Origin of the sequence: Pseudocolwellia sp. AS88 (genome assembly GCF_030551755.1) — a bacterium.
GTDB lineage: Bacteria > Pseudomonadota > Gammaproteobacteria > Enterobacterales > Alteromonadaceae > Pseudocolwellia.
Genome location: NZ_JAUPEC010000023.1, coordinates 1 through 57,671, shown reverse-complemented (window position 1 = coordinate 57,671; position 57,671 = coordinate 1). Strand labels below are relative to the sequence as shown.

At 34.4% G+C, this 57,671-nt stretch carries 57 protein-coding genes and 1 other RNA gene (1 of these 58 running past the window's edge); 22 read left to right on the top strand and 36 right to left on the bottom strand.

Annotation, left to right across the window (positions count from 1 at the left end):
• Positions 1-1,265: the 5' portion of an aspartate--tRNA ligase gene (aspS, locus tag Q5N69_RS14710; protein ID WP_304369827.1), read on the bottom strand. 517 nt of this gene lie to the left of the window's left edge; only the first 1,265 of its 1,782 coding nucleotides appear in the window; it begins with the start codon at positions 1,263-1,265; the stop codon falls past the left edge of the window.
• A gap of 240 nt (positions 1,266-1,505) precedes the next feature.
• Here aspS and cmoA point away from each other — a divergent pair, with 240 nt between their 5' ends.
• Both cmoA and cmoB read left to right on the top strand, forming a co-directional pair.
• Positions 1,506-2,240 carry a carboxy-S-adenosyl-L-methionine synthase CmoA gene (gene cmoA, locus Q5N69_RS14705; protein WP_304369825.1) on the top strand — a complete coding sequence of 245 codons (735 nt, stop codon included), beginning with the start codon at positions 1,506-1,508 and terminating at the stop codon, positions 2,238-2,240.
• Complete coding sequence (cmoB, locus tag Q5N69_RS14700; RefSeq protein ID WP_304369824.1) at positions 2,237-3,202, top strand: tRNA 5-methoxyuridine(34)/uridine 5-oxyacetic acid(34) synthase CmoB; 966 nt, start codon at positions 2,237-2,239, stop codon at positions 3,200-3,202. The genes cmoA and cmoB overlap by 4 nt, the downstream gene beginning before the upstream one ends.
• Before the next feature lie 217 nt (positions 3,203-3,419).
• Here the strand turns inward: cmoB and Q5N69_RS14695 are convergent, their stop codons facing one another.
• Complete coding sequence (locus Q5N69_RS14695) at positions 3,420-4,583, bottom strand: nucleoside hydrolase (RefSeq protein WP_304369822.1); 1,164 nt, start codon at positions 4,581-4,583, stop codon at positions 3,420-3,422.
• A 716-nt stretch (positions 4,584-5,299) separates the two neighbouring features.
• On the opposite strand from Q5N69_RS14695, the gene Q5N69_RS14690 reads away from it, so the two are divergent.
• The gene (locus Q5N69_RS14690; protein ID WP_304369821.1) at positions 5,300-6,646 is read left to right on the top strand and encodes an anti-phage deoxyguanosine triphosphatase; all 1,347 of its coding nucleotides are present in this window, start codon (positions 5,300-5,302) and stop codon (positions 6,644-6,646) included.
• Positions 6,647-7,009: 363 nt separating this feature from the next.
• On the opposite strand, the gene msrQ is transcribed toward Q5N69_RS14690, so the two are convergent.
• From msrQ to Q5N69_RS14665, 5 genes are all read right to left on the bottom strand, one after another.
• Positions 7,010-7,612 (bottom strand): protein-methionine-sulfoxide reductase heme-binding subunit MsrQ, encoded by a 603-nt coding sequence (msrQ, locus tag Q5N69_RS14685; RefSeq protein WP_304369819.1) that lies wholly within the window; start codon positions 7,610-7,612, stop codon positions 7,010-7,012.
• Positions 7,612-8,634: a protein-methionine-sulfoxide reductase catalytic subunit MsrP gene (msrP, locus tag Q5N69_RS14680; RefSeq protein WP_304369817.1), complete on the bottom strand. Its 1,023-nt coding sequence runs from the start codon at positions 8,632-8,634 to the stop codon at positions 7,612-7,614. The genes msrQ and msrP overlap by 1 nt, the downstream gene beginning before the upstream one ends.
• A gap of 322 nt (positions 8,635-8,956) precedes the next feature.
• Entirely contained in the window at positions 8,957-9,322 is a 366-nt protein-coding gene (locus Q5N69_RS14675; RefSeq protein ID WP_304369816.1) for a glutathione S-transferase N-terminal domain-containing protein, read from the bottom strand.
• 92 nt (positions 9,323-9,414) lie between these two features.
• Complete coding sequence (locus Q5N69_RS14670) at positions 9,415-9,966, bottom strand: DUF2058 domain-containing protein (protein ID WP_304369814.1); 552 nt, start codon at positions 9,964-9,966, stop codon at positions 9,415-9,417.
• Positions 9,967-10,150: 184 nt separating this feature from the next.
• On the bottom strand, positions 10,151-10,495 hold the full coding sequence (locus tag Q5N69_RS14665) for a hypothetical protein (RefSeq protein ID WP_304369813.1): 345 nt from the start codon (positions 10,493-10,495) through the stop codon (positions 10,151-10,153).
• A 728-nt stretch (positions 10,496-11,223) separates the two neighbouring features.
• Between Q5N69_RS14665 and pheA the strand changes: the two genes are divergently transcribed.
• Positions 11,224-12,402 (top strand): prephenate dehydratase, encoded by a 1,179-nt coding sequence (gene pheA, locus Q5N69_RS14660; RefSeq protein ID WP_304369811.1) that lies wholly within the window; start codon positions 11,224-11,226, stop codon positions 12,400-12,402.
• A gap of 186 nt (positions 12,403-12,588) precedes the next feature.
• On the opposite strand, the gene Q5N69_RS14655 is transcribed toward pheA, so the two are convergent.
• Positions 12,589-12,996 (bottom strand): hypothetical protein, encoded by a 408-nt coding sequence (locus Q5N69_RS14655; protein ID WP_304369809.1) that lies wholly within the window; start codon positions 12,994-12,996, stop codon positions 12,589-12,591.
• A gap of 290 nt (positions 12,997-13,286) precedes the next feature.
• On the opposite strand from Q5N69_RS14655, the gene Q5N69_RS14650 reads away from it, so the two are divergent.
• A complete protein-coding gene (locus Q5N69_RS14650) occupies positions 13,287-14,102 on the top strand; it encodes a peptidylprolyl isomerase (protein ID WP_304369808.1) in 816 nt (271 codons plus the stop codon).
• A gap of 121 nt (positions 14,103-14,223) precedes the next feature.
• On the opposite strand, the gene nudC is transcribed toward Q5N69_RS14650, so the two are convergent.
• The 3 genes from nudC to raiA all read right to left on the bottom strand — a co-directional run bounded on the left by nudC (position 14,224) and on the right by raiA (position 16,298).
• Positions 14,224-15,186: an NAD(+) diphosphatase gene (nudC, locus tag Q5N69_RS14645; protein WP_304369807.1), complete on the bottom strand. Its 963-nt coding sequence runs from the start codon at positions 15,184-15,186 to the stop codon at positions 14,224-14,226.
• A gap of 248 nt (positions 15,187-15,434) precedes the next feature.
• Positions 15,435-15,845, bottom strand: coding sequence for an alternative ribosome rescue aminoacyl-tRNA hydrolase ArfB (gene arfB, locus Q5N69_RS14640; RefSeq protein ID WP_304369806.1), 411 nt, complete (start codon positions 15,843-15,845; stop codon positions 15,435-15,437).
• Between the two features lie 93 nt (positions 15,846-15,938).
• Positions 15,939-16,298 (bottom strand): ribosome-associated translation inhibitor RaiA, encoded by a 360-nt coding sequence (raiA, locus tag Q5N69_RS14635; RefSeq protein WP_304369804.1) that lies wholly within the window; start codon positions 16,296-16,298, stop codon positions 15,939-15,941.
• 568 nt (positions 16,299-16,866) lie between these two features.
• On the opposite strand from raiA, the gene Q5N69_RS14630 reads away from it, so the two are divergent.
• Entirely contained in the window at positions 16,867-17,967 is a 1,101-nt protein-coding gene (locus Q5N69_RS14630; RefSeq protein ID WP_304369803.1) for a 1-acyl-sn-glycerol-3-phosphate acyltransferase, read from the top strand.
• A gap of 179 nt (positions 17,968-18,146) precedes the next feature.
• Here the strand turns inward: Q5N69_RS14630 and kdsB are convergent, their stop codons facing one another.
• From kdsB to Q5N69_RS14605, 5 genes are all read right to left on the bottom strand, one after another.
• On the bottom strand, positions 18,147-18,911 hold the full coding sequence (gene kdsB / locus Q5N69_RS14625; RefSeq protein ID WP_304369802.1) for a 3-deoxy-manno-octulosonate cytidylyltransferase: 765 nt from the start codon (positions 18,909-18,911) through the stop codon (positions 18,147-18,149).
• A gap of 40 nt (positions 18,912-18,951) precedes the next feature.
• Complete coding sequence (locus Q5N69_RS14620) at positions 18,952-19,128, bottom strand: Trm112 family protein (protein WP_304369800.1); 177 nt, start codon at positions 19,126-19,128, stop codon at positions 18,952-18,954.
• A gap of 21 nt (positions 19,129-19,149) precedes the next feature.
• Positions 19,150-20,187 (bottom strand): tetraacyldisaccharide 4'-kinase, encoded by a 1,038-nt coding sequence (lpxK, locus tag Q5N69_RS14615; protein ID WP_304369799.1) that lies wholly within the window; start codon positions 20,185-20,187, stop codon positions 19,150-19,152.
• 8 nt (positions 20,188-20,195) lie between these two features.
• Positions 20,196-21,890 carry a lipid A export permease/ATP-binding protein MsbA gene (gene msbA / locus Q5N69_RS14610; protein ID WP_304369847.1) on the bottom strand — a complete coding sequence of 565 codons (1,695 nt, stop codon included), beginning with the start codon at positions 21,888-21,890 and terminating at the stop codon, positions 20,196-20,198.
• A 224-nt stretch (positions 21,891-22,114) separates the two neighbouring features.
• On the bottom strand, positions 22,115-24,568 hold the full coding sequence (locus Q5N69_RS14605) for a DNA internalization-related competence protein ComEC/Rec2 (protein WP_304369798.1): 2,454 nt from the start codon (positions 24,566-24,568) through the stop codon (positions 22,115-22,117).
• A gap of 38 nt (positions 24,569-24,606) precedes the next feature.
• Between Q5N69_RS14605 and Q5N69_RS14600 the strand changes: the two genes are divergently transcribed.
• Both Q5N69_RS14600 and Q5N69_RS14595 read left to right on the top strand, forming a co-directional pair.
• On the top strand, positions 24,607-25,125 hold the full coding sequence (locus Q5N69_RS14600) for a DUF2062 domain-containing protein (protein WP_304369797.1): 519 nt from the start codon (positions 24,607-24,609) through the stop codon (positions 25,123-25,125).
• Positions 25,126-25,209: 84 nt separating this feature from the next.
• Positions 25,210-26,313, top strand: a complete 1,104-nt coding sequence (locus Q5N69_RS14595; protein WP_304369795.1) for a GGDEF domain-containing protein — start codon at positions 25,210-25,212, stop codon at positions 26,311-26,313.
• 114 nt (positions 26,314-26,427) lie between these two features.
• Here Q5N69_RS14595 and lolE read toward each other — a convergent pair whose 3' ends face one another.
• Genes lolE through Q5N69_RS14580 form a run of 3 tightly spaced genes read right to left on the bottom strand, consistent with a single transcriptional unit; the run spans position 26,428 to position 29,647 of the window.
• Positions 26,428-27,693: a lipoprotein-releasing ABC transporter permease subunit LolE gene (gene lolE / locus Q5N69_RS14590; RefSeq protein ID WP_304369793.1), complete on the bottom strand. Its 1,266-nt coding sequence runs from the start codon at positions 27,691-27,693 to the stop codon at positions 26,428-26,430.
• A gap of 3 nt (positions 27,694-27,696) precedes the next feature.
• Complete coding sequence (gene lolD / locus Q5N69_RS14585; protein ID WP_304369792.1) at positions 27,697-28,398, bottom strand: lipoprotein-releasing ABC transporter ATP-binding protein LolD; 702 nt, start codon at positions 28,396-28,398, stop codon at positions 27,697-27,699.
• Entirely contained in the window at positions 28,391-29,647 is a 1,257-nt protein-coding gene (locus Q5N69_RS14580; protein WP_304369790.1) for a lipoprotein-releasing ABC transporter permease subunit, read from the bottom strand. The genes lolD and Q5N69_RS14580 overlap by 8 nt, the downstream gene beginning before the upstream one ends.
• A 234-nt stretch (positions 29,648-29,881) precedes the next feature.
• Between Q5N69_RS14580 and Q5N69_RS14575 the strand changes: the two genes are divergently transcribed.
• Positions 29,882-30,511 (top strand): PilZ domain-containing protein, encoded by a 630-nt coding sequence (locus tag Q5N69_RS14575; protein ID WP_304369788.1) that lies wholly within the window; start codon positions 29,882-29,884, stop codon positions 30,509-30,511.
• A 10-nt stretch (positions 30,512-30,521) separates the two neighbouring features.
• A complete protein-coding gene (locus Q5N69_RS14570) occupies positions 30,522-30,689 on the top strand; it encodes a DUF2897 family protein (protein WP_304369787.1) in 168 nt (55 codons plus the stop codon).
• A 13-nt stretch (positions 30,690-30,702) separates the two neighbouring features.
• Here the strand turns inward: Q5N69_RS14570 and ppiC are convergent, their stop codons facing one another.
• Entirely contained in the window at positions 30,703-30,981 is a 279-nt protein-coding gene (ppiC, locus tag Q5N69_RS14565; RefSeq protein WP_304369786.1) for a peptidylprolyl isomerase PpiC, read from the bottom strand.
• Between the two features lie 148 nt (positions 30,982-31,129).
• On the opposite strand from ppiC, the gene can reads away from it, so the two are divergent.
• Together can and Q5N69_RS14555 are read left to right on the top strand one after the other, a co-directional pair.
• Positions 31,130-31,756 carry a carbonate dehydratase gene (gene can / locus Q5N69_RS14560; RefSeq protein WP_304369785.1) on the top strand — a complete coding sequence of 209 codons (627 nt, stop codon included), beginning with the start codon at positions 31,130-31,132 and terminating at the stop codon, positions 31,754-31,756.
• Positions 31,757-31,925: 169 nt separating this feature from the next.
• The gene (locus tag Q5N69_RS14555; protein WP_304369783.1) at positions 31,926-32,837 is read left to right on the top strand and encodes a tRNA-dihydrouridine synthase; all 912 of its coding nucleotides are present in this window, start codon (positions 31,926-31,928) and stop codon (positions 32,835-32,837) included.
• 628 nt (positions 32,838-33,465) lie between these two features.
• Here Q5N69_RS14555 and Q5N69_RS14550 read toward each other — a convergent pair.
• The 6 genes from Q5N69_RS14550 to Q5N69_RS14525 are packed head-to-tail and all read right to left on the bottom strand — an operon-like array spanning position 33,466 to position 38,409.
• A complete protein-coding gene (locus Q5N69_RS14550) occupies positions 33,466-34,725 on the bottom strand; it encodes a lipopolysaccharide assembly protein LapB (RefSeq protein ID WP_304369781.1) in 1,260 nt (419 codons plus the stop codon).
• Positions 34,726-34,727: 2 nt separating this feature from the next.
• Entirely contained in the window at positions 34,728-35,345 is a 618-nt protein-coding gene (locus Q5N69_RS14545; RefSeq protein WP_304369780.1) for an energy transducer TonB, read from the bottom strand.
• Positions 35,346-35,348: 3 nt separating this feature from the next.
• Entirely contained in the window at positions 35,349-35,750 is a 402-nt protein-coding gene (locus Q5N69_RS14540) for a biopolymer transporter ExbD (protein ID WP_304369778.1), read from the bottom strand.
• Positions 35,751-35,762: 12 nt separating this feature from the next.
• Positions 35,763-36,287 (bottom strand): MotA/TolQ/ExbB proton channel family protein, encoded by a 525-nt coding sequence (locus Q5N69_RS14535; RefSeq protein WP_304369777.1) that lies wholly within the window; start codon positions 36,285-36,287, stop codon positions 35,763-35,765.
• A complete protein-coding gene (locus tag Q5N69_RS14530; RefSeq protein ID WP_304369775.1) occupies positions 36,287-37,630 on the bottom strand; it encodes a MotA/TolQ/ExbB proton channel family protein in 1,344 nt (447 codons plus the stop codon). The genes Q5N69_RS14535 and Q5N69_RS14530 overlap by 1 nt, the downstream gene beginning before the upstream one ends.
• On the bottom strand, positions 37,630-38,409 hold the full coding sequence (locus Q5N69_RS14525) for a DUF3450 domain-containing protein (RefSeq protein ID WP_304369774.1): 780 nt from the start codon (positions 38,407-38,409) through the stop codon (positions 37,630-37,632). Before Q5N69_RS14525 ends, Q5N69_RS14530 begins: the two co-directional genes overlap by 1 nt.
• 572 nt (positions 38,410-38,981) lie before the next feature.
• Between Q5N69_RS14525 and Q5N69_RS14520 the strand changes: the two genes are divergently transcribed.
• The 4 genes from Q5N69_RS14520 (at position 38,982) to Q5N69_RS14505 (ending at position 41,551) form a co-directional block, all read left to right on the top strand.
• Positions 38,982-39,755 (top strand): TSUP family transporter, encoded by a 774-nt coding sequence (locus Q5N69_RS14520; protein ID WP_304369772.1) that lies wholly within the window; start codon positions 38,982-38,984, stop codon positions 39,753-39,755.
• Between the two features lie 7 nt (positions 39,756-39,762).
• Entirely contained in the window at positions 39,763-40,374 is a 612-nt protein-coding gene (gene priC, locus Q5N69_RS14515; protein WP_304369771.1) for a primosomal replication protein PriC, read from the top strand.
• Between the two features lie 143 nt (positions 40,375-40,517).
• Entirely contained in the window at positions 40,518-40,784 is a 267-nt protein-coding gene (locus Q5N69_RS14510; protein ID WP_304369770.1) for a late competence development ComFB family protein, read from the top strand.
• Positions 40,785-41,047: 263 nt separating this feature from the next.
• Entirely contained in the window at positions 41,048-41,551 is a 504-nt protein-coding gene (locus tag Q5N69_RS14505; RefSeq protein ID WP_304369769.1) for a type II secretion system protein, read from the top strand.
• 115 nt (positions 41,552-41,666) lie between these two features.
• Here the strand turns inward: Q5N69_RS14505 and ffs are convergent.
• From ffs to pspA, 10 genes are all read right to left on the bottom strand, one after another.
• An RNA gene (gene ffs, locus Q5N69_RS14500) (signal recognition particle sRNA small type) lies at positions 41,667-41,763 on the bottom strand.
• A 157-nt stretch (positions 41,764-41,920) separates the two neighbouring features.
• Positions 41,921-42,817: a DUF3014 domain-containing protein gene (locus tag Q5N69_RS14495; protein ID WP_304369767.1), complete on the bottom strand. Its 897-nt coding sequence runs from the start codon at positions 42,815-42,817 to the stop codon at positions 41,921-41,923.
• Positions 42,818-42,984: 167 nt separating this feature from the next.
• The gene (gene tyrR, locus Q5N69_RS14490) at positions 42,985-44,535 is read right to left on the bottom strand and encodes a transcriptional regulator TyrR (protein WP_304369766.1); all 1,551 of its coding nucleotides are present in this window, start codon (positions 44,533-44,535) and stop codon (positions 42,985-42,987) included.
• Positions 44,536-44,877: 342 nt separating this feature from the next.
• Positions 44,878-45,216, bottom strand: a complete 339-nt coding sequence (locus tag Q5N69_RS14485) for a 4a-hydroxytetrahydrobiopterin dehydratase (RefSeq protein WP_304369765.1) — start codon at positions 45,214-45,216, stop codon at positions 44,878-44,880.
• A gap of 49 nt (positions 45,217-45,265) precedes the next feature.
• Positions 45,266-46,054, bottom strand: a complete 789-nt coding sequence (gene phhA / locus Q5N69_RS14480; protein ID WP_304369764.1) for a phenylalanine 4-monooxygenase — start codon at positions 46,052-46,054, stop codon at positions 45,266-45,268.
• A 263-nt stretch (positions 46,055-46,317) separates the two neighbouring features.
• Positions 46,318-47,316, bottom strand: a complete 999-nt coding sequence (locus Q5N69_RS14475) for a YcjF family protein (protein WP_304369762.1) — start codon at positions 47,314-47,316, stop codon at positions 46,318-46,320.
• On the bottom strand, positions 47,313-48,743 hold the full coding sequence (locus tag Q5N69_RS14470; protein ID WP_304369760.1) for a YcjX family protein: 1,431 nt from the start codon (positions 48,741-48,743) through the stop codon (positions 47,313-47,315). Before Q5N69_RS14470 ends, Q5N69_RS14475 begins: the two co-directional genes overlap by 4 nt.
• A gap of 260 nt (positions 48,744-49,003) precedes the next feature.
• Entirely contained in the window at positions 49,004-49,453 is a 450-nt protein-coding gene (gene pspC, locus Q5N69_RS14465) for an envelope stress response membrane protein PspC (RefSeq protein ID WP_304369759.1), read from the bottom strand.
• Positions 49,450-49,677, bottom strand: a complete 228-nt coding sequence (gene pspB, locus Q5N69_RS14460; RefSeq protein WP_304369757.1) for an envelope stress response membrane protein PspB — start codon at positions 49,675-49,677, stop codon at positions 49,450-49,452. The genes pspC and pspB overlap by 4 nt, the downstream gene beginning before the upstream one ends.
• A 69-nt stretch (positions 49,678-49,746) precedes the next feature.
• Positions 49,747-50,409, bottom strand: coding sequence for a phage shock protein PspA (gene pspA / locus Q5N69_RS14455; RefSeq protein ID WP_304369755.1), 663 nt, complete (start codon positions 50,407-50,409; stop codon positions 49,747-49,749).
• Positions 50,410-50,634: 225 nt separating this feature from the next.
• On the opposite strand from pspA, the gene pspF reads away from it, so the two are divergent.
• From pspF to Q5N69_RS14425, 6 genes are read left to right on the top strand one after another with little or no spacing between them, the layout of a single operon-like run.
• Positions 50,635-51,741 carry a phage shock protein operon transcriptional activator gene (gene pspF, locus Q5N69_RS14450; RefSeq protein ID WP_304369754.1) on the top strand — a complete coding sequence of 369 codons (1,107 nt, stop codon included), beginning with the start codon at positions 50,635-50,637 and terminating at the stop codon, positions 51,739-51,741.
• Positions 51,731-53,362: an ABC transporter substrate-binding protein gene (locus Q5N69_RS14445; protein ID WP_304369753.1), complete on the top strand. Its 1,632-nt coding sequence runs from the start codon at positions 51,731-51,733 to the stop codon at positions 53,360-53,362. Before pspF ends, Q5N69_RS14445 begins: the two co-directional genes overlap by 11 nt.
• A complete protein-coding gene (locus Q5N69_RS14440) occupies positions 53,362-54,390 on the top strand; it encodes an ABC transporter permease subunit (RefSeq protein ID WP_304369752.1) in 1,029 nt (342 codons plus the stop codon). Before Q5N69_RS14445 ends, Q5N69_RS14440 begins: the two co-directional genes overlap by 1 nt.
• Positions 54,380-55,273, top strand: coding sequence for an ABC transporter permease subunit (locus Q5N69_RS14435; RefSeq protein ID WP_304369751.1), 894 nt, complete (start codon positions 54,380-54,382; stop codon positions 55,271-55,273). The genes Q5N69_RS14440 and Q5N69_RS14435 overlap by 11 nt, the downstream gene beginning before the upstream one ends.
• Positions 55,273-56,262 carry an oligopeptide/dipeptide ABC transporter ATP-binding protein gene (locus Q5N69_RS14430; protein WP_304369749.1) on the top strand — a complete coding sequence of 330 codons (990 nt, stop codon included), beginning with the start codon at positions 55,273-55,275 and terminating at the stop codon, positions 56,260-56,262. Before Q5N69_RS14435 ends, Q5N69_RS14430 begins: the two co-directional genes overlap by 1 nt.
• A complete protein-coding gene (locus Q5N69_RS14425; protein ID WP_304369748.1) occupies positions 56,263-57,045 on the top strand; it encodes an ATP-binding cassette domain-containing protein in 783 nt (260 codons plus the stop codon). It begins immediately after the preceding gene.
• The last annotated feature ends 626 nt before the right edge of the window (positions 57,046-57,671 follow it).

The window sequence follows — 57,671 nt, the reverse complement described above, 5'->3', positions numbered from 1 at the left end:
TGAAGTAAGTCTAAGTCTTCACCTAATTTTAGACGTAAAGCACCTAATGATTCAGTTACTACGTTGTAAGTGTCTGAACCGAAGAATACGATGTCGCCATCTTTTGCGTTAGCTCTATCAAGTAAAGCGTTAACAGATTCTTCAGTTAAGAATTTAAGGATTGGCGATTGTAAACCTTCAAGCCCTGCAGCTCTATCGTTCACTTTTAACCAAGGCATACCTTTAGCGCCGTAAATACCAACAAACTTAGTTAAGTCGTCGATGTTTTTACGTGAGAATTTAGATGCGCCATCAGGAACACAAATAACTGAAACACGACCTTTAGGATCGTTAGCTGGGCCTGAGAATACTTTGAATTCAACGTCTTTCAAAATATCAGCAACGTCTACAATTTCTAATGGATTACGTAAATCTGGCTTGTCTGAACCAAAACGTGTCATTGCTTCTGAGTATGGCATACGTGGAAATTCGCCTAAATCTACGTTCAGTAGTTTTAAGAAAAGCTCACGGATCATTTTTTCAGTGACTTCCATCACTTGATCAGACGACATGAATGACGTTTCAATATCTATTTGTGTAAATTCAGGTTGGCGATCAGCACGTAAATCTTCATCACGGAAACATTTTACGATTTGGTAATAACGTTCCATACCCGACATCATCAACAATTGTTTAAATAATTGTGGAGATTGTGGCAATGCAAAGAATTGACCTTTATGAGTACGACTTGGTACTAAGTAATCTCTTGCGCCTTCAGGAGTTGCAGCCGTTAGGATTGGCGTTTCAATATCTAAAAAGCCTAAGTTTTCTAAAGATTCACGAACTGAAGCTGTAACTTTTGCACGGAAACGTAAACGCTCTGTCATTTCAGGACGACGTAAATCTAAGTAACGGTATTTTAAACGCTGCTCTTCAGAGTTTGTTTGGTTTGAATCTAATGGTAATGGAGCGGCTTTGTTTAAGATGTTTAGCTCTAAACCAAGTATCTCGATAGCGCCAGTTGCCATATCTTTATTGATTTGACCTTCAGGGCGAGCACGAACTTTACCTTTAATTTGTACACAAAATTCGTTTCTTAATGTGTTCGCTTTAGCGATAACTTCTGGTAAGTCTGGATCATAAACAACCTGAACCATACCTTCTCTATCTCTTAAATCTAAAAAGATAACTGCGCCTAAATCACGACGGCGATTAACCCAACCACAAAGAGTAACTTCTTGACCAACATGAGATTCGTTAACCTCACCACAATACATAGTACGCATTTAGCAATTCCTGAGCATCTGCACTTGTGATTAATTCACAAGCTAATGAATATAAAAATTGGCGATATTATATAGCACTGAGAAGTAATGTCACCTCTGAGGCATTAATAAATCGATGATACGGCTATAGAAATGCAGTCAAATATTGATCTGTGTTAATTAATCATAGGGTGTTTATGGTTTGCCTTATAAATTTCGGTTAAAATACTTGTTATACCGCTATTTTTTCAAAGATTGCTAATGACAAATTCTGATACTGATCTTATTTTCTCAAGTAAAAAATCTCAAATAAAAGACTTCGCCTTTGATGAGCAAGTTGTTGAGGTTTTCCCTGACATGATTTCTCGCTCTGTGCCTGGTTACAATACAATTATTAATACCATAGGTAATTTAAGCCACCAATACGCTCAAGCTCATACTAATATTTATGACCTTGGTTGTTCATTAGGTGCCGCAACAATAGCGATGAAGAAATCGATAGTGCAAAAAGACTGCTCAATTATCGGTATTGATAATTCGTCGGCTATGGTTGAACGTTGTAAAATGCACGTTAACGCTTTTAAAGGTGTGTCGGATGTTGATATTCGTGAAGGTAATATTTTAGAAACTGAAATAAATAATGCTTCAATGGTTGTGCTTAACTTTACATTGCAGTTTATTGAACCTGAAGTACGTCAGGGTCTAATTCAAAAGATTTATGACGGCTTAAAGCCAGGTGGCATTTTGGTATTGTCTGAGAAATTAGAAGCTGCCGACGATGTTTGTAATGAGTTATTGATTGATTTGCATCATGACTTTAAACGAGCCAATGGTTATAGCGAATTAGAAATAGCACAAAAAAGAACGGCGTTAGAAAACGTTATGCGCCCAGACAGTTTAGAAACTCATTTATCTAGACTTAAAGATTCAGGTTTTAATCACGTTAATCAGTGGTTTCAATGTTTTAATTTCATGTCACTTGTTGCAATAAAATGATTTCATTCAATAAATTTTACCAACTCATCGCGCAAAATCGTTTAAGTTCATGGCTTAATGTTTTACCTGCTCAGTTAACGGCTTGGCAAAAAAGTGAGTTACATGGTGAATTCTCTCACTGGGAAAAAACCTTAGATGCTCTGCCTAATACTACGCCTTCTTCAATCGATTTAAGTAATAGCGTAACCATTGGCGCAGAAACAGATATTAATGCCGGTGAGTTTAAGCGCATTGAAAATCTACTGAAAAAATTCAAACCTTGGCGTAAAGGTCCATATCATATTCACGGATTACACGTAGATACTGAATGGCGTTCAGATTTTAAGTGGGACAGGTTAGCTCCACATATCAGTGATTTATCGAACCGATATGTTTTAGATATTGGCTGTGGCAGTGGTTATCATTTATGGAGAATGCGAGGCGCAGGCGCTAAGTTTGTTGTGGGCATAGATCCAACACAATTATTCTTTATGCAATTTAATGCCGTTAAACATTTTGCGCAAGACGATAATGTGCACTTATTACCTTTAGGTGTAGAAGATTTACCTGAACTAAAAGCCTTTGATACGGTTTTCGCTATGGGCGTGCTTTACCACAGAAAATCCCCTATCGACTTTTTATACCAATTAAAAGCTCAGTTGGCTAAAGGCGGCGAATTGGTATTAGAAACCTTAGTAGTTGACGGTGACATTAATACGGTATTAGTGCCTGGCGAACGTTACGCTAAAATGAGAAACGTTTGGTTTTTACCAAGCTGTGACGCTATGGTAGCTTGGATGGAGCGTTGTGGATTTAAAAACATAAAAGTTGTTAATACTGATGTGACAGCTTTAGATGAACAACGAAAAACTGATTGGATAGATACTGAATCGTTAGAAGACTTTTTAGATCCTAACGATCCAAGCAAAACTATTGAAGGCTACCCTGCCCCTAAAAGAGCTATTTTTATAGCTAATATTTAAGTAAGTTTCCCATTTAAAACGAAGAGTAAGTTAAAGAGTACAATTATTTCCTCTTCGTTTTATCAATTCACTGCCTTAACCTATATTTAGCTTCATGATTTTCAATGCACTTTAACGCACTTAGGGTCTATTAATCTTCCAAGATTAAATCTGTTTTACACAGGATAAATTCAACTTTTAAGTTCTACAGTCCAGTAAAGTGCATTACATAAATCTTCTATTGTTTGTTAAGAGTTTCAGTAAACAAACTAAACACTTTATCAGGTGCTGTTTTTGTACAGACCTTTATTGCAGGATAATCTGTTGATTCTACCAACTTACCAGCCAATTCTGCATCTAAATGTTGACGAGCTTTACCATCCCAACGCTGTTTAACCATATTAACATCTGACGTAGGTAACCAAGGTTTATTTGTTGTTTTATGTTCAACGCGATACGAGCCCATGTAACCTTCACATAGCGAAGGCTCAACAGCAATTAAGGCTGCTAACGTATCCCAAAAATAATATTCACCTGAGTCAATAAACCAGTCATTATTGTCTAGCACTTCATCCCAAAACTTTGCACCTGGCGTGTTAACTTTTTGCTTAAAATCACGAGCAAAAGCAGAGGTTACTCTTACTGTATTGGTAACATCTAAACCGACTAATTCAATAGGTAAACCCGCAGCAAATACAATGTCAGCTGCTAGAGGATCTATAAATATGTTCCATTCAGCACTTACATTTGGGTGTCCGTCAGTAAAGTTAGGAACTATGATATTACCTGGTGCTTCAACATTTCCGCCCATTATAATCAATCTTGAAACTTGTTTTATGTCTTCAGGATATTTCTCAATCCATTGAGCTATATTCGTTAAAGTTCCTGTGGCAACAATTACAACTGGCTCTGTAGCTTCACCTATCGCTTTATGAATAACTTCAACGGCATGTATTGATAAAGCCTCTCTCTTACTTTTAGGGAGTTTAACACCTGACAATGTATCCGAATCTGTTCGCCACGCATCAGGGAAAACAGCATAACCATCTAACGGCTCATCATCGCCACAGGCAACGTCTACAGATGGTAAACTGTACTTCGATAAATCAAGTAGCGCATTAGCGTTGATTAAACCAGGAGCGCAATGGCTTTCACCGCTAGCTGAGATGGTAATAGCGACAACATCTGAATGTGGGTGTTGGAGTAAAAATAGTAACGCAGCCCAATCATCTATAGCCATGTCATTATCAAATATGATGGGTTTGGCCCAAGCTGAAAAAACAAAAGTGGACATAAACACACAAACGAGTGTTTTAGATAATAATGTTTGAATACACTTAGCGCAGCTACTTTGCTGTTTATTACCCGCTAAAACATCAACCTTATTAAATATAGATATCATTAAATCTTCCTTTAAAGTACTTAATCTGAGATCGGCTTAATATATTCATCCCTAACAGCTACTTTTACTTGCTTCATCGTTAAATTTACTTGCAATAGGCTAGCTATTGACGCGAAATTTGCCTTGAAGAAAGAAAAACTATCAAGCTAGCGTATAATTCAAGTTTTATGAGTAACAATTTCAATGAATTAAAAAAATCTTAAACTGAGTTCAGGTTACTTATTGTTATTAATATGAATCAATCTAGTCTAGCCATTACCTTTATTGAGCAAGTATTTGCATCAATGCAGTGCATAAGTACATATTTGAATAATTGTAATTCATAACATTATTCAAAATAATACCTATATAACAATAGCTTAAAATAAATTTAAAAAATAAAACTTTTTAACTGTTTAAACATGTGTAAAACAAGCAATAAGTTGACCACATAGACAAGAATAAATGATTTTTATGTAATTAGCTCTTTAAGCGTTAAGCAACATCGTATAAAGTTAATTTGTATGATTAATACCAAGTTGATTAATTAACTGCTCATTTTTAACGGTTAAAATTAATAATGACGGCGTTATAAAATTTATAAGTAGAATAACTACTTACTAAATTTTATGCCTTGTAATTATCCATTTTTCCTCATGAAAAAGTAGATCACTTCATTAATCAAATTGGTATAAAAGCCTATAATTTATCAGTTATAAACTAAAGTAAGGGAAATAATGGAATCACCTTGGTTAGAAAGACGTCAACTAAGTATGACCAAACGTCAGCATGATCATCGCTCACCCTTTCAAAGAGATAGAGCAAGAATATTACACTCTGCCGCTTTTAGGCGCTTACAGTCTAAAACTCAAGTTATGGGCAGTGGTCAAAACGATTTCTATCGCACTCGTTTAACTCACTCTTTAGAAGCGGCGCAAATCGGTTCTGGCATTACCTCTCAATTACGTTGTAAATATCCAGATGAATGTAATAACTTACTCCCCGAAGATGATACTTTAATAGAGTCGATATGTTTGGCTCATGATATTGGTCACCCGCCTTTTGGTCATGGTGGCGAAGTTGCTTTAAATTACATGATGAGAAATCACGGTGGCTTTGAAGGTAACGGACAAACTTTAAGAATAGTGGCGCGCTTAGAACCTTTTAGTAAAGATTGTGGCATGAATCTGACTCGCAGAAGCTTGTTAGGCTTACTTAAATATCCGCAAACTATCGATAATTTACAGAGCCAAGAAAGTCAGCCTGATCCAACATCCTTTAGACAATTGAAAGCTTCGCAATGGCACCCACCAAAAGGTATTTATTCAGACGATTTAGACATCTTAGCTTGGATATTAAAACCTTTATCTGAAGTAGATAGACAACTATTTCAGCAAATATCTCAGCAAGATAATCGCCACCATAAAACAAAATTCAAATCATTTGATTGCTCGATTATGGAACTCGCTGACGATATTGCTTACGGCATTCATGATTTAGAAGATGCAATAGTAACAGGTGTAGTTAACCAAACTGATTTTGATAACCAAGTAATAGAAAAGCTTATAGAACTAGATAATGAATGGTTAACTCTTTATTGCAAGGACTTATCAAGCAAGTTATTTAGCGAGCATTTTTATTTACAAAAAGAAGCTATTGGTGGCTTAGTAAATTACTTAATTACTGAAGTTATTTTGGTCGATTTAAATGAGTCTGAATCGCTTAATTTTGCTGAGCCTTTATTGCAATTTAATGCAAAACTGCCAGAAATAGCCGCTAACGTCTTACAAATATTTAAAGATTTTGTATTTGAATTTGTGATCAAGCAGACCGGTATTCAACGTATTGAATACAAAGGCCAACAGATAGTGATGGAATTATTCGAAGCATTCGAATCAGACCCTTTACGTTTATTGCCTAAATCAACAGCCACCAAGTGGCAAGACGCTATAAACAATAACTTAAATGCTCATCGAATTATTGCCGATTATGTTGCAGGTATGACAGATGATTACGCAACTCGGTTATATCAAACTTTATTTATCCCTATGACGCAGAATAATCTTAAAGATAATAACAATTAACCTTAACTCGGGATAAGCGATTATGCCTAACATTGTTATTTAACCGCCTACCATCGTTGCTTTTATTACTAATAGCCAGCTATTAGTACATAAAAACGCCTTGGTATACGGACTAAATACCAACATTAGGAAAATATAAAATCATTAAGATAAGTTAAAACCACATTACTTTATAGATAAGATATAATAAATCAAAGGCTTACAAAATCCATTATCCCGAGTTCAGGTTAGTTAACCGAAAAATAATGAGGCTGACACAAAAAAGCTCAACCTGTAAGTAAAAATACAGTTTGAGCTTTTTTATTACATTCTAACGTTCAGGTTTTAAAAGTTAACCTTCTAAAAACATTGATTCTAAATGGCTTATTTTATCCAACGACGAAACTTGTCTTTTCGTAAGTAAAGTAAAAATAAGAAGAATGCGATATACATTAATGGACTGGTTAATTCTGATTTAACAGACCAGAAAAAATGTATAACAACCAATGCGCCAGCTAAATAAGTTAAGTTGTGAAGTTTTTGCCAATTACGCCCCATTTTACGTCGTATAAAACCAATAGATGTAACTGCCAAGGCTGTTAGTATTAATAAAGCTGTCATGCCAACAGTGATGTATGGACGATCAAATATCTCATCAATAAATAGCGAAAAATCAAACTGAACTTCAAAAAACAAAAAGTTTAGTATGTGCAGCAATCCATAAAAGAAAGCATATAAACCGATAACTCTACGTAACTGTATTAGCTTACCTTGTTTTAATACTTTAGCTAAAGGCGTCAATATTAAAGAGAGTAGAAGTAAATTAAGTGCTCCAATGCCTGTAAAATGAATCACTTCTTTTACAGGGTCACCGCCTAATTCGTCAAAATATGCCAACCAATAAAGATTAGCTAAAGGCAATAACGAGGCTAGATGTATAAAAGTTTTAGCTAGCCAAGTTGGCGGAAAGTATTTCTTAATTAGCATTAATAATATTTCCGTAAATCCATATCTTTGTACATATGTGCAACTTCTTCAGAGTAGCCATTAAATGGTAATGTTTCTATTCTGTTTCTGGCAAACAAGCCGCCTCCAGTAATTCTTCGTTCACTGGCTTGGCTCCAACGCGGATGCGACACATCTGGATTTACGTTTGCATAAAATCCATATTCACTTGGACCGAGTATATTCCAAGTTGTAGGTGGCATTTTTTCTACAAGCTTAATGCTTACAATAGATTTAATACTCTTAAAACCATATTTCCAAGGTACAACTAAACGTATTGGTGCACCATTTTGTGGAGCTAATGTTTTACCGTACAAACCCACACTCATAAAAGTAAGTGGGTTCATTGCCTCATCTATCCGTAAACCTTCAACATAAGGGAAATCAATACCACCACCGATGCGGCGACTTCTTTGCCCTGGCATTTGTTTAGGATCATCTAATGTTTCAAATGCGACATATTTAGCTTTTGAGGTTGGATCCGCTTGCTTAATGATATCTGCTAATGAAAAGCCTAACCATGGAACAACCATCGACCAAGCTTCAACACAACGTAAACGATAAATACGTTCTTCAATCGCGTACTTATTAAATAAGTCGTCGTAATCTAAAGTGAATGGTTTATTCACTTCACCTGATATTTTTAATGACCATGGTTCAACTTTAAAACCTTGTGAATTATTTACTGGATCAGATTTATTAGTACCAAATTCATAAAAGTTGTTATGGCTAATCACCTTACTTTCAGGTGTTAAAACGTCAGAACTTTCGCCTACATTTGCCGGTGTATATTTAAGTGGAGTTCGTTCGAACTCTTTAGCTTCATCTGACGAAAACAAACCAAAACCTTCAGCATTGGCAGAAGTAGCAATTGAATTAGAAAGTAATGTACCTGCACCGATAAAGCCCATAGACTTCAATAAACTACGTCTACCGTTATAAACACTTTCATCGGTAACTTCATTCTCTTTTAGAGCAGACTTTACTGGAGATTTAATAAGCATACTTCGCCCTTTTCTTTGAAATAAAAATATTAAAAACAACTTTATAAGCCTAATTCTGGCTCAAAAGTTAAATACATTTAGGAATAAAAAACGTATTTGTTTTAACTGATATTTAATAAGACCGTATAAAGTATGATTAATTTCATACTTTATACTTGAGTATAGAAAAGGATAAATTTAAAGGGGAAGTTTATTGAGTGTTTGGTATTTAAAAAAGGCAGAGTATATAACCTGTGGCTGTTTATTAGAAAGAACGATAGCTCCTAATAAATGTTAAACACATACTACCCTTTCGGTTCGTTTAACACTTAACCCTAAAAGATCAAGAAACACTAGAAAATGTTTTTAAATAAGCAACTATATCGCTTGATTCATATAACCATTCTACTGGTTCATTTGGTTTAGCAATTTTTAAACATGGAACTTTGTGCTTACCACCACCATTTACTAATTCATTACGGTAAACATCATCTTTAGTACTTACAATATTAATTTGTAAACCTTCACGTTTAATGGCTCTACGCACTTTTACACAAAATGGACAAGCAGGTAATTGATAAAGTGTGAAGTACTGTGTTTTATCATTAATTGCTTGTTGAACAGAAGCTTCTCGCTTAGGTGAACGAGGGCTAAAAATAAAGTTTAAACCTAAAATGATACAACCTAAAAGCCATCTAATAATAAACATATTGTCTCTTTGTATAATGAAATTAAAATCACGTTTGGAAAAGTTTAACCCAAACTATGTTGGGTTAAATTAATAAAGCTTTTGGAAGTGTGTTACCACATAAGATCATCTGGGATTTGGAATTCTGCATAAGGGTCATCCTCATCAACATTGTCTGCTTCGACTTTATCATTTTGAACTAAAATAACAGAACTATTTAATGTTGCTATTTTTTCTGCAGTTTCAAATGTAACAACATACGTTTTATCATCTAAACCACAAACAGCTAAACGACCATTAACCAATGCTTTATGAGTAACGGCATCTACTAATAATTTTTTAACTTTGTTGTTAAAAGTATAATTATATTCTGTTTCACCGTTAATGTTAGTTAACTGATGATGTTGTAAAATTTGAAGAATTCTTAGGTGTGTTTCTTTTTCAGCAAGCTGTTTTTGTTTTTGCGCATTTAATTCAGAATCTTTCTTAGCTTTTTCTGCTTTGCTTGCTGCTAAATCTTGTTTCACTTTTTCTTGTAAGCTGAGGTCGTGCTGAACGCCACTACGTTTTTGCTTGTTTTTTTTACGTTGATCGCTATTAGCTTGACGTGCTTTTTGTTTAGTTGTTAGGCCTGCTTTTAGCAATTGGTCTTGTAAGGATGCCATAAAATTTTGCTCTAGTTTATTTCATACATAAAAAAACAGTATTTTAGCACCATTCTTAATTTATTAAAGGGACAAAGGAAGGATCGCCATCAGTTCTGGCTTATTTTGGATTATTCTTCAACCAATGAATTGCTATTAAAATTAATAACAATTCATTAGTTAATAAAGGATATGAGTTAAAAAACTATTTAACTAATCTCATCTTTACATCTTTTGCTTTTGGTTTCTTGTCAAAGGATTGAACTTTAACATCCTTCGTTACTGACTCACCATTTTGATATCTATGGTAGGACATATTCTCAAGTCCCATTTTTTGACTAAATTTATGAAAAGTCATAAGGTCTTCTTTACTAAAGTCTTTATCGTCTTTAGTTAATAAACCATCAATGTACATTGAATTACCATTTAAATTACAATTTGCAATGGCTGAATAAGGTTTTCCATATTCATCAACTCTTAAAGCTCTTACTGTTTTAACTTCAAATACCCAATCACCTACTTGGATATAGCGAGCATTTTCATCTGACATTTTATTTACCGTAAATTCTAGCCTGTTAACAATACTTGTTATGGGCTATACAAAAAATAGCTATTTTATCTACCATGATAAATAGTCATGTAAAGTGGTAACTATTGAATAACGATATTTATACGCTTTCAATGACACATAAATGTGAAATTAGATTTATATTCCATTGAAATATAAATTTATACTGCTTAGCATTATTTCCTAAAAAACACTGCTAAAAACCTAAACGATAACCGACTCTTGACATTATCTTAACAAATATAACAATTTTTACAAAAACTAAATTTACATAAAGAAAATGAGTTATTTCTGATGATTTTTTTCTTACCTAATTAGTCCTCTAAAAGCTCTATTCAGCCTAGCTTCTTAACTTTCTCGTTAAATAAAAAGTGACATAAAATGAATCTACATTTTAGATATATTCAAGTGGCTAAATGACAATGTTAGCTATAATTGTATACATGAAAATTAGCTTAATTATATTTTCAATAAAAAACGTATAAGGAAACGGTTGAATATTTACCGCGTGATAGATAGGATACATGCATGAACATTATTCAATCTTTTTATTTTGCACGATTTAACCTTTTTCCTTTTATAAAATAAGGATGAGGGAGTTTTTTTATTCGTACAAATCACGATAATGAAACCTCCCAATTGGAGGTTTTTTTATGGAAAAATGGAAATATTGGTGCTGACTATTTCATTTATTTTATAGGAAAAATACGGTGAACGAAGATCTAGATCTTGACAAAATTCGTGAGAAAATTACTAACCTCGACCAACAGTTATTAGAACTATTTGCTCAAAGACGCGCTCTCACATTAAATGTAGCGAAAAGCAAAGCCCACCTAATTAGACCTGTGCGTGATCAACAACGAGAGCAAGCGCTTTTAATTAGATTAATCACAGAAGGTAAAAAGCTAGGTTTAGACGCTCATTACGTTACCAGTGTTTTTCATACTATTATTGAAGATTCAGTTCTAAATCAACAAGCTTACTTACAAACTCTTGCTAATCCTAATATTCAAGTACCAACCGTAAGTGTTGCTTTTTTAGGTGACAAAGGTTCTTACAGTTATTTAGCTAGCCATAGATATTTCTCCCGAAGAGCTGAAAAGATTATTGAATCTGGTTGCAAAAGCTTTACTGAAATTATGCAGCAAGTGGAATCAGGACAAGTTGATTACGGTATGTTACCTGTAGAAAACACAAGCTCAGGCAGCATTAACCAAGTGTATGACGTTTTACAGCATACTAACCTTTCTATTGTGGGTGAAATTACTCAGCCTATTGAACATTGCTTACTTACAGCGGTAAACACTGAACTTAATAAAATTAAAACTATTTATGCTCATGGCCAACCATTTGCACAATGTAGTAACTTTTTAGATAAACAAAAAGATATCCGTATTGAGTATTGTGAAAGTACGGCTGAAGCTATGGCTAAAGCATATGAACTACAAGATGCAACAGTTGCGGTTATTGGCAGTGAAGAAGGCGGTAAGTTATATAAACTACATGCTTTAGAAAAATCTATCGCAAACCAAGCTGAAAATCACAGCCGATTTGTTTTAGTTGCACGTAAACCTGTTGATGTAGCTGAGCAAATACCTGCCAAAACCACCATTGTTTTGGCTACTAGCCAAAAGCCTGGTGCTTTAGTTGAATGCTTAATCGTATTAAAAGAAAAAGGGATTAACATGTGTAAATTGGAATCTCGTCCAATTCAAGGTAGACCTTGGGAAGAGATGTTCTATTTAGACGTAGAAGCTAACTTGAAAAGCTTAGCTATTCAGGAAGCTATTTCTGAAATAACCCAACATACAAACTTCATTAAAGTACTTGGTTGTTACCCTATAGAACATATTAGCCCAACAAGTGTTCCTAGTGGTGCAATAGATTAGTTTACGGCTTAACTAAAAAACTAATAAGTAAAAACAAAAAAGGTTGCTTCATTTAATGAGGCAACCTTTTTTATTAGGCTCGAATAGTGAGTTTTAGATGATTCTGTAAGCCGAGCTTGAGGTAAGCAAAGTGACTCAATCAACTATTTTATTGAATGTTGTGATATTCATTACCCCAAGTTAAGGTTATGTTATTTCACTTTTGGGGTGCGAGATGCTCATTAACCGCCCTATAACAGCAACAGCAACTAAAACAATTAAAGCCGGGATTGCAGCAGACAAAATGGAAACTACCATAAGTTTAGAGGTAAAAAAGGATAAACCAACAAAAGTAAGGCTGGGTAAGATCAACCAAAACGGGTGCTCTCTTGGCAACAAATTGAATACCCATTTCATTATTAATACGATAAACAAGGTTAAAAAGGCTGTCGCAATAGCAGTGATCATCAAGGCATAATAATCTACAACAAACTCAGGGTACTGATGAAAATACTCAATAACATCAAAACTTTTGCCTAGACTTATAAGCCAAACAAATGATGCAGCAATTAAACAACCAAAAATAAAAGACCATAGTTTTTTATTCACATTCATAGAATATCACTCTTTATTATTATAATTATTGATGTATTTTATATAGTAAGACTATTTTTTAATCAATGAATTTCTAACGCCCTTTTTTCAAATGTTTTTAATCTTCCTCTGCTAATAAACTCTAATAATACCCCTTAGATCCGTTATTAAAAGCCTAACTACTTTTGGCAACCCTAATCCTAGTAAACCATTTGTTTAACATTATTTGTTTTCACTATTGTTGTTTTAATAAGTTATCTTTAGTATCTAACTCTGAACGTTCAAACCATTTTCTTTTATATGAGGTACTTATGTTAAATAAGTTAATTCGCAAGTCTTTTGTGTCTATTTTTACTGTTGCTACTGCAATTTCCTGTTTATCTGCTAATGCAACAACAGTCGAATTTCAAACATCCCAAGGTAATATTCACGTTAACTTATTTGATGAAGATACTCCTGAAACTGTTGCTAACTTTTTATCTTATATTGAAGATGGTGCTTATACCGATAGTATTTTTCATCGTAGTGTCGCAGACTTTATTATTCAATCTGGTGGTTATACCGTTAGTGGCACAGAAGTCAGTGCAATAACTAAAAATGCATCGGTAATTAATGAGCCTGTATTTTCAAATGTTGAAGGTACAATTGCTATGGCTAAAATTGCTGGTGATCCTGATAGTGCTACCAGTGAGTGGTTTTTCAATTTAGCTGACAATAGTGCTAATTTAGATTTACAAAACGATGGTTTTACTGTTTTTGGGCAAGTTATTACTGAAGGTGATGATGGTGTAGAAACCCTCGCTACATTAGACGCTATCGCAAATGTCGCGACTTGTAATGCAGCAGGTTTCAGTGACTTACCTTTAGTAGACTACAGTTGTAATTCAGATTCAGCTCCTTCACAAGAAAACTTCATTACGATTAACCAAGTGGTTATTATTGATTCTTCAGCTTCTACAGCACAAAACTTAACGCCAGTTAGAAATACTCTAAGAGAACCTGATGTAGAGCCAGAACCTGAAGTTGCACCTGAAACACCATCAAATAGTAGCGGTGGAAGCGTGTTTTGGATGTTAGTGGTTTTAGCTACAGGCTTAAGTGCTAGATTATTTTCTAGAAAAAGTTAAGTTTATTCCAATCAAATCATAGCTGAGAGCATTTAAATTTGTGCTTTCAGCTACTAGTAACCCATTAATATTCAGCTCTATTATTATAAAGCTATCAATTAAAGGGAAAGGCTAACCCTTTTTAATTCGCTTCTAACCAAGTATCAATTAGATATCTTGCGATAGAGCCTTTACGCGGAATTTTATAGTGTTCATCTTCATCACCCCAATTACTGAAAGCTCTAACTTCATCAGCTGTAAACCATTTAGCATCTCTGATTTCGTCATCATCTATTTTAATTGTAGGATCATTAGTTTTTGCATAAAAACCTAACATTAATGAACTTGGAAATGGCCAAGGTTGCGACTTAACATATTCAACATCATAAACATTCAAACCGACTTCTTCTTTAACTTCGCGTATAACACCTTGCTCAAGCGTTTCAGCAGGATCAACAAAGCCTGCTAATGTAGAAGCACACATCTCAGGTGAACGGTCATGTTCAGCAAGTAAGCATTGTACAGGTCCATTCTCTGGTTTGTATTCAACCAACATAATAACTACGGGATCAGTTCTGGGGAAAATCTCTTTTTTACATTCGCTATTAGTACAGCTAATAGAATGACCACCATTATTCGCTTGTGTGGCTGTTCCGCAGAAACCACAAAAACGATTCGATTTATTCCAGTGAAGTAGATTGTTAGCAAAGCCTAAAATTGACGCTTGTTCATGACTGGTAAGTGCAAGTGTCGCTCTTAAGTTAACCAACTCTAAGTTGTTACTAAATACATTAGGAAGCTCAGCTTCTTCTATCGATGAAATATCAATAGCAAAGATTGGAGTTGAGTCATTTATCCCCAAAAAAACAAGTTGATGCGTTTTAACCTTGCTGGTTAATTCTGAGGTTAATATCTTATATTTGCTCTCCCCTTGCAGAATAAATAAATCATTTTCAACAAAGAAGAAACTGTTATGACATACAGGAATAATTTGACAGTTTTCCTGAGCTAATTGCGCCAATAACCATTCATCGTCTTTACGTTTATTTGAAACACGATCTAATGTCATTTGAGTAAATGAACAGTTTGCAGCAGGGTTATTCATGTAAGTTATCCTTAAGACTCATTCCCTTAATGAATAACATATCAATAACTTAAGACATGCTGATATTCAGGGATTTTTATAATGGGTTGGGAAGTATTTTTTAAAATGGATAGGCTACACATTACTTACGATAATTAAAACATTTTTATCGAGATTAGGTTTTCATTCTTGTGTGGAATGTGAAAGCAAAGCTAAAGCTTAGATGCTCTTAAATAAAGCCAAATATAAGCAATAAACTCAGATTTAAATTAAGGTTCTACGCGCTTTCTTAAAGCTTTAACATTACCTCGTTGCTTTTTATGATCGATTCGTTTTCTTTGTGAACTTCTTGTTGGTTTGGTTTCTCGCCTAACACGCTGCACTACAGCGATACTTTTAATTAATTCTTTTAAACGACTAATGGCGTCGTCTCTGTTCTTTTCTTGAGTACGATGAACTTGCGCCTTAATAATGATTACACCATCTTTGGTAAGTCTTTTGTCTTTTAATGCAAGTAGCCTTTCTTTATAAAAATCAGGCAATGATGATGCATTAATATCAAACCTCAAATGAATAGCCGAAGAAACTTTATTAACATTTTGTCCGCCAGCACCTTGAGCACGAATAGCATGAAGTTCATATTCATGATCTTGAAGTACGACAGTATTAGAAATTATCACAAGGAACCAATTAGTAGACTGAGTTAGAAATAGTGAAGAAAGTATGTCAGGAGTCTCCTCCTGACAAAATTTAGGCTTTATACCTGAGGGTGATTACGAGTTTAAATTCATTTCTTGCACACGCTCATGTGCAATTATAGGGGTTGTTGGTTCAGGTTTGCTATGTAAATTTGCCTTTAATTGACCTTTTCTGTGATTAAGGGCTGAATCTAGCTTTTTCGCTGCTGCTGCGATTGCAGGATATAACAAATCATTTTTTGCTGAAGTTGAAATCCTACTACCTTCATAATTGGTGATTAACTCCGTGTGAAATTGCCCATGCTCCTTAGAAAGGATGACATCTAATGTGATGATTGTCGGAAAGTGGCTTGCTATCTTGGCAAACTTTTCTTCTAAGTGCTCTTTGATTGAATCTTTAACTTCAACATGATGACCAGAAAGATTTATTTTCATAGGTTTTCCTTTTAGTTGTTACTCATAAATAACCTGAGGGCTTACAGGTAGAAAGACAAGCTTTTTTAAATGATTTTTTCTTAAATACTTATAACCTCTTGTTTTTGTTGATTAGATATTTATAAATAAATGACAGTAAATGTTTCTATACGCAGCGAATTACAATTATTGTTTATCTAATAGCTTTAAAGTTTGATAACTCAGTGTTAGTTAAACACTTTTTAACCGAGTGATAAAACCACCCACCTTAAAGACTCAGTTTTAAGTAAAGCACCGCTTTTGAATAAAGTAAATGCTGCTTTAAAATTTAATTGTAAATGATTAAATAAACGATTTATTTTCTTTAAAACAACTTAGGTTAGATGTTGTTTTTAAGGTATATTTAAAGAGAAGCTTTCATATAAATATATTTCTTAATCAAAAATAAAATCATCTATGAATGTAATGTTTACGTTATAATCACTTGCTATAATACTATTAATTAATTTGAACTCTCGATGTAAAATTCGTTCAAATTATTTGTGAAAATTCTATTGTTTTTTGTTTATCTCCTAATTTGGATCTATGAATGTTTGATGATATCCGCCCTTATCGAAATGATGAGGTAGCTACTGTAATAAAAAAGCTAATTAATGAACCTGCATTGCAATCATCAATTGCTAGTATAAAACTTCCTTCAATACACAAAACTGTGCCGAAGTTAGCGCAACTTATCGTTAAAATGTACCTAAAGGTTCGTTCGAGAAAAGTGAATTCAATTGATGATATTCAGCAAGAAGTGGCTAAATATCTTTACCATTTAATTGAAACTAGCTGTTCTAATTTTTCCTACAACGGTATTGATAAAATAGATCCAAACAAACCTTCTCTGTTTATTAGTAATCACAGAGACATAGTGCTTGATGTTGCCTTTGTTAACCTAGCTTTATACCAAAGTGGAATAACAACAGTTGAAGCTGCTGTAGGCGATAATTTGTTAAATCAGCCTTGGGTATCTGATTTAATGCGCTTAAACAAAAGTTTTATCGTGAAGCGAAGTGAAAAAACAAAACGCGCAATGCTAACGGCATCTAAAAACCTTTCCAGCTATATTCATCACACACTTAGCGAAAGTAAACAAAATATCTGGATTGCTCAGCGTGAAGGTAGAGCTAAAGACGGTATAGATAAAACTAACTCTGCACTTATCTCTATGTTATTACTTAATAAAGGTAAAGAACGCAGTATTGCGGAATATTTAGAAGAGCTTAATATTATTCCTGTTGCCATCTCTTACGAGTTTGATCCTTGTGATAGAGACAAAGCAAAAGAGTTAGCAGCTAAAGAAGCAACAGGTGAATATGTAAAATCTGAGAACGAAGATTTTGACAGTATTACTCGAGGTTTAGTAGGTAAGAAAGGACACGTACATATTGAATTTTGTGATCCTATTTTAGGTGACTTTGAAGATAGTAAAGCTATAGCTCAAGCAATTGACACTAAGATTATTGCTAACTATAAACTTTATGATAGTAACCAAAAGGCTTACGAAGTATTAAATAATACTCCTGTTCCTGCTGAAGAAAACCCTCTGAACAATAGGCTTCAACAACTCACTAAAGAACAAAGACAGTGGTTATTAACCATGTATGCCAACCCTGTTTTTGCTAAAGAGTCACTTAAAAGCTAACTCAAAACATAGCGAAAAACCTAATTCGCTTACTATTTTATTAAAATGATAAGCGAGGTAAGCTAACGACATTTACTTTAATCTCTTTAAGCGTAAATGTCGTTTTTGAATCAAATTCAACTTACCAATCTAATCAATTTATTCAACTGACTTTTTCAGATATAAAGCTGATAACTAAATTATAGTGATTGAGCGTATTCTATAGCGCGTTTAAGATCTTCTGGCGTATCAACACCTTCAACAGGTACAGTTGATTCAGCTACTGCCACATGAATTTTTTCACCTTGCCATAAAACACGTAACTGCTCTAACGATTCTATTTGTTCAAGTTGGCTTGCTGGCCAAGTAACGTAGTCTTTAATAAAACCCGCTCGGTATGCATAAATACCAATATGTCTTAAATAGAACTCGCCAATTTCAGTAACAATATCTTTATTTAAAAAACGATTACGATCGTAAGGGATCGTTGCTCGGCTGAAATACAGTGCGTAACCATCTTTATCACATAATACTTTTACAGCATTTGGATTAAAAGCTTCTTCTACATCTGTAATTCTTATCGCTAAGGTTGCCATTCTTGCGCTATTTTGAAGCGCTAAATTATCAGCCACTTGCGCAATATTCTCAGGTGGAATAAAAGGTTCATCACCTTGTACATTCACGATAACTTGATCATCTGAAAACTTATAGGTTTCCATCACTTCGGCTAATCGTTCAGTACCTGACTGGTGATCACTGCGAGTTTTACACACCTCACCACCAAAACCTTTAACAGCAGCTTCTACTTCGTCATTGTCTGTTGCAACAATCACTTGGCTAGCACCGGTGAGCTGAGCTTTTTCTACAACCCATTGGATCATAGGCTTTCCATTAATATCCGCTAATACTTTTCCTGGCAATCGAGTAGATTCGTATCGAGCAGGTATTACGACAATAAATGACATGTATGTGAACCTTGTATTAGTTAACCTCTGCTAAGGTTAGTTATTCTTCAGTAATTCTGCGTGCTTCGTTCTCTAAAAGAACAGGAATATTCTTTTCTATTGGGTAAGCTAAGCGATCAAACTTACAGATAAGTTCTTGTGCTTCTTTGTCGAAATCTAACTTGCCTTTACATACTGGGCACGCCAATATTTCCAATAACTTTGTATCAAATATCATGATATTTCTCTTTTGATTAATTTATTGAAGATTAGCTTTTTTCACCAATCCACTTATTTTATCTAATAATGGTTTTACTGCTTGTTCTGAAAACTCTGCACCTACAGGTACATACCACCAATGTTCTTTCGCAAATGCTTGGCATTTAACCGCATCTTTTTCTGTCATCAATAAAGGTATTTCTGTGTTAAATTGGCTTAAATCACTATCAGTAAAATGATGATGATCAACAAAGCCAATAGCATTATTGAGAGTAAATTTTTGTTGACGAAGTGTAGTAAAAAATCGTTCAGGATCTCCAATCCCCGCCATAGCATTAATTGTATTATTTGCTTTAAAAAACACTTGAAGAGACACTTTCTCGCCAGTTTTAATATTACAAACAAACTGCGGACATAAAATCATTTCTAAATGATGAGTTACCTGATGAATAGTGCTTTCAGGTTTTAATGCACCGTTTGAAATAACATAATCAACAGTGTTTAAACGCCATTTACCTTCACGTAAAGGGCCTGCAGGTAATAAAAAGCCATTGCCAAATTCTCTTTTCGCATCAACAATGATTAACTCTATATCTCTTGCTAACCTGTAGTGCTGTAGCCCATCATCAGCAATAATGATATTACAACCTTGTTTTGTTAGTAACTTAGCTGCAGCGACTCGGTCAGAGCCCACGACGACAGGAACATGGCATCGAGTGGAGATTAAGATAGGTTCATCCCCAGCTTCATTTGCCGTACTGTTTTCACCGAGTAAATAAGGATAATGTGGCGCTTGACCGCCATAACCTCGGCTAACAACTCCAGGGGTTAATCCAAGTTTTTTACACTGTTCAATAAGAAATATAACGACAGGCGTTTTGCCATTGCCACCAATACCGATATTACCCACAACAATTACAGGGGCTGATACTTTAAAAGATTTAAACAAACCCCAACGGTAGAATAATCGACGTAAGCTAGTTAATACGTAAAATAGCAGCGTAATTGGCAATAACAAAGGTACAAGCAACCATTTAGCTTGATGTTGTTTGAACCATACTTTTTCAATTAATCGCATAACTTCAACTAACTAAATTGAAAACGATGTAATTGTGCATAAGCACCGTCTTTTTCAAGCAATGATTTATGATCACCCTGCTCTATAATTTCACCTTGATCCATCACAATAATAGTATCGGCATTTTCTATAGTCGATAATCGGTGAGCAATTACAATACAAGTACGGTTTTGCTGCAGAATTTGTAAAGCATCTTGAATGTGACGTTCAGACTCTGTATCTAGTGCGCTGGTTGCTTCATCTAAAATTAAGAATGGAGCGTCACATAGCAAGGCACGTGCGATAGCAACTCGCTGACGTTGTCCGCCTGAAAGCAAGGCACCATTTTCACCTACGTTGGTATTTAAACCATCAGGCATTTTCTCGGCAAACTCCAGAACATGAGCACTTTTTGCAGCATCTCTAATTTCTTCTTCTGTGGCATTAGGATTTCCGTAAGCAATATTATTCGCTAAGGTATCGTTAAACAGAACGACTTGTTGTGATACATAGGCAAACTGTTTACGCAGCTCTTGAAGTTTGTATTGAGTAATATCTTTTCCATCAATAAGCACTTCGCCTGAGGTTGCATCGTAAAAGCGCAGTAATAATGAACTTGCTGTTGATTTACCACTACCTGAACGTCCCACAAAAGCAGTTGTCTCACCAGGGTTCACCGAAAAACTTATTCCTTTCAAAGCTAATTCATTATCATTTTTATACGAAAAACTTACATTATTAAAAGCTAAAGAACCTTTCGCTTTAGTGATATGAATAACACCACTGTCTTTTTCTTTCGCTTCATCTAATACTCTAAAAATACTTACGCTTGCTGCCATACCATTTTGAAATTCGCTGTTGACTGTAGTCAGCTGTTTTAAAGGGCGAAGTAACATGGTCATACAAGTGATCACCGTAATAAAAATTCCCGGAGTTAAACTTGCTTTCATTGATTCAAGGTTAGCGACATAAAGTACGAAGGCTAAAGCAAAAGACGCAATGATTTGAATAATAGGAACACTTGCTGAACTAGTAGCAACTAATTTCATACGTTGTTGACGGTTGTGCTTATTAATTTTACTGAAACGTTTATATTCACGCTCTTGACCGTCGCAAGTTAAAACAACTTTATGAGCGTTAAATGTTTGCTCTGCAGCACTAGTAACATGCCCCATGGCACTTTGAATACTTTTACTCACGCTTCTAAAGCGTTTAGATACGACAGTAACAATAACAGCAATAATTGGCGTAATAAGAAGGAAAATTGCTGATAATTCCCAACTTTTATAAAACATAACAATAAGCAAGCCAATAACAAAAGCGCCTTGCTGAATTAACGTGATTAATGCTTTGCTCGTTGCTTGCAGAACTTGCTCTGTATCAAAGGTAAGTTTTGAAATAAGAGATCCCGTAGATTCTTTATCATGAAAGGCTACAGGTAACGACATAATGTGTTCAAAAAGATTTTGCCTGATATCGGCAACAACATTGTTACCTACCCAAGCCAAACAATAATTACCAATAAAATGACAAATACCGCGCACAATAAAACAAACCACCACAAAAAGTGGAGCCCATTTCATAAAATTAGGATTAGCTCCCGATAAACCTTCATCTATCAGTGGCTGTAATTGAGAGAAAAACAGAGTATCAACACCTGCATAGCCCAACATACCAAGAATTGCAGCAACAAACCCTATTTTATAGGGCTTTGTATACGACATAAGGCGTTTAAAGTTTTGCCATGTTGTTGCTTCAATAGATGTTTCATCACTAACATTAATGTTAGTTTCTGCAGTCTCTTTAGACATTAAGTCTCTCATTCTTTTAATAAATACCTGTCTATTTTACCGATATTTAAGGCTTACACCAACTAATTGACGATCAATTAATTAACTAAGCTTTGGTTAATGGTTTTATCATTCATTACTTGTTGATTAACAATAAACTAATGAGCAAACCAAAATGGATACATTTGCTGCTTATATGATGTTACTTTCATCTGTTGTTTATTACTGCTATGTGTTGATTTAGCAATGTTTTCATCAAGTGTGTTTTCGTCAATAAAAGTTTTTATTTCAATCATTCCTGCCTCTGCAGTATTGAAAGCTTGAATATGCTCATCTTTATATCTTTGTTGAACAACTTCAGATGGCATGCGCCATCTATTCATAAAACCTGCACTATAAATGACATATTGGGGTGATACCGCCTGAATAAAAGGCTGACTTGATGATGTTTTTGAACCATGGTGAGGAGCGATAATAACATTGCTTTTTAACAACGAGGCTGTACGTGTGTCAGCAAGAAGTAACTTTTCAACGCGTGTAGAAATATCCCCTGTTAGTAACACACTGCTTGAGCCATCACTTATTTTTATAACACATGAATCGTCGTTTTCATCTCCCATATATTTAGGATCATCTAAAGGCCATAGTACAGTAAAGGTTAAGCCCTGCCAGGTAAAGAAATCGCCCTGTACGCACTTGCTATCAGCTTTCAACTCAGCATCATTAGCAACTAACTCTTTAATATGAATAGACTCCTGTAAAACACTTAAGCCCCCTGCATGATCATTATCACTATGACTAATAATAACTTTATCTAACGATTCAATTCCTTTGAACTTTAAATAAGGTAGAACCGAAGCCTCAACCATATTAAATCCACTTGGATAGCTTGCTCCCGTATCATAAAGAATTCCTTTATTATTTTTTTCAATAAAAATACTAAGTCCTTGACCAACATCTAATACGACAACTTTCCAATCAGAGTCTTTTTCATTGTTAATAATCAAATAAGAAATTAAAGCACTAACTAACAAAATAAAATAATAAGCATAGTTCCTCTTTAAAGATAAGAAACTGATAAGTCCAATAACAGATAAAACTAAACTAATAGCGGCTACATCAACAAATGAAACATTTATTGTTGCCCAAGGTTGTTGAGCTAAGTAAGTTAACCAAATCCATAGAATCTCAATACTCAATAAAGATAACTGATATAAAGCCTCAGATATTGAATGACTAAAAGGCATAATTAATACAGCTAATAAAGATAATGGGATACTGGTAAAGCTCATTAAAGGTACAGCAAATAAATTAGCAAATATTGCTACCAGAGAAAGTTGAAAATTAAACAACATAGAAATAGGTAACATAAAAGCACTCAAGCTAAGTTGTACCCAAAATAGAGATTTAAGCCAGCTAGTTAATTTATTTTTACCTGTAAAAGTATATTTAAACCGCCAAACGGTTAGTGAAATTAGACTTACTGCATAAAAAGATAACCAAAAGCTACCACTTATTAAACTCATGGGTGTAACCATAATTACAATAAAAACAGTAAGAAATAGCCAAGTCACTAAACTACATTTAATACCCGCCATTCGAAAAAACCAAAATAATAGCAACATGATCAATGCTCGTACTGTTGGTAAAGAGAATCCTGCCAAATATGCATAATAAAAAGTAAGGCTGCAGCTAAGAAATATAGTTAAGTATTTAATATTAATAGATAAGATGAAAAAGTTAAGCTTGGATGGTTTAGCGATAAAGAAATGTAATGGAAGAATTCTTATTAGCATATTAATAAGTAAGAAACTTGATGTGGCGATTAAACCTAAATGTAAACCTGAAATCGCGATCAAATGTTGGGTATTCGTTTTATTTAAAACATCCCATATATTTGCTTCTATGGCGCTCCTTTCGCCAAAACTTAAGGCTGTAAGCAAAGAAGCTAATTCGTGTTCAGGTAACAAGCTAAGAGATTGTGAATATAAATGTTGCCTGATACTAGGGGAACTTTTTAGTGAAAAGTTTTGAATAAGTTCGCTATCACGAGGTTTTACTACATAACCTGTAGCAACAATTTGGTTTTGCCTTAACCATACTTGATAGTTAAAGCCTCCTCTATTCGCTAAACCATTAGGAGGTTTAAATTTTACAGTTAAATTAAACTTACTACCTTGTTGAATATTTTGTTTAGTCTTATTCCAATTAAGACGAAGAATAAAAGGATGTTCCAACACTTGTTGATTTAAGCTTAAAACTTCAAAGTTAAATTTATAATTAAATCTGGATTCAGCCTCTCCTTCTTTATTTTTTGAGCTAATAATAGTTTTAGTCGGAATAGTTTTGACTTTACCTATTACGGTATGAGGCGTGTTAAATAGCTGAGTTGTGTCTAAATGGTTGTTATTCCATATCTCGTTATATTGAAAACCATTAAAAAGGATCCAAGCCGATCCAAAAAATAAACCACTAACAATTCGCGTTCTTTTACTAAATAAACACACTCCTCCTAATGCTGTAAACAAAATAACACAAAAAAATTGTGGCACTATTGGCATAAATAGTGACAAAATAGCTCCAATAAAAAATGTGATTAGCCACCTATCCATAGTGATTAATTCCCCAAAAAGCCTAGATTATTGTATATATGCCTAAAAAGTTTCTTAAGCGCTTAATGCCCGATCCCCACTCTATAAAAAACAATAAATATTTACAAATTTTTGGTGGTTTATTGCACAACGCTAACCTTTGGCATTTAAACAGACGTTCGGTTGCGAAAGCATTTGCTGTAGGTTTATTTTTTGCATTTGTTCCTGTACCGTTTCAAATGGTACTTGCAGCGGGAATAGCTATTTTAGTTAATGCTAACTTACCACTTTCAATTGCTCTTGTTTGGATAACTAACCCATTAACCATGCCTGCAATTTTCTATATTTGTTATTTAGTAGGGACTTGGGTAATTAATGCTCCTGAAAAAGAATTTGTTTTTGATCCGAGTTGGCAATGGGTAAGCGATAGCTTAACAACGATAGGTCCAGCATTTTTATTAGGATGTTTAATTTGTGCGACACTTTTCTCAATTCTTGGATACGTGGCTATAAACATAATTTGGCGTTCTTCAGTAGCAAAAGAATGGAATAAGCGCAAAAACCTTAGAGTAAAGTAAACAAAACACGCAGGTTTACTGAATGGGCGCTATACTTGAGAGTAAGATAGCTACGGGTAGTAATCAATTTCAAAGAGAATGATAATGAATTCATTCAAATCCTTATTCTTGGCATATTTAAATGCTGGGGCTAAAACATATAATACAGATGAAGAAAATAAAAAAATATTTATCCTTCATCTGTTCGCTCTAATTGGCACTTTAATTACTGGAGTAGCTGCCATATTTGCCTACTCGAATCAAAATTTCAAACTATCTCTTATATTATCTATAGTTAGTTTCGTTTTTACTTTAGGACCAATAACACAAAAATATATAAATAATTATCGCCTTTCGTCTTCGATAATTTTATATCAGGTCTACTTCCTCATGTTTTATTTACTTTCCAGTGGTGGCGCTAATAACACAGGTCCTTTATGGATTTTCTTAACAGCTCCTGTCACCTTTTTTATCTGTGGATTGAGGGTTGGAATATTCAATTTATTATTATTCATAATCGTAGCTTCAGTGATTTTATTAACTCCTCTTGATGCTTTTGCTATGGCATATTATCCACTTGATTTTAAATTACGCCTTCTCTCATCTTTTATCACTGTATCAGCATTAAGCGCGCTTTATGAATATGCCAGAGAAAGTTCTTATAGAGCCATGCGAGATATGAGCGACAAATTTGAAAAGCTATCCAAAATAGATCCCCTCACACAGTTATCAAATCGAAGAGATGCGACACTAGTTATTGAATACGAACAACGTCGTTTGATAAGAAATAAAACAGAGCTTAGCCTCATTATTTGTGACGTTGATAACTTTAAAAAGATTAATGATAACTATGGCCATAATATTGGTGATTTAGTACTTACTGAGCTAGCTAATATATTCAAGTCTTGTGTGCGCACTCAAGATACTGTTGCACGCTGGGGTGGCGAAGAATTTTTGTTTATTCTTCCTTATACAAGTACAGAGCAAGCAGCTATAACAGCCAGAAAAATACACAACGCTATTAAAGAAAAATCACCACTGTCAAGTGAGCATATATTTGACGTAACGGTTAGTATGGGGATTAGCACGTTAGTAGATGAGAGTAATATACGTTCAGCAATATCTGAGGCTGATAAAAACTTATATAGAGCCAAGAACTCAGGTAAGAACAAAACATTTACGAATGATGATGAGATACTGCCAGATTAGGACGTGTTATTTCTTGAACCACTAATTTCGTTTAATCTCCCCCCTTTATTATTTTACCGCTGATTTGAGAAGTGGATTAATTCAAAAATCAGCGACAAACAAATTTCTAATTAATTATAGCTGCCCTAACACTTGTGCAGGATCGACTTTAGTTGCGCTCCATGCGGGGTATAATGTTGCCACTAAAGAAAGTACTAAAGCTGTGATAACGGTTACATAAACATCAGGGTAATGTAAGTAAGAAGGTAAGAAATCAATAAAGTAAATATCTGAAGAAAGAAAATGAATACCAAAAAACATTTCTATTTCTCGAATAATATCTGTTAAGTTATTTGCCAAATATATCCCCGATAGCGCACCAAAAGTAACACCAACAACTCCGTTAACCAATCCTTGGATCATAAAGCTAAGCATAATAACAAAAGAACTAGCGCCCATAGTTTTCAATATAGCTATATCACCTTTTTTTTCATTTACTGCCATAATAAGCGTCGAAACTATATTAAAGCTAGCAACAGCAATCACAATAATAAGTACAATATACATCACCATTCTAACCAGCTGAATATCATTAAAAAGATGACCTTGATCATGAGTCCAATCTGACACATAAACGTAATGATCTAATTTATAAGCTGCTTCACGGATAATATTAGGAGCATTAAATACATTATCAACTTTAATACTTAACCCTTGAGCTTGACCAGGTGTGTATCCCATCAATGACGAAACATTATCAAACATCATATAGGCATTTAAATCATCAACAACACCACCAAACTTAAATATACCCACAATACTCACCTGTTGAGTAAGTGGAATAGGAAAACTCTTATTAACGTTATGATTACTTTGAAGTGAAATATTTTGCGGAAGTAATAGCTGTACTGAATCACCTACCGACAAGGCTAACTTTTTAGCGATACCAGCGCCTATAATAATGCCATTATTCACAGATAAATCATTCCATTTACCTTCAACAATATAATCAGCAATGGACGAAACTTGTCGCTCCAGCTTTAAATCAACACCTTTGAGTTCAATACCTTTAACCTGCCCTTTATATTGCATCATTCCAGAAACATTAATAATAGGCGCCGCAGCAATAACATGCTCAGATTTCAATACTTGTGCTGCTTTATTATTCCACTGAGAAATAGGTGTATTTACCCCAATAAGCTGTCCATGAGGAATAACAGAAAGTAATTTGTCAGCTAGCGCTTTTTCAAAACCATTCATCGCAGATAAAACAACAATAAGTACCATTACGCCTAAAGCAATTCCAATCGTAGAGGATGCAGAAATAAAAGAAGCAAAGCCATTCCCCTGACGGCTTCTAACGTACCTTAATGCGATAAATAAGCTGAGTGGTTTAAACATTTTTTAACAGCTTCCATCAATTTTAGGTGAACCTGGTTTTAATTGACCTTGGATTAAGGTTAACTGGCGATCCATTTTACTTGCTAAAACTAAATCATGAGTAACAATAACAAAGCTTGTATCTAACGTAGCGTTTAACTCTCTAATTAGGGTATAAATCTGCTCCGCAGTATCAAAATCTAAATTACCTGTGGGTTCATCAGCCAATACAATCGATGGATTTGTTACTAAGGCTCTAGCTATTGCCACACGTTGACGTTCTCCTCCTGATAACTCGGAAGGACGGTGTTTATAACGATGAGACAAGCTAACTTTAGATAACATTTCTTCAGCTGCCGCTTTTGCTTCTTTTGGTGAAACACCACGAATAAGTAATGGCATGGCAACATTTTCAACCGCTGAAAACTCCATCATCAAATGATGAAACTGATAAATAAAGCCAATATGTTTGTTACGAAAGCTCGCACGTTCTTTATCTGATAATGAATGCACATTCACATCATTAATAATAACCTCACCTGAAGTAGGAGAATCAAGAACACCTGCTATATGTAAGAAGGTACTTTTTCCACAGCCTGAACTTCCAACAATCGCCAATAATTCTCCAGAGCCAACGCTAAGGTTTAATTCATTAAGTACTTTGGTTTCGTGCTTACCATTAAAGTACGACTTTGATACTGCTTTACACAGTAAACGATCACTCATTTCGTAAAACCTCTGCAGGTAATGTTTTAGATGCTTGATAAGCAGGATATAAAGTAGCTAAAAAGCTTGTAAATAGTGCTGATGATATGATGATAAAAACCTGATTTACATTAAGATCAATTGGTAAATTTTGTCCTGCAAAAGCAGAACCTAAAACACTCACACCAATTAGAGACAAAATACTGTTCAAGTTTAATGTGATTAATATGCCTAATACTGAGCCAATAATGACACCCCAAAGGCCATTAGAAACCCCTTGAACAATAAAGATATTTAAAATGTTTTTTCGGTTCATACCGAGTGTTTGCAAAATGCCTATCTCACCTTGTTTATCGATAACCACCATAACAAGTGCTGAAACAATATTAAAAGCAGCAACAGCTATAATTAAACTTAGCATTAACCACATCATATTTTTTTCCATCTTCACAGCTGAGAACAAAGCCCCTTGGCTTTCATTCCATGTTGTTATGTCTAAATTAGGTAAATTCTGACTGATAAGGTCTGACAGTAAGTCAGCATTAAATGCATCATCTAGGTAAAGTCGTAAATGACTAACACCATCACCTTTTTGCTTTAATAACTTAGCCCCATATTTGCTGTGAACGTAAACCACAGAGCCATCAACTTCAGATCCTACGTTGAAGACACCAGAAACAGTAAAGGTACGTTGAACTGGGATGCGGCCCATAGGTGTGAATATAGTTTTATTGGGCAATACAATACGAACTGTGTCTCCTATCGATACATTCAGCTTATAAGCCAAGGCTTTACCGATAACGACAGAATAAGGAATATTATTTAAAGACTCTAAATTGCCAGAAACCATGTTCGAATGAACAATATTATGTTCTTCATATTCTGGAATAATGCCGACAATCAAAACACCTTGTAAAGCTTTACTAGATTGAATTAGAGATTCAGATTCCAGTAGTGGTGTTACATGCTTTACATGAGGATAAGTTAAAAGTTCCTGACGAGCGTCTTGCCAAGTATTAAAGGTTCGATGGCTTGATGAAGATGACTCATTTGTCGATTTTAGGTCCACAACAATATGCGGCACTATACCTAAAATCCGCTTTTTTAATTCACCTTCGAAACCATTCATCACAGAAACTACAGTGATCAATGATGCTACACCTAAAACGATACCAGCTATTGAAAAGAAAGTAATAAAAGATACAAAACCAGAATTTCTCTGACTTCGACTATAACGGAGACCAATAAAAAAGCTTGCAGGTAAAAACATGAATAGTGTTATTCTTAAATAATTGATTTTATATTATAAATCAAAATATAAATTAAAATTCGATTAGGCTGATAATTTATAGCATAACATAATCGAGTAAAACTCTATTGAGAATAATTACGCAATTTTGTAATCAAATTTGAATAGCTAAATTTCTGTTAAATAATAATTTTTAGGTGAGTATTTGCTAAAAGCCTTTTATACTCAATGAATAAATAAGTAAAGGTTGTGCTGATGTCGAACGAACAAATCGATTTAAAATTAAAACAATTTGATGAGTTTTTTTCCATAACTCATCATTTTAATATTAATGCTAAACCATTAGTGAATGGCCATAACATTTCATATAACGACTTTGTTAATGACATGCCTACCCCATTTAAATTAGCGAATGATATAGATACATTAGATCAAGCAGCCCTTGCGCCGCTAGGCGCAATATCGGGTATAGCCGGTCAATTGGTACAATATTTAAATCATCAAGCTAAAAAAATTGATTTACTAGTTAACCACATCCTTAGTGAACAAGATGAAAAAGAGCATCGTTATCAAGGAACAAACTTTGGTGGAGGAGGTATTGAGTTTATCAGTGATAATTCACTTTGCTTGAACGATGTTATTGAATTAAAAATATTTCTAACTCATGCTAATTGCGCTATTTATTGCCATTCAGAGGTTATATCTATTGAGGAAAAATTATTAGAGGGTGATACTGCTAACAATGAAAAACAATATCATCATAAAGTTATTTTCCGTCATATAAGAGAAGATGATAGGGAAAGACTCGTTCGCTCAAGTCTTCACCTTCAGTCTAAACAATTACAGCAGCTCGCTAAAGAGCGAAATAAGCAATTAAACCAATAAGGACGTCGTGATGGCAACCATAGGAATTATTATCGCATTAATCGCTTTAGGGCTAATAGTTGGCGGGATTTTATTATTAAAACAATCAGCTAAAAAATTCAATCTATCTGAGCAACAACTCGAAGATATAAATAAGCGTAACGCTGAATTAAATGCAGAAGAAAAAAAAGAGGAATAGTTTCTTTTTAACTTTAACTTCTATAAAGAGTTTTTATTAAATGAAACCCGAACTTTGTTTTTACTGGGCCATGAACTTTATAAAGCTCTTTTTTAAAAACTACGTCATCAAACTGTTTAACCATTTGGCCTTTTTTGAATTCTCCTAAATCTCCACCCTTCTTTTTTGAAGGACAAATTGAATGCTTTTTAGCAAGTACCGCAAAGTCAGCTCCTTTTGCTAATTGAGAAAGAAGGTCTTGTGCGAGTTTCTCTGTTTTCACTAAAATATGTATAGCGCTTGCTGTTGCCATAAAAAGATACCAAATTAACGTTTTTCATATTATATATCTCCTACTTATTAACCACAAACACCAAAACATCACTAATTTTGAACTAGGTTATTTTTCTCTTAGGTGTTTTCATATAGACTTAGGCAATTTTAATAATCGAGAATATGACATGGCTTCGATCAATCATTTATTTGAAAGCAATATTAAATGGGCTGAAGATATAAAAAAGGAAACTCCTGACTTTTTTAAACTTCTTTCAGAGCAGCAATCTCCTGAATACTTATGGATAGGATGTTCTGATTCTCGAGTTCCAGCAAATACATTAATGGGTTTACTACCTGGTGAAGTGTTTGTTCATAGGAACATTGCAAATCAAGTAATACATACTGACTTGAATTGTTTATCTGTGATTCAATTTGCTGTAGATGTTTTAAAAGTAAAACATATCATTGTATGTGGTCATTATAGCTGCGGTGGTATTAAGGCTGCTCTTGATGATAAAAGCCATGGTCTTATTGATAATTGGCTTAGACATATTGAAGATGTATATCGTTTTCATAAAGAGCAACTTGATACAGTTGAAGATCTTGATAAGAAAGCGGACTTAATGAGTGAATTAAACGTAATGGAACAAGTCGTTAACGTTTCCAAAACAACTATATTGAAAAATGCTTGGAACAATAACCAAGACATTACTGTTCATGGTTTTATTTACAATGTTCATGACGGGATTTTAAAAGACTTAAATGTGTCGGTTGATTTGAGCTCAATTAAACAAGCTAATCTAACTAAATAACAATAATTAACTATAAATCATTTGAATGAAAGTCTTTATTAAAACACTTTCATTCAAACAACTTTTATTCATTAAATTCCAGATATATTTAATGTAAATTATAGTGCAGAGAATTCTTATTAAACCTCAGACCTCCTTACCCAAAGTAAACAAGCTTATATTAGCCCCAATGGAAGGTGTTATAGATCCCTTGATGCGTAAGATACTTTGCACCATTAATGACTACGATCTATGTATTACAGAGTTTGTAAGAGTTGTTGACTCTCTTGTTCCTAAAGTGATTTATCATAGAATTTGCCCTGAATTACACCATGGATGCCACTCAAGTAATGATACTCCTTTACGTATACAACTCTTAGGGCAAGAACCTAAGTGGATGGCTGAAAATGCTGTTAGAGCCATTGAGCTAGGTTCTCATGGTATTGACGTAAACTTTGGTTGCCCAGCCAAAGCGGTTAATAAAAGTAAAGGTGGCGCGGTATTATTAGATGAACCTGAAAAGATTTATCAAATATTATCAGCAATAAAACAATCAATTGGTGAAGAGCATACACTTTCAGCAAAAATCCGTTTAGGCTTTAATGATACTTATCTATTTGATGAAGTAGTCTCTGCTATAGAGGCTTCAGGGGCTAAAGAATTGACAATACATGCAAGAACAAAGTTGCATGGTTATAACCCTCCCGCTTATTGGGAATATATTAATAGAGCGGTAACTCGAACCCAGATTCAAATCAATGCTAATGGCGAAATTTGGAACCGTAACGATGCTTTAAAATGTATCGATGTATCAAATACTAAAAATTTAATGTTAGGTCGAGGTGCCCTATCCTTACCTAATATAGCGAATACCATAAAGTATGATGATGCTGAAATGACCTGGTCTGATTTAAATGAGTTACTGTTGCTATACACAGATCTAGAACTTGAAGGCGATAAGAGTTTTTACTTTTCTAGTCGTTTAAAGCAATGGCTTAAATATTTAAAATTACAATATCCTCAAGCTGAGCAATTATTTCAATCTATTAAAAAACTAAAAAACAAAGATGAAATATTACACTTTGTACATACAATAAACTGAGCATTTAAACTAAAGTTAGTTTTAAGAAGTGCCATAAAATCTAAATTATTTAAACAATCTCCTAGCAACTAAAGGTTTTAAAATTTAATAACTGATACTTTAATAAGGTTTATCTCATTCGACTTGTTAAAACAACTTCAACAATCAGCAATTAATTTATAATTCTAAACTCTGTCAATTTAGCTTTAATCCGAGATAACTCGCACGTTTAAACAATTATTCATTGCCCTTGCATAGATTGAAATCCCCTTTTAAATAACCTGAACTTGAATAAGTGATTATGCCTAATATTGTTATTTAGCCGCCTACCATCGTTCCCTGTATGGATGTAGATACTTAGTTTTTATCGGGAATAAAAACGCCTTGGTATAGAGCTAAATATCAATATTAGGGAAGTATGAAATCATCTAGATGGGTTAAAATTCTATTGCGTAATTTATAAGGAATTATAAACCAAAAACTTACAACCCCCATTTCTCGTGTTCTGGTTATACCAAACGGATTAATTAGATAAATCAAATTTGTCTTTACTGAAATGATTGAAAACGCTACTGAGTAACATAGAGAATAATCAGGCATAAAAAAACCAGCATAAATGCTGGTTTTTATAAAGTGACTATTTAAGTGATTAGATAGAAACTTTTTTACGTCTTGCAGTATCCTTGATAAAACCAGACCAGCCTTTTGCAGCTTTCTTAGTTTTAGGATCTTTCATTGCTTTTTCAATTGCGTTATTAGCTTGTTTGTATTGTTCTAAATAGAAATGTGCTTCAGCAATACTCATGTATAACTGACCTCTATTATCAACACCAAGTTCCAATGCTTTATTGAAAGCAACGATAGAGCTTTTAAATTGCTCATCTTGTTTAAGTAACGCACCTTGCTTGCTGTAATATTTAGCTTCGTTGGTCATTTTCGCCAATTCACCATAATATTTAGCAGCTTTATCGATGTGTTGAGCAGCATGCCAAGCATTAGCTAGAGTAGATAAGTTTTTATCATCTCTTTTAACTGTTCCTGAAGCAATATGCTTTTCTAACAAGGTTGCAGATGTAAAAGGAATACCTTTTTGTGAGTACAAGCTAGCAAGTACTTTAATTTCAGACTCTTTCTCAAGGTAACCTTGTTTATAAGCCAAATCTAAAGTAGCTAATGCTTTGTCATAATCTTCAACTAATGTGTAGAACTGACCTAATTGAACCCAAAACGTCTTAACTTCTGGAAACAATTGAACTGCCGTTTCTAATACATCAACCGCTTCTTTAAACTTTTTACGCTCATAAAAAGAGGTAAGTTTTAAGATATAAGGGTTCTGACTTTGCTTATCACCAAAAGCAGCTATTGCTTTATCAGCAGGAGCAATTACTTTATCTAGTTCTTGTAAAGAATAGTGAGCATTGGCTATTTTAACCCATGTATCACCATCAGATTTACCAGTAAAATCCATCCAAGCATTATAGTTAACTAATGCTTCTCTGTATTTTTGCTTTTGCATTTGTAAATCAGCTATTAATTTAATGGCTTCACCATGATCACCTTCATTAAGGATATCTGGTTTAATTGCCATTTCTAAATACTTAATAGCTTCTTCTTCTTTATCACCCATAGTTGCATACATGATAGCGATAAAGCGATTAACATAAGCTTTGTCGTAATCTTTTTTAGCATCTATGTCTAATAAAACTTGTAATGCACCTGGGATATCATCCGCAGAATACAATTCAAATGCAGCACCAACTTTTTTACCAACAGATGGACCAACAAGTTGTGTTGGTCGTTTAGCTTTTTCTTCAGCACCAACTCCAGCAGCATAAGCTGACGAAGTTAGAGGCAACTGCACTGCAGTTACTGAAGCAGCAATAACTAAAGACAAAATAAGTTTATTCATAATTAGCTACCTCCATCCATTTTAAAGTCTAGTTGAACTGACAAACCAGGTTGACGCATAGGCTTACCATCAACAACTTTAGGTTTATATTTCCACTTACGAAGTGCACGTTTAGCTTCTTTATCAAAAATACGTTTTGGTTGAGCTTCGATAACTTCTACGTCTTCAACTCCACCAATTTCGTTAATTGTAAATGAAAGCTTAACCCAACCTTCTTTACCATCACGCGCTGCTTGCATTGGATATTTAGGTTCAATACGAACAATCGGTGTAGCATCACCATCACGTCCAAAACCAGCACCCGGTGCAGATATACCTGCATTAGCTCCTGACAACTTAATACCAGGCATGTTAAAACCAATGCCACTTGTATTGTTGTTAGCTTCAGGCTCTGGAGCTTGAGGCTTAGGTGGAGACTTAGGCGGCGGCGGTGGCGGCGGCGGAACACGTCTACGTGTTTCAGCTGACGACTTCGGCGGCGTAGTGTTTACTTCTACTATTATATTCTCTAATTGCTCTTCCTTGTTTCTATCACCGCTAGAAACAAGAAATGCCATAAATGAAAATAGTACAAATGTTACCCCGGCGCCTAGTAGTATTGATACTAAAAAGCGAACCATAAGTTACCCCTTAGCTGCAGCAATAGAAATTCGGTCTATACCTGCATCTTTAATTGCATCCATCACTTTAACAACAACACCATGTTTAGCGTCTTTGTCAGCTTGAATGATAACAACATCAGTAGGTTGTTCAGCTAACGCTTTTTCAATGTTAGCAGCTAAACGTTCGATATCAACACGACGTTTATCAAACCAAACTTCACCAGTATCTTTCACCGCAATGAAAATATTTGCTGATTTTTGTTTGCTTTGGTTCGCTGCTTTAGGTTTATTAACTTCAATACCAGCTTCTTTAACAAAAGAAGTAGTTACAATGAAGAAGATCAGCATGATGAATACGATGTCAAGCATCGGTGTCATATCAATTACTGCTTCTTCGTCTTCACGATTACGTTTACGTGCCATTCGAATTTCTCTCTAGTGATGAGGTAAACTGTCAACCAGTTTAGCCTTTGCTAGTTTAACTTTAGCGTCTAATCTTGAGCTAAAAAATACACCTGATAATGCAGCTACCATTCCTGCCATTGTAGGAATTGTTGCCATAGATATACCTGCAGCCATTAAACGTGGGTTACCAGTACCTTGTTGCGCCATAACTTCAAACACGCCAATCATACCTGTAACCGTACCTAATAGTCCGATAAGAGGACACATAGCTACTAAAGTTCTAATTGTGAGCATACGTTGCTCTAATAATTCTGTCGCTTCGGAGATCCAAGTATCTCTAATACGATGTGCATACCAAGACGTAGTGTCTTCACGTGCATCCCAACGTCCAACGATATCGTCTTTCATTTTTGGGTACACCGATGATAAAAACCAATAACGTTCTATCATCATTATCCACATCAAAAAGAGAGCGAAGGCAACAACATAAAGTACATTACCACCTGTCGCAATAAAACTCCTGACAGATTCTATAAGCTCTATCAGGAATAACATTATTTAGACTCCTTCTCTGCGATTGCAGCAATTAAACCAGCGCTTTGCTCGTCTAATTTTTGAAGTACTGATTTCGCACGGCCAGCAATTATACTGTGAATTAGAATTAGAGGTAATGCACAAATAAGACCTAAAGCAGTTGTAACAAGTGCTAATGAGATGTTACCAGCCATAATTTTCGGGTCACCTGTACCGAACAATGTGATTGTTTGGAACGTCATGATCATACCGATAACTGTACCTAATAGACCCATTAGAGGAGCAATAGCAGCGAACATTTTGATTAAGTTAATACCACGGTCAACTTTTGGAGTTTCACGTAAAATACCTTCATCAAGTTTAAGTTCAAGCGTTTCAGCATCAACTGACTTGTTGTCATGATAAATTTGAAGTAGTCGACCTAGAGGGTTGTTTGAGTTAGGTTGATCAAGGTTTTTCTCTTGAGCTCTAATTTTAGCACTCATTGCGCCTAATACGATGAAACGTTCAAGAGCAATTAAAATACCTAAGAATAGTAATGCAGTGATTGCATAACCAACTTCAGCACCTTGATGGTAAAATTCCATTAAAGTACGCTTACGAGTTTCAAGTGCTAAGATACCACCACGAGATGGATCAACATAAACTGGAGCATAGCCAGAAGATGTGTTGAAAAAGCTTGAAGCTGTACCCGAAATGTAACCTGCTGGTTGCTTAGCTAGAGGTTGAACTTGTGATACTTCGTCATTGTAAGTTAAGTAACCGTCAGCAGAAACTAAGTTGAAAGTACCGATACGAGTAACAGATTGAGTTGATTTAGAACCATCTAGAGAAGTTACTTCAACATTAAATTGTGAAACTTCACCTGATTGAGTCATTTCAGTTTGTAATGCAAACCATAACTCTTCTAAATCTTCTAAAGCTGGGATTTCTTTAGAGTTAGCAATACGGCTTAATGCTTCACCACGACCTGGGTATTCAGCACTAACAATTGAAGATGAGATAGCACCGAAAGCATCAGCAGCTGCAGAACGACTTACACCGAACATTTCACCTAAAGTACCTTTTGCGTTATCTAATTCAACTTCTTTTTGAGCTAATGTAATTTCGTTAGCTGCATACTCTTGAGTTAAACGTTTGTTACGAGCATTTTGGTCTGCTAATTCTTTTTTAGCTTTATTCAAAAGTGCTTGTTTGTCTGCACGTGCTGCAATAAATTCTGCTTCACGTTTTTTATCAAGTTTAGCTACTGAAATTCTGTCAGCTTTAACTTGGTTTAAAAGATCATTTAAATCGTTTGCTGAAGCTGAAGCTGCTAATGTAAAAGAAGCAGAAAGCATTACATAATTAAGAAACTTTTTCATTATTTAGCTCCTGCTGCAAATACTGGTAATTTTGTTAAGTCCATTGGTAATTGTTTACGTGCCATAGCAATGGTTTCTTTAACTGCTTTGATATATTCGTCTCCTAATACATCCCATGAACGAGTTTCATTGTTCCAAACCCATGCATTTTTCATATCTAATGATTGAGCAACAAAAGCGATTCTGCCCATATGAACGAAATCAGCAGTGATAGTACGGTCGCCTAAATCAAGTTCACCTTGGTAAGCTTCAAAAGCTGTACCGTAGTTTGCTTCAATTTCATAAGCTTCAAGAACTAAACGGAATTGCTCAGATGTAGTAACGTTTGAGTCACTCATTACTGTACGTAAAGTTTCGATACGGTCTTTACGAGTATCGATAGCCATTGGAACATCAAGTTCTACGAACTTTTCTAATGTTTCAATCATTTTGTACATTAATGGAACAACACCTTGCTTAACTTTATCAACGCCATCAATTTGCTTTTGTAAAGAAGCAATATTTTTAAGTTGGTCGTTAACCATAAGTTGAACGTGATCGTTATAACCAGATAATACCTCAGCTTCATCAACTGTATTACGGTATTCACCTAAAAGATCAATAGTTTGTTCGTAAATGCTATCGATTTTCTTTTGAGATTGAACCGATGCTTTGAAAGTGCGAGCTTCTGCTGATTGTAAATCAGATAACTGATCTGCAACTGCAAAAGTGCTTGCTGCTAGTGTTATTGCGCCAATCACCGATGAAGCGATAAGGCTTTTTTTACTTAATTTGGACATAGTTCCCAACCAATTGCTATTGAATTTTGATAACAAATATTATTGTTAACGCAAATGAAATTTTCTAATAAAATTTAACGCATTATTTTTATTTCTCTAGAATAAGAATAATACGATATTCCCAGTTGACATTAGTGTCAACAAAAGAGAATAAGTTTAAAAGAATTTTTATAGAAGACTTTCTTTGTGTTTTATAATGTTATACCCAGAAAAATTACTACACAAGAATAATATGTTTTCAGTAATTATAATTAAAGTGTTTATCCTTAAAACTTTTAGTTTCCACACTATACTTATATTTGCCAGCATATGTTTTACTAATTCATTCGTACTAAGTCAAACATTCTTATAATAAAAGTTAAATAAAAGTAAGTTTTTGGTTATTTTTTCCCTAATGAGTACATTTTTTACTCACCCCAAATAACTCACTCACTTGTTTTAGAATCGATAATTTGTCGATTTTTCGAGCCAATTCGTCTTTAATTTGCTTCAGCTCAAATCTTGAGGAGTCTTCTTATTGTAATATGGTACACTCTATCTCCGAATTTTTATGAATAACTAGGAAAATGACCTTGACCGAAGTGGTTCTTGATATTAATACATGGATTACCTTGTGTAGTATCGGTTTTATTGCTGGAATGATTGACGCTATAGCTGGTGGCGGAGGAATGTTAACGATCCCGGCATTACTTACAGCAGGTCTTCCACCTCACTTAGCTTTAGGCACAAATAAACTAGCTGCATCATTCGGTTCTTTTACAGCTTCAGTTGCCTTTTACAAGAAAAAACTCTTTAATCCAATATTCTGGAAATATTCGTTATATACAACAGCTATAGGTGCAGTTATAGGTACCTTAGTGGTTAATTATTTAAGTACTGATTTTTTAGAGATTGCCCTGCCTGTTGTTATTGTTCTAACAGCAATATATACCGTGTTTTCTAAAAATGTTATTAAAGAATCAACAGAACTTCCTAAGCAAAACAAACAGCTCTTTACTAAGCAAATGATACAAGGGTTAACATTAGGGTTTTATGATGGAGTTGCAGGGCCTGGTACTGGGGCATTCTGGATGGTCTCATCTACAATACTATATAAAATCAATATACTCATTAGCAGTGGTTTAGCTCGTTCAACCAACTTTATTAGTAACTTTTGTAGTTTGTTAACCTTTATCTATCTTGGTCACGTGAATTTTGTTTTAGGTTTATCAATAGGTATTTTTATTATGTTAGGAGCGCTAGTTGGATCACACTTTGCGATAAAACTCGGTAGTAAGTTTATCCGACCTGTTTTTGCCACCATCGTTATTGCTATGGCAATTAATTTAGCTTACCAAGCTTGGTAAATCATCTATGAAGAGCTCAATTTCTATAGAAAAAATTTACGTTATACTCGCTGACTTAGAAGAAACAGCGTCCATATTAGATAACAGTAATAGTAAATTAAAAGCACATTCTTTATTACAAGACTCTCCCATGTTTTCTGTCAACTTATTTAATACTAACAGTGATTTATTTACTGATTACGTAATAGAAATTAAAAGTAAAACAGCGCAACTATCACGCTTAATTAAGAATAAAAATGAAGAGCTATCAAAATACCAAATAGAGCTAATAGAAAAACAAATATCATCTTTGCATAATGCTTTTCACTCAAATAAAAACATTCATGATGAAGCGCAAAACAGATTAAATGCAATGGCAAGTCGTCGCTATAAAAAAGCAGTTAAAGCCGTTATTCAACCTTCTCAAAACTTGTATCAAAACCTATCTGAACATCATGAATTTGAACGACGCTTATTACAAATGTTGCAAGATAAAGAACAAGAGCGTGTTCAAGCATCTAGCGCTACCTTTAACAAGTTATCGCAAGATGTTTTAACTTTACATCAAAGATTAGGCCGTTGTAGGCAAGCTATTTCGAAAATAGAGGCGGATATTGTTAAATTTGAAAGTCGTAACTAATATCCCGACAAAAGCAAAGGTTCATATTATTAACCTAAACTTTACTTCTACCCTTTTTATAATAATTTGTTAAATATTAAACTTATCTGTTTAGAACATACTGTTCTATACTCTTTAATAGTTTATTAATTTAGGAGATTTTGATGAAAATAGCTGACGACATTCATAACTATTATGAGAGATTGGTTTCGCAACACTTTGCTGCACTTAAGGTTGATGAGAAATATGATGAAGACTTTATCGCAGACTTAACTTGTGTTGTGCTAAACCAACTACCTACTCGATATATTAGACATGAAGTAGATATGGCTTTCTACTTACCAGCATCAGAACGTTTTGAAATGGAAAACAAAGTAAAAACAGCAATAGATAAAGCACTCGTTTTTATGACCACGCATCACACCAATTAATGAAACGTTATTGTTCAATCATAACTACATAACAATAAACTTTACTGATTAATATTATACTAAGGTTTTTTATATAATTTATTTAAAAATTATCATTAATCAGTAAAGTAAAAATAAAAAGAATAAACTCTTCGTCAAAAATCCCAAAAATAGTAAAAACATTCCTTCTTCAATTATTCATTATTTAAAGTTCTTCAAGCAAATACCAGCTTTAATTCATTCTATGTTACATTAAATAAAAAACGATAATAAAAACACTTCATATGCGTAACATAAAAAAATCAAAAGGCTTTACCCTCATTGAGTTAGTTGTTGTGATCGTTATCCTAGGTATCTTATCAGCAGTAGCATTACCTAAGTTTGTCAACTTCACATCAGAGGCTATTATAGCAAGTAGTGAAAGCTTAAGAGGTAGTATAGATACAGCCGCTCAACTAACGTATCTAAAAGCTATAATAAATAATAAACATGAAGAAGCAGCAAGTACCATAGAAATCAATGGTGAAACTATAGATATTGTTTACGGCTACCCTGCAGGAACAGCAAACGGCATTGTGAAATTAATGGCTATCGATTTTGATGATTTTGCAAATGGAGATACAAGTGGAGAGTGGCACAGTCGTGCGAGTACATTTTCAGGTGCATGGGTATATTGGCATGGTAGCTTCGATGAAAATGCCGGGTCGTTAAGATGCTATGTACGATATAGACAGTCAACAGCCGAAAATACAAAACCAATTATAGACTTCGAAAATAGAGAGTGTTGATCAAATATTGTTTAAAAAACATTAACATTAATTAAAAGAAATTCTGATATATAAGAATAAGCAGTTATTAAATTATGTTAAAAAGAATAATTACTAGGATGAGAAGTGGTGGTAACCAAATCAGCCACACCTCGGCACATGAGTCCTTTGCTGCAGTTGCTTCCTTCCGGACCTGGCTGAGTTCACAAAGTATCATTGCGAGGGGACCGAAATGGTCACCATAGAGCTTGTTTAACGGCAGGGATTATCCCTAAACCATTAGCGTGTTGCAAGTACTAAAGTCAGGATTTGTTTCGTCTGCTTTTTTTTCATACAAATATAAATAATTAAGCATACATATAACGAAAAATCTCTTCTAACTCTGGTAGATTAATTACCTTTGTTTAATTTTTCGTTTATCTCTAACAATACAGATTTAATAACAAGAAGGTTATCTTTACCTATACGTAACATTAATTTGTCTGCATCATCTAAAGCTTCAATTTCAGGTGATTTATATTGATACATAACACTTGGACGAATAAGTTCAGTGCTTTCTTTTGGAAACTCTAAATCTAAAACTTTAGTTATTGATGCTTGAAGTACTTCATCAAACTGTTTGTCTGGGTAGCCTAACTCTGAATAAGCTTGAACAATTAGCGGACGTAATTCTTGGTACCACTCAACTAAAGTTTCAGTATCTACTGCGCGAAATAAATCAACATATAAAGCAAAACGTTTAAAGCTTGCTTCATCAAGTTCAAAAATTTGGCTCTCTTTATTTAAGGTATTATCGACTAATTCTTGTTTTGCGCTAAAAGAGCTTGTTGGCTTAACAAAAGGACTATGACTGTAAACAACACTTCCTTGAGCAAAGTTATCAACAAAAACAACAAATCGACGGATCATATCGTCATCAATCAATAACTCGAGTAATTCTTTTCTCCAAATAATTGCCGATAATTTTTCTTGTACCCAAGAGTCGCTGTCATCTAGTATTGGCGTAATAGGTATGATTTCAGGCTCTAGTAATTCTTGTGTTGGCATTTCTGTTTGTGCTGGTTCTTCTGGAAGAGAAGTAGTGAAGCTTTCATCAATAGGCTCATCAATTGTAGGCGGAAACTCTAAAGGCGCTTCAATAACAGCAGGCTCATCAATAACAACAGGAGTTTCTTCAACTTTAGGCTCTGAAAGTAAAAACTTCCAAGCTAAAAACACACCAATAACAATAACGATTATTACTGTAACAAGCGCCCATGAGGATGGTTTTGTTTCATCTGAAGACATATTCATAACAACCTTATTTTACTTAAAAACACGATATACCAACTGCTAGTATAATAGGTGCCTGAGAGAATCATATTATTATTATGTATCTTTTTGTTTTATGTGTCTGCAGTTGTTACAAAACAAATTTAAGATTCAATAAAGCAGCCTCGTAGGCACTTATTCTATTAGGTTTTTATAGTTTTCTTACTGATATCATATTCGCGTAGTTTGTTAGCGATAGCTGTATGACTTAATCCCAATTTCTTGGCGAGTTGTCGAGTACTTGGATACGCAGGATAAAGCTTTCTGAGTAGGTCTGCTTCATACTGTTTAACAGCTTCATCTAAAGTCCCTTCAAAATCTTGCTCTAAATACCCGTGTTCTCTTGTATAAGCTGGTAACTCTAAATGTTCTACTGAAATGACTTGCCCTTCTATTAAAGATACCGCTCTAATAAGAACATTTTCTAATTGACGAACATTGCCAGGCCATGGGTAGTATTCGATAAACTCTCGGCAATCATCAGACATTGAAAGATTGGTTGCTCCAATTTTAAGGCCAGACTTAGCAATAAAGTATTCCGCTAAAGGAATGATATCTGAACGTCTTTCTCTTAACGAAGGTATTTTTAAACCTAAAACGTTTAAACGATAGTACAGATCTTCTCTGAATAAACCTTCATCAACCATTTGCAATAAATCACGTTTAGTTGAACCAATAATACGTACATTTACGTTTATTTCTTGTTCGTCATCTACTCGTCTAAAGTGACCATCTTGAATCACTCGTAGTAATTTAGTTTGTAACTTTGGAGACATTTCGCTTACTTCATCAAGAAAGATAGTGCCACCATTAGCTAATTCAAATAAGCCTTTTTTACTTGATGCTTCACCACGTAAGCCTAAACCAAATAACTCAGTTTCGGCTGAATCATCAGGTAGTGCAGCACAACTTAATGTCATAAAGGCATGTTCAGCTCTTTCACTTGCGGCATGACATGCACGAGCTAAAAGTTCTTTACCTGTGCCTGTTTCTCCAGAGATTAAAATAGAAGAGTCGGACAGAGCCATTCTTCTTGCTTCTCTGATCGCTTTTCTCATGGCGCCGCTGGTAGCTTGTATACCAGAAAAATTATTATCATCAATCTGCTTAAGCGCACTAATTTGTTGCCCTAACCTACTTTCAGATTTCAAAATAATAATAGCACCAGCTAATACATTATCATTATCGTCTTCACTAACATGAATTGGCATCAAGTCAGCAACAAAATCTTCATGATTAAGCTTTAATCGAATTGTTTGCGCTAGCACTTCATGATGATCTAACCACTTGTTAAAATTAAAGCCTTTAAGAATAGTATTAACCTGTTCACCAACTAAAGTGTTTTCTCTGCTTCCTACTAAAGTAGAAGAGAGATTGTTAATCATGCGTATTTGCCCTTTGGCATTAATAGATATAAATGGATCGGGGAAATGTTTAAGAAGTGTTTCAAATTCATTTTTTTCCCTTTCAGATGGCATAAAGGGAATTGTTTTCACGTCATCAACCGCATCAATCAAACGTAATTGCGGCATGATCTGTTGTAATTCAACAAAATCTATATTTGGCGTATTAATAAAAACATGACCTGATTGATGTAATTCAATACCCACTAAATCTATATTATGCTCAACAAATATAGCGGTTATTTCTTGGAGAATACCAACTCGGTTACGACAAAATAATTCTAAGCGCATACAACAAACCTAAATAATAAAGAGACATACACTTTAATGTAAACTAATAGTTACAACAATAAAAAAATCAACACTAAGTACATAATTCTTAATATATTTAACCTTAAGTTGTGATGATTGGTTTTGTAATCTACAAATTTATAAATATGAACAAATAAATATAAACGTATTTATTCTTTAAAGTACTTAATAAAGACATACACATTGAGGTTTAATCGCTTTTGAGAAATTCAGATTATGAAGTTAACTATAGGGCGAATAAGTGGGTTCGCCCTAAAATATACACTTAGAGGTGGGAAACTCTTAAATTTTAACCTTTAACTTTTAAAACACTAGAGATGCTTATAAAAGTTTATCTGTTTTAGCGGCACAAATAAGATCATTTTTGTGTAAACCGCTAATAGCATGAGTCCACCAAGTAACCGTAACTTTGCCCCATTCAAGTAAAGTTCCAGGGTGATGAAACTCTTCTTCAGCCAACTCAGAAACTTTATTAGCAAAAGCCCAAGCGAGTTTATAATTTTTGAATGTGTACACTCTTTCCAACATCATGACATTGTCTTTAACAATAGGTGTCCAATCTGGAATTTCTTTTAGAAGTACAGCAAGCTCTTCATCAGTAACCGCAGGAGCTCCAGCTTGGCAAGCTTCACATTTTTGTGTTGATAGTTGTTCAGTCATTGAATTTTTAACCTCTTTATTTTTGAGTATAGTTGAGTGGTTTTATTAATTATGAATATAGCGCTTGATGTAAACCAAGTTCTTTGGCTTCTTCAACAAACGCCATAATCTCTTCTACTTCAAACTTTCTAATATCATCTAAATTTTTCACCTTGTTTAAGGTGTAATAAATAGGCTGAATAATATCGATTTTATAAGGTGTTCTTAATACATCTAAAATATTCAACGGCACTCGTTTTACACCTTTACCATAAACCGCATGTTTTGTTTCTTTAGGTGAAGATAATATGCCGCCACCATATAGCTTAATACCATTTTCAGTATCTAATAAACCAAACTCAACAGTAAACCAATATAAGCGCGCTAAGAATACACGTTGCTCTTTGGTGGCATTAAGCCCCATTTGACCATAAGCTTGAGTATAATCAGCAAATGATTGATTTGTTAATAATGGACAATGTCCAAAAATTTCATGAAAAATATCAGGTTCTTTTAAGTAGTCGAATTCTTCGCGTGTTCGAATAAAAGTGGCAACCGGAAATTTGCGTTCTGAAAGTAATCTAAAAAATTCACCAAAACCTATAAGCGCATTAACAGGTTCGCATTGCCACCCTGTTGTGGTTTTCAAAACTTTGCTAACTTCTGGTAATTGCGGGATCCGATCTAAAGGTAAATCTAGTAATTTTAAGCCTTGAGTAAATTCATCACAGGCAACGCCTTCAACGACTTTTAATTGTCGAGTGATCAATTCATTCCAAATGGAGTTCTCTTCTTCAGACCATTCGATATAGCCATTTTCATCACAAGCTCTTGATTGATATGTTGTTGATTTAGCCATTTCTACAAACCTTTATAATTACAGCTAACCGATAATTTTTATTTATCAGCTTAAGTAATTTAAATAACGTGAGTAACACAATGACTAGATAGTACGATAGTTTTTTATGAAAAAGCACTAGAGGGGAATGTGATAGTTTTTAGCCAAAACCTAATTTTGTACAGTTTTAATTACAATTTCGTAATCGATAGAATACAAAGATGAAAAATATTTTTAGTGATGAATATAAGGAAGCAAAACACATTCATCACTAAAGCCATAAGTTATGCAGGTTTAAGCAGACCTTTTATCTGCATAACAATTTTCTTACGGATCGTATTTAACTTGGGTGGCTGGTTTTGAAATGGCACAGGTCTACATAAAGAAATGGTTTTTATGCCTAAACGAGCAGTTAGCATTCCTGCGCCTAAACCTTGCGCCATACGCCCAGAAAGTTTTCCTAGTAAATCAGCACCTAGTAGGTCGGCACCAAAATCAGAGATTATTTCACTAGCGCCAGCATAAGCCATATTAATAAATACATGTTTTATTAAACGAATACGGCTCCAGTAACCAAGTTTTAAACCATAAAGCCCTGCTACTTTGTCAATCATGCGAAGGTTACGCCAGAATATAAGCATCATATCGATAATGGCCACAGGGCTAATTGCGATAAGTACAACTGACTCGGTTGAAAATTTAGCGACTTCATCTAAGGCTTTTTGATCAACACTAGTAAGAATTTCTTGAGAATATAAATTAATAACCTCTATATCGGTATACTCAGGCTGAACAATATCAGACCAATTTGTCTCGTTGCTGATATCACACGGTAAGTCTTCAGTGATTTTTTCACATAACTCTCTAGCATCATATTTACTCTCACCTTCTAAAATATTTTGAACTTGTGATCTTACTTTGTCTTGACGTGATAATTGACGTAATGATGAAAGCTCTCTATAAACCGTTGAGCCAAAAATCAGCGTAATAATAAATAACAACACACCATAAATACTAGAAACAATGGGTGACTGTTCAAAACCTTGAATAAAAAAATCTATTAATTCATACGAAACTAAACCTAAAAATAAAACAATGGCAATGCGCCATAACCAACGTGGCTTTGATTTTTCAATAATTTCGTTATTTTCTACTAGCTCTTCAACTTCAGGTTGCCAATCAGTGTTTTCAAATATCACTTGATGCTCAGGCTCTTGCTGAATTTCAGGCGTTTTATTGTCTAATTCATCAAATAATATTTGTTGCTGATACTTATCTATCATTTCATTTTATCTCCGAATAGAAACTGCATGGTTTGGTCCATTCTTATATGAGGTAAACATTCATGTACGTCACAAACTTGATTTGGCTTAAAAGCAATATAATTAAATTGCTGACTGTCCCAAAAACTACTCTTAGGTAATTTTTCAGGAACGGCACCAGGGAAAAGTGTGATCACTTCATCATTGTCTGCCCTTCTCCCTTGTAAAACAGGTAAAGGCTGACCATTATGCAAACTATTGCCAACCTTGGTTGTTTTAACCGAAGCTATAGCTAAAGTTTTCATTTCTATCGTGTCGTAATTTAATTGATGTTTCGTTTGATAAACTAACTGATTCAATAAAGAAACAAGTTTAGGGTGCTGCTCAGGAGTAACATGATCAGCCTTGGTTGCAGCAAATAAAAGCTTATCTATTTTTGGCGAAAACAATCGGGAAAATAAACTCGACTGACCATAATTAAAACTTTCTAATATTAACGTAATGGCATGCTGCAAGTCGTTAAAGCTAGATTCGCCTTTGTTTAAAGGCGTTAAGCAATCGGCTAATACTATTTGTCGATCAAAGTTAATAAAGTGCTCTTTATAAAACTTACGTACCACTCTTTCTTTGTATTCAATAAAACGCGCTCTTAGCATACCTATCAACGTATCATCTTGCGCATTTTGGTAGGTATTTAATTCTATATTTTCAAACGCTGTATAAGGGAAGAATTGTAGAATAGGCGCGTCTTCTAATTCTCCAGGAAGTATAAAGCGTCCAGGCTGAATAACAGATAAACCTAAATCATGCCTAAAAACATGTAATAGCTCTGTATATTCTTTCGAAATATCAGCTAGTAGTTGTTCGTCAACAGGTGCTAGAGGATCTATCTGATTGATCTTTTCAATCAAAGGTTGTGAAAGTTCAGCGCGTGGTGACTCTTTCATTAAAGCATAAGTACTTTCAGACCATTCTTCATAAGTTTGATTTAACATAGGTAAATCAAGTAACCATTCGCCTGGGTAATCCGTTATGTCTAAATACAGAGTTGCAGTATCTTGAGCATATTTCAACAAAGAGCCTTTTGGCGTATATCGAATAGCTAAACGTAATTCACTAATACCACTCGTTGCTTCTGGCCATGTTGGTGGCTCATTACAAAAAGCAGCTAACGAGGCATCATATTCAAATCGAGGTATATGAAGGTTTTTCTGAGGAACACGTTTAGCAGCAATAAAGCGCCCTTGGTGTACAGGATTAAAAAAGCTCAAGTGAGAGTTATTACCTTCATTGATTAATTGATTAACCAATGACGTAATAAAAGCGGTTTTACCGCTGCGACTCAAACCGGTAACTGCCAAGGTAATATGTTGGTCAAACGTGCGATTAAGCAAATCATTTGCTTTACGTTTAAATTTTTGTAGTTGCTCTTTTTTAATAATAGCCATTTTATCTATTTATTTTAGCCTTAATTCGAGTCTGTTTAGCTTTCGTGGTTAAATCTAAATATTAAAAGTTCAACATACTTGGGTGAGAAACCCTCGTTTATTTTAAAGATAAATTGAATTAACTTTTAATTAAATCTGATCGCCACCAGTCCTTAGTACACAATACCTTATTTTAACGAAAAATAAATATTACAAATACTTAAAAGCTAATATTTGGCGATGAAGTCATTTTATAAAATAAAAAAAGCGACACAGCCGCTTTATAATTTATTAATTTCTCTAGAGAGGCTAAATTCAGGTGATGTGACATAACGCTCCATAGTACGCAGCTGCCCTTCTAACTTAGTAAACTTTCGTTTTATGTCATGAAAAGCTTGCTTAGGCGGCTCACCAGCTTGCCATATTTTAGCTTTAACTTTGATAGATTCGTCATCAACACTTTGATTGTTGCTATTCGTGTAAGCATTATTTGTGTTGCTATTTCCGCCTGAGTTGAATAATTTAGATTGTTTAGGTTTTTTATCTAAAATAAACCAACCCGCAATATAAATAACCACAAACCAACCCATACCTAATAAAATACCAGAAGCAACCATTACACGAACCAACCAAGGCTCCCAACCAAAATAAGTAGCTAAACCTGCACACACACCTGCAACTTTGCCATTTTGTGGGTCTCGATATAATTGTTTTTTACTTTCTTGTGTCATACCTTACTTCTCCATTCAGGAGTTTCCACATCAAGTATTGCTTCAAGGGTTTTAATTCTGTCTGTCATTTTATCAGCAAGCTCAGAAAGTTCAGATAGTTGCGCATATTCTTCTTCGCTTAAACCTTGGCTAAGCTGACGTTTACTTCGATAATGCAATACTAACCAAATAGGCGCCACAACGACCAAAAAAATCACTATTGGGGCTATAAATACTTCTTCCACAGGTTTCTCCTTGTTTTAACTTTTTAATGTTTTTATATTCAACTTGCTTTGCGTGAGGTATTAGATGCTCTATTCTGTTTTATTAAGTTTAGCTTTTAATTCAGCTAATTCATTATCAACACTTTCATTTGTTTCTAGTTCTGAAATCTCATCAGATAATGATTTACCACCTATATCATAAGATTCAACTTGCGATTCAATATCATCAATTTTTCTTTCATATTGATCAAAACGACCGAGTGCATCATTTACTTTTTCAGTATTAATGTTTTTCTTAACTTTTAAACGAGATTGAGCCGTTTTCTCACGTATTAAAATAGCTTTTTGACGATTTTTAGCATCTGAAAGTTTGTCTTGTAACTGAGAAATATCTTCCTGAAGCTTAGCAATGTGGTCTTCAATATTATTAAGCTCATTATTTAAAGACTCCGCATTCTCTGCACACTTTTTCTTTTCCATCAATGCAGCTCTTGCTAAATCTTCTCGGTCTTTACTTAATGCTAATTCAGCTTTAGCTTGCCAATCTGTAACTTCTTTTTCAAAACGCTCTATTTGACGCACTAAATCTTTTTTATCTGCTAATGTTCTTGCCGAAGATGATCTCACTTCAACTAACGTGTCTTCCATTTCTTGAATAATTAAACGGACCATTTTTGCAGGATCTTCTGCTTTGTCTAAAATACTATTAATGTTTGAATTAATAATGTCTGTAAATCTTGAAAAAATACCCATAATTCATTCCTCTAAAATAAAAATTAATGTAAAAACACACCTAAAAGTCGCACTAGAATATGTTTTGAATATACTTAAGTTATATTCATGTTCTGCGCCAACTTTTGAATAGCTATAACTCTATGTTTTCAATGTATTTATTTATTTAACAAAAAGTCTTTAATCAAAGTAGTTAATAAAATACACTATTTGTTAGTGAAATAAACCAAATCTTAGGTCTTCATAATGACTCGTTTTAACAAACAAGATAATCTTATTGGTCAATCAAACAGCTTTTTAGAAGTACTAGAACAAATATCTCAAATAGCTCCGCTAAGTAAGCCTGTGCTGATTATTGGTGAACGAGGAACAGGTAAAGAGCTTATAGCTGAGAGATTACATTATTTATCTCAACGCTGGGATCAAAGTTATTTAAAACTTAACTGTGCATCATTAAATGAAAATTTATTAGAAACGGAGTTATTTGGTTATGATTCTGGGGCATTTACTGGCGCAACTAAACGTCACGAAGGCCGATTTGAGCGCGCTGATAAAGGAACCTTATTTTTAGATGAAATTGCTAATACATCAGGGTTAATTCAAGAAAAATTATTACGTGTGGTTGAATATGGTGAATTTGAACGTGTTGGTGGCTCCAGAACGATTAAAACTGATACTCGATTAGTTGCGGCAACTAATGAAGACCTTCCCCTGTTGGCAAACTCTGGTGAATTTAGAGCTGATTTACTTGATCGATTAGCATTTGATGTAATTACCCTTCCACCTTTAAGAGAAAGAAGGGAAGATATTTTATTGTTAGCTGAACACTTTGCTATATCAATGACACGAGAATTAGAATTTGAGTTATTTAGCGGTTTCACTGAGAAAGCTAAACGAAGTTTATTAGAATACAGTTGGCCAGGAAATGTACGTGAACTAAAAAATGTAGTTGAACGAAGTGTTTATCGAAATAACAACCCTCACCTGCCTGTACATGATTTAGTAATTGATCCTTTTGAGTCACCTTACAGACCAACAGGTAGAATTAAAACTAATGATAGAATAACTCATAATCCAGTTGCTATTACTAAGATAAAAGATGACTCCATTGAAAGTGAAGCTTTAGCAAGCAACACATTTAAAACAGAACCAAAAGAGCTCGAATATCAATTTCCACTTTCATTAAAAGACTTATCTCAGGACTACGAGAAAAAACTTATTCAAGAAGCGTTAAAAACCTGTCAATTTAATCAGAAAAAGACAGCAGATGCGCTTAAATTAACGTATCATCAACTACGCGGTTATTTAAAAAAATATAATTTACTTGATGGTAAAATGGTTAATGAAGACTAGAAATATGTCATTCGATTCCACACGTTGTTTTTTAACATTTTTATGTATTAACTTATTAATGATAGGTTGTAGTAATGAGAATGTTGCCACCCTTAGTACAAAAAGTATTATCTATTGTAGTGAGGGCTCTCCAGAAGGTTTTAATCCTCAAATAGTAATATCGAGCACGACAATCGATGCGACTTCTAACCAACTATATAACAGCTTAATTACTCACAAAGGTGAGGATAACGAATTATCCCCTGCAATTGCTAAATCATGGCATATCACTCGTGATGGCACTAAGATCACCTTTTACCTTCGCCAAGATATTGATTTTCATAATACAAGTTACTTTACTCCAACAAGAAAGCTCAATGCTGACGATGTATTATTTTCCTTTAATCGAATATTAGATTCTGAACACGAATACCATGATGTTTCAGGTGGCTCTTATCCGTTTTTTGAACGAATTAACTTTAACGACCTTGTTGAAGATATAGAAAAACTCAATGAATATACGGTTCGTTTTACACTTAGCAGACCAGATAGTTCATTCTTAGCTAATTTGGCGACTGATTTCGCAGTGATTTTATCAAAGGAATATGCGGATAACTTATCAGCAACTTATTCTCAGCAACAAATAGATTTATTGCCAATCGGTACGGGTCCATTCAAATATAAAGAATACCGAGCAGGCGCTTTTATTCGCTACACAGCACACGAAAATTATTGGCAAAAAGATATAAATATTGAGCATTTGATTTTTGATATAACACCAAGTAATACAGGAAGATTAACAAAACTGTTAGCAAAAGAATGTGATGTGGTTTCTTATCCCATCGCACATAACAAAATTGTTGAAAGATCTGATTTGGTGTTGAATGAAATCACCTCATTTAATCTTGCTTACTTAGGTTTTAATACCACAAAAGCCCCTTTTAATAATAAATTAGTACGAAAAGCTATTTCTTACGCGATCAATAAAGAAGCAATTATTGATGCTATTTATTTTGGTAAAGCAGATATAGCAAATTCGATAATTCCCCCAGCATCCTGGGCTTATGATGAAAATATACCTGAACAAGAATATTCAATATCCAAAGCGATAAATACTTTAAATGAAGCTGGCTACCCTGATGGTTTTACTATGAACTTGTGGGCAATGCCTGTTGAAAGAGCTTTTAACCCAGATGCTCTAACCATGGCTAAACTTATTGCCGGTGACTTACAAAAAATTGGAATTAACGTAAATATCATTTATGACTATGAATGGGATATATTTTTAAAGTTAATCACCGAAGGTCAGCACCATGCGGCATTGTTAGGTTGGACAGCTGATCATCCGGATCCTGATAATTTCTTCACTCCTTTATTAGGTTGCTCTTCAACTTCACAAGGTTATATCGGGACTTTTTGGTGTAATGACGAAGTGGATGATCTTATTAAACAGTCATTACAAACAAGTAATATACGTAGTAGAAAAGAATACTATTCTGATGTTTTAAAAATAGCTGAAGATGAATTACCTTTGATCCCTATTGCCCACTCAAAAAGATTTCAAGGCCGCAGTAAGAATATATCAGGCCAATTATTAAAACCTTTTGGCGGGATTACTTTTGAAAAGGTTAAGAAAAACTAATGCTGATATTTACTCTTAGAAGACTCAACCTATTTATTTTTACTTTAATAGTGTTAACAGCATTATCTTTTAGTTTAAGCTTTTTATTTCCTGGTGATGCTCTTATAAACCTAACAGGGCAAGTTAATGCAACACCTGAACAACGCTTATTACTGATTGAAGAATACAAATTTAACAGCAATATATTTCAACAGTATTGGGCTTATTTATCACATTTATTTGATGGCGATCTAGGCGTATCTATTGCCAGCCATTTACCTATTTCATCTGAAATAATGAACTTATTACCTGCGACTATTGAGCTCAGTGTTGTCGCTTTAATTATTGCAATGGTTGTAGGCATTCCACTTGGTTTTATTGCAGCAGTTAACCACGAGAAGTTCGCTGATAACACAATTTTATTTGTTTCTATGCTTGGCTATTCCATTCCAATTTTTTGGTTGGGATTACTTGCTATATTAATATTCTCAATTGAACTAGGTTGGTTACCTTCAGCTGGTCGCTTAAGTTTGGTTTACGAAATTGAGCCTATTACCGGCATACAGTTTTTTGATATTTTAATGAGCAACAGTGAATATAAATGGCAAGCATTTCAAGATGCGACCTTGCATATTATTATGCCAGCTTGTGTTGTTGCTATGGCACCTATGACAACTTTTATAAGACTTGCAAGAACATCTATGATGGAAGTGCTTGAATCAAGTTACATTAAAGCGGCTAAAGCAAAAGGTTTAACATTTTGGCAAATCATTCATCGTCATGCCATCAGAAATGCTTTAGTGAATGTTATAAGATATGTAGGTTTACGATTTGCCAATTTAGTAACATTAGCTATGGTGACAGAAGTTATATTTAGTTGGCCAGGAATAGGCCGTTGGTTAATTGAAAGTATTTTCCAGCGAGATTACACCGCAATACAAGGCGGCTTATTGGCTTTATCTAGCTTTATCTTTATTGTACATATACTCTCAGATTTTATTTACGCTGCATTAAACCCATTAGCAAGAGAGCATAATCATGGCGCGTGAAAATATATACCAAGAAGAAGAATTCCCGTCGCCACTCATGCAGTTGTGGTACAACTTTAAAAAGAACCCAATGGTAATGCTAGCCTTTGGTTCTTATTTAGCGCTAGCAATATTAGCGATATTTTCACCTATTTTAACGCCGTTTTCATCATCACAAAGTCATTTAGAATACATTCTACTTCCACCTGCTTGGAATGATGATGGTAATGTTAGTTTTTTATTAGGTACTGATAAACTAGGCAGAGATATTCTTTCAATGCTGATGCATGGAGCATCATTCACTTTTGGCTTAAGTTTCATTATTGTTATTATTTCTGCTGTTATTGGCGTACTTATAGGCTCATTGTCGGCTCTTACTTCAGGTTTTAAATCGAGTTTTTTAAATCACTTTTTAGATGTTATTTTATCTATTCCTTCTCTTTTATTAGCCATAGTTATTGTTGCTATATTAGGGATCGGTTTAAGTAACACTGTATTAGCCATTATTATTGTTCTAATACCACAGTTTATTCATATTACGAAAAACGAAGTAAAAAAAGAGTTTTCAAAAGATTATGTACTTGCCTCTAAACTAGATGGAGCAAGTCCTTTAAGGCTTTTACGCTATTCTATTTTCCCTAACATTATTGAAAGAGTTATTACTCAAGCAACTTTAGCTCAATCAGCTGCAATCCTGGATATAGCTGCATTAGGCTTTTTAGGCCTTGGGGCTCCTTCAGAAATACCTGAATGGGGAGCTATGCTTTCGAATGGGGTTGATTTATTTTATATCGCACCTTGGACCGTATATTTTCCAGGTTTAGCTATTTTATTTACAGTAATCGCAACAAACCTTGTGGGTGAAGGACTTCGTCATGCACTTAAACAAAGAAAGGTGTATTAATGAACTTACTTGATATTAGAAACCTTTCATTAGTTATGATCTCTGGAAACAAGAGAGTTGTAGTTATTGATCGTGTATCCCTTACAATGAAAGAAGGTGAACTACGCGGTTTAGTGGGTGAGTCTGGTTCAGGTAAATCCTTGTTAGCTCAAGCAATAATGGGTGTACTAGACACTAAATGGATCATTGATGCAGATAGATTTCATTGGCGTGGTACCGATTTAATGCGCCTCTCAGTATCTGAACGGAAGAAAATTATATCTAAAGATGTAGCGATGATTTTTCAAGAACCCATGTCTTGCCTTGATCCAACAACAACTATCGGCGAGCAGCTTGAAGAAGCCGTTGATGATAAACAATTAACAGGTTTTTTTTGGCAAAAGAAGAAGCAACGTAAACTTGCTGCCGTTAAGCTTTTACATAAAGTAGGTATTAAAAAACACAGCCTATGTACAAGCAGTTATCCTCATCAATTAACAGAAGCTTTATGCCAACGTGTAATGATAGCAATGGCACTTGCTAGACGCCCTATCCTGCTAATTGCCGATGAACCAACTGCAGCGATGGAAAGTACAAATCAAGGTCAAATATTTCGCTTGTTGGCGAGTTTGAACCAACTTAAGAATATGTCGGTATTATTGATCAGTCATGACCTAGAAAACATGACACATTGGACTAATCGCATCACGGTTATGTATAGCGGACAATTTATAGAAGCAGGCACAACAGAGCAGATATTTACAACCCCCTTTCATCCATATACAAAAGCCTTAGTTGAAAGTACCTCTCATGCCAACTTGAATGTTACACCAAAATCAAGACTCTCTGCCTTACCAGGTAGTATCCCTATTCTAAAACATATACCAATTGGTTGCCGTTTAGGACCTAGATGTCCCAGAGCTCAAAAGGCTTGTGTAGATGCGCCTAAAACAAAAAGCCATCATGGTCATTTAGTAAGTTGTCACTTTTCTCTCAAGGATACTTATTAAATGGTCGCCTTATTAAAAGTTACTAACTTATCGAAAGAATATAAACAGCGTGAATATTTTTTTCAACATAAAGTCAGTACCGCACTTTACCCTATTAATTTCAGTATAGATGCCTATAAAACACTGGCAATTGTAGGTGATTCAGGTTCAGGTAAATCAACCATTGCAAAAATGTTAGTTGGAGCAGAAAAACCAACGACAGGTGAAGTAGAGTTAAATGGTCAAATACTAGAAGTAGGTAACTTTAAACAACGTTGCCAACACATTCGAATGATATTTCAAGATTCAAGTACAACACTCAACCCTAGCTTGACTGTACATCAATTACTTGATGAACCCTTGAAATTGAACACATCATTAAATGAATTAGAACGCGCACAATTAATTAGTGAAACCTTACAAAAAGTGGGATTGCTATCAGATCATATGAACTTTTACCCTCATATGTTTTCAGGTGGACAGAAACAAAGGATATCACTCGCTCGCGCTATTATATTAAAACCGCAAGTGATTATATTAGATGAAGCATTGGCCTCTTTAGATCCCTCCTTACGCTCTCAAATGATAAACCTTTTACTCGATATACAAGAGCAAATGGGATTAGCTTTTATTTTAATTTCTCATAACCTAGGTATTGTTAAACATTTTAGCGATCAGATTATGGTACTAAGTGAAGGAAAAGTTGTTGAGCAAGGAGATACAATAGAAGTTCTTTCAAAACCTAAGCAGAAATATACAAAGAAACTCATCATGAGTCAGCAATTCCAACTATTTTCACGTTAGTGATTTGGTCAAATCCTAAGTTACCAGTTAAGCTTAACTTAGGATTGTTTCTTACAGAGTCTTATAAACCCTATCATTAAGTGAAGTAGCTTAAACCTATCTGTGGTTAGTTATTTAAGTACCGTTTTAACCAAATAACTGAGCCTAGTATTAGGCTTTCTATTAAACGTTGTAAGTCATAAACCTCAGCTCGGGATAAGCAAAGTTACTCAATAAGCTATTTTTAAGCCTAACATCGTTGCCTACATGGATGTAGGTACTTAGTTTTTATCGGGAATAAAAAACTGTATATTTGTTACCAATAGCCAGCCATTGGCTAAAAAATCCGCCTTGCTAGGCATAAAACTATCAATATGGAGTCATCATATTACATGTAAAGTACTCTGATGGTTCTTTAATCTATTGATAAATCATTATTTTTATTGAATGTAATGACATTCATTATTCCGAGTTGAGGTTAATAAAGTATCAACCCAAAGACCCATTCAATCTAAAAATTAAACGAACTTGGTATTAACCTAGAGAAGTTTATGAGATTCATTTGTCAAATTGACCCGTCCTAATATAGGTTGACAGTCATTTAATTAAAACGCCTGATGTACTTCATTGGGCGTTTTATATTTTAA

Coding starts and splice junctions, on each gene's coding strand:
- cmoA (WP_304369825.1), top strand. CDS start 1,506: ATGACAAATTCTGATACTGATCTTATTTTCTCAAGTAAAAAATCTCAA.
- cmoB (WP_304369824.1), top strand. CDS start 2,237: ATGATTTCATTCAATAAATTTTACCAACTCATCGCGCAAAATCGTTTA.
- Q5N69_RS14695 (WP_304369822.1), bottom strand. CDS start 4,583: ATGATATCTATATTTAATAAGGTTGATGTTTTAGCGGGTAATAAACAG.
- Q5N69_RS14690 (WP_304369821.1), top strand. CDS start 5,300: ATGGAATCACCTTGGTTAGAAAGACGTCAACTAAGTATGACCAAACGT.
- msrQ (WP_304369819.1), bottom strand. CDS start 7,612: ATGCTAATTAAGAAATACTTTCCGCCAACTTGGCTAGCTAAAACTTTT.
- msrP (WP_304369817.1), bottom strand. CDS start 8,634: ATGCTTATTAAATCTCCAGTAAAGTCTGCTCTAAAAGAGAATGAAGTT.
- Q5N69_RS14675 (WP_304369816.1), bottom strand. CDS start 9,322: ATGTTTATTATTAGATGGCTTTTAGGTTGTATCATTTTAGGTTTAAAC.
- Q5N69_RS14670 (WP_304369814.1), bottom strand. CDS start 9,966: ATGGCATCCTTACAAGACCAATTGCTAAAAGCAGGCCTAACAACTAAA.
- Q5N69_RS14665 (WP_304369813.1), bottom strand. CDS start 10,495: ATGTCAGATGAAAATGCTCGCTATATCCAAGTAGGTGATTGGGTATTT.
- Q5N69_RS14655 (WP_304369809.1), bottom strand. CDS start 12,996: ATGAATGTGAATAAAAAACTATGGTCTTTTATTTTTGGTTGTTTAATT.
- Q5N69_RS14650 (WP_304369808.1), top strand. CDS start 13,287: ATGTTAAATAAGTTAATTCGCAAGTCTTTTGTGTCTATTTTTACTGTT.
- nudC (WP_304369807.1), bottom strand. CDS start 15,186: ATGAATAACCCTGCTGCAAACTGTTCATTTACTCAAATGACATTAGAT.
- raiA (WP_304369804.1), bottom strand. CDS start 16,298: ATGAAAATAAATCTTTCTGGTCATCATGTTGAAGTTAAAGATTCAATC.
- Q5N69_RS14630 (WP_304369803.1), top strand. CDS start 16,867: ATGTTTGATGATATCCGCCCTTATCGAAATGATGAGGTAGCTACTGTA.
- kdsB (WP_304369802.1), bottom strand. CDS start 18,911: ATGTCATTTATTGTCGTAATACCTGCTCGATACGAATCTACTCGATTG.
- Q5N69_RS14620 (WP_304369800.1), bottom strand. CDS start 19,128: ATGATATTTGATACAAAGTTATTGGAAATATTGGCGTGCCCAGTATGT.
- lpxK (WP_304369799.1), bottom strand. CDS start 20,187: ATGCGATTAATTGAAAAAGTATGGTTCAAACAACATCAAGCTAAATGG.
- msbA (WP_304369847.1), bottom strand. CDS start 21,890: ATGTCGTATACAAAGCCCTATAAAATAGGGTTTGTTGCTGCAATTCTT.
- Q5N69_RS14605 (WP_304369798.1), bottom strand. CDS start 24,568: ATGGATAGGTGGCTAATCACATTTTTTATTGGAGCTATTTTGTCACTA.
- Q5N69_RS14600 (WP_304369797.1), top strand. CDS start 24,607: ATGCCTAAAAAGTTTCTTAAGCGCTTAATGCCCGATCCCCACTCTATA.
- Q5N69_RS14595 (WP_304369795.1), top strand. CDS start 25,210: ATGAATTCATTCAAATCCTTATTCTTGGCATATTTAAATGCTGGGGCT.
- lolE (WP_304369793.1), bottom strand. CDS start 27,693: ATGTTTAAACCACTCAGCTTATTTATCGCATTAAGGTACGTTAGAAGC.
- lolD (WP_304369792.1), bottom strand. CDS start 28,398: ATGAGTGATCGTTTACTGTGTAAAGCAGTATCAAAGTCGTACTTTAAT.
- Q5N69_RS14580 (WP_304369790.1), bottom strand. CDS start 29,647: ATGTTTTTACCTGCAAGCTTTTTTATTGGTCTCCGTTATAGTCGAAGT.
- Q5N69_RS14575 (WP_304369788.1), top strand. CDS start 29,882: ATGTCGAACGAACAAATCGATTTAAAATTAAAACAATTTGATGAGTTT.
- Q5N69_RS14570 (WP_304369787.1), top strand. CDS start 30,522: ATGGCAACCATAGGAATTATTATCGCATTAATCGCTTTAGGGCTAATA.
- ppiC (WP_304369786.1), bottom strand. CDS start 30,981: ATGGCAACAGCAAGCGCTATACATATTTTAGTGAAAACAGAGAAACTC.
- can (WP_304369785.1), top strand. CDS start 31,130: ATGGCTTCGATCAATCATTTATTTGAAAGCAATATTAAATGGGCTGAA.
- Q5N69_RS14555 (WP_304369783.1), top strand. CDS start 31,926: ATGGAAGGTGTTATAGATCCCTTGATGCGTAAGATACTTTGCACCATT.
- Q5N69_RS14550 (WP_304369781.1), bottom strand. CDS start 34,725: ATGAATAAACTTATTTTGTCTTTAGTTATTGCTGCTTCAGTAACTGCA.
- Q5N69_RS14545 (WP_304369780.1), bottom strand. CDS start 35,345: ATGGTTCGCTTTTTAGTATCAATACTACTAGGCGCCGGGGTAACATTT.
- Q5N69_RS14540 (WP_304369778.1), bottom strand. CDS start 35,750: ATGGCACGTAAACGTAATCGTGAAGACGAAGAAGCAGTAATTGATATG.
- Q5N69_RS14535 (WP_304369777.1), bottom strand. CDS start 36,287: ATGTTATTCCTGATAGAGCTTATAGAATCTGTCAGGAGTTTTATTGCG.
- Q5N69_RS14530 (WP_304369775.1), bottom strand. CDS start 37,630: ATGAAAAAGTTTCTTAATTATGTAATGCTTTCTGCTTCTTTTACATTA.
- Q5N69_RS14525 (WP_304369774.1), bottom strand. CDS start 38,409: ATGTCCAAATTAAGTAAAAAAAGCCTTATCGCTTCATCGGTGATTGGC.
- priC (WP_304369771.1), top strand. CDS start 39,763: ATGAAGAGCTCAATTTCTATAGAAAAAATTTACGTTATACTCGCTGAC.
- Q5N69_RS14510 (WP_304369770.1), top strand. CDS start 40,518: ATGAAAATAGCTGACGACATTCATAACTATTATGAGAGATTGGTTTCG.
- Q5N69_RS14505 (WP_304369769.1), top strand. CDS start 41,048: ATGCGTAACATAAAAAAATCAAAAGGCTTTACCCTCATTGAGTTAGTT.
- Q5N69_RS14495 (WP_304369767.1), bottom strand. CDS start 42,817: ATGTCTTCAGATGAAACAAAACCATCCTCATGGGCGCTTGTTACAGTA.
- tyrR (WP_304369766.1), bottom strand. CDS start 44,535: ATGCGCTTAGAATTATTTTGTCGTAACCGAGTTGGTATTCTCCAAGAA.
- Q5N69_RS14485 (WP_304369765.1), bottom strand. CDS start 45,216: ATGACTGAACAACTATCAACACAAAAATGTGAAGCTTGCCAAGCTGGA.
- phhA (WP_304369764.1), bottom strand. CDS start 46,054: ATGGCTAAATCAACAACATATCAATCAAGAGCTTGTGATGAAAATGGC.
- Q5N69_RS14475 (WP_304369762.1), bottom strand. CDS start 47,316: ATGATAGATAAGTATCAGCAACAAATATTATTTGATGAATTAGACAAT.
- Q5N69_RS14470 (WP_304369760.1), bottom strand. CDS start 48,743: ATGGCTATTATTAAAAAAGAGCAACTACAAAAATTTAAACGTAAAGCA.
- pspC (WP_304369759.1), bottom strand. CDS start 49,453: ATGACACAAGAAAGTAAAAAACAATTATATCGAGACCCACAAAATGGC.
- pspA (WP_304369755.1), bottom strand. CDS start 50,409: ATGGGTATTTTTTCAAGATTTACAGACATTATTAATTCAAACATTAAT.
- pspF (WP_304369754.1), top strand. CDS start 50,635: ATGACTCGTTTTAACAAACAAGATAATCTTATTGGTCAATCAAACAGC.
- Q5N69_RS14445 (WP_304369753.1), top strand. CDS start 51,731: ATGAAGACTAGAAATATGTCATTCGATTCCACACGTTGTTTTTTAACA.
- Q5N69_RS14440 (WP_304369752.1), top strand. CDS start 53,362: ATGCTGATATTTACTCTTAGAAGACTCAACCTATTTATTTTTACTTTA.
- Q5N69_RS14435 (WP_304369751.1), top strand. CDS start 54,380: ATGGCGCGTGAAAATATATACCAAGAAGAAGAATTCCCGTCGCCACTC.
- Q5N69_RS14430 (WP_304369749.1), top strand. CDS start 55,273: ATGAACTTACTTGATATTAGAAACCTTTCATTAGTTATGATCTCTGGA.
- Q5N69_RS14425 (WP_304369748.1), top strand. CDS start 56,263: ATGGTCGCCTTATTAAAAGTTACTAACTTATCGAAAGAATATAAACAG.